We start from the raw sequence: 56,856 nt of genomic DNA, 5'->3' as shown, positions 1-56,856 counted from the left end.
GAGACTCCATGTTTCGATTCATCCACAGCTCCGATCTTCATATCGGCAAGCGGTTCGGCAACATGCCAGAGGATCTGCGCGGGCGGCTCCGTGAAGCGCGCCATGGCGCGATCAGCCGGCTGGCAGAGCAGGCACGCGTCCATGGTGCATCCACCATACTTCTGGCCGGCGATACGTTCGATACCGAAACGCCCACTCCAGCGATGTTGCGGCAGGCCATGGCCGAGATGAGCCAGAGCGCGCCTCTGCGCTGGATATTGCTGCCTGGCAACCATGATTCCCTGTTGGCTGATCAATTGTGGAGTGCAGCGGACAGCGTTGTGCCGGACAATGTCCTGCTGGCGACGCGGCCCGAAACCCTGACCATTGGCGCGGACGTGGCGCTGCTGCCTGCACCTTGCACCACCCGCAGACCCGGTCGCGACCTTACCGAGTGGATGAACAGCGCCGCGACGCCGCAAGGCGCCATCCGGCTCGGCCTTGCTCATGGCGCTATTCAGAACTTTTCCGAAGATTCAGCAGCGTCCGATGTCATTGCACCAGATCGCGCGACTAAGGCCGGCCTCGATTATCTGGCACTTGGCGACTGGCACGGACCCGTCACCATCAATGAGCGCAGCCGTTATAGCGGTGCGCCCGAACCTGACCGTTTCAAGCATGATACACCCGGTCAGGCCCTTGTCGTTTCCATTGCCGGGCCTGGCGCCGTGCCCGAGATCGTGGCCGTTGAAACAGCTAGCTTTTCCTGGAAAACCGCTCCCCTGCATCTGCTGTCTGGCGACGACAGCGCCGCGGCATTTGAAGCGTTGCTTCCACCGGCTCATCTGCGGCGTCAGACTTTGCTGCGAATTGCCGCGTCTGGCCGGGTGCGGTTAAGTGGGCGAACGATCCTTCAAGCGGCGATCGCGGTAGCCGCGCCCGACTTCGCCTATCTGGAACTGGACGGGGACGGGCTCGCGACCGACTGCGAAAGTGGCGATTTGGATCGGATCGACCGCTCTGGTGCCCTTCGCGAGGCAGCGCAGGCACTGTTGGATGAAAGCAGCGACGAAACCCGGTCGGCTGTCGAACGCGACATATCGCGAGAAGCACTGGTTCGGTTGTTCAGCTATTGCGAGGCGATGGGATCATGAAACTTACGGCCCTTCGGCTCCACAACGTCAAACGGTTCGCCGGGCAAGGCGTCGCCATCGAAAACATCGGCGACGGCGTCAACGTGCTTTGCGCGGTCAATGAGTTCGGCAAATCAACCTTCTTCGAAGCGCTGCACGCACTCTTTTTCCAGCCTCACACGGGCACACCCGAAGGCGTGCGACTGTTGCGGCCTTACAGTGGGGGCAATCCGGTGGTGGAGGCCGACATCACCACTTCAGAAGGACGCTATCGACTTGCCAAGCAGTTTTATGGCGGCAGGCTGGCCAGCGTTATTGACCTCGACGGCGGGCGACTGTTGGCTCAAGCCGATGAGGCCGAAGCCTTTATCGGCAAACTAATCCATGGCGGAAGCGCAGGACCGGCAGGATTGCTCTGGGTTCGCCAAGGGGTCACCGGCATCGAAAGGCGCAGCAAAAGCGAGGAGGACGGCGAAAAACGCGTGCGCGAAAGCCTACTGTCCTCGGTTCAGGGGGAAGTTGAAGCCCTGACCGGCGGGCGACGCATGGCCGAAATCGCCGCGGCATGTGAAGAAGAACTCTATAGCCTGGTTACGTCAACGCTGCGTCCCAAGAGCGGCGGTCTCTATGCGGCAGCGCTCGACGAGCGTGACAAGCTGGTGAAAGACGAGCAGCGTCTCAGCGCCGAAGTCACCGGTCTGCGCGATTCGCTCGACAAGCGGCGCATGGCGTTGGCGCGTCTGTCTGAGCTTGAAAACCCCGAAGAAGGCGCCACTCGGCGGGAAGCCATCTCGGCCGCGGAAGCCGCAGTCGAGGCCGCCAAATCGCACAGCGAAGCCTTGAAAGCCGCCGAGGCGGAAGCTGCCCTTGCCGCAATTCACCACGACGCGGCGCAGCAGGCCCTCGATAGTTTTCGGACCGCGCTCAAACGAGCCACGGATTTGCGCCAGCAGTCGACGATTGCGCAGCTTCGCCGCAGTGAGGTTCTCGATCGGCGCGCTTCTGCCATTGCCGAAAACGAACAAGCGATGGGCGAAGTTCAAGCAGCCGAACTGGAAGAGCGCGAAGCACGCGAATTGCTCGCGCGGCTGGATGCGACTCTTTTGGCGCGTGACGCTGCCGAACAACTGGCCGGCTCGGACAACCGGTTGAAACAAGCCGAAGTCGCCAGAACCCAGATCGAAGATGGAGAGGCAGCACTGGCGATGCTGGCGGTGCCGGAACAAGCTGTCGAGCAACTCCAGGCGCTCGAAATCGAGATCGCCAGCCTTCGTGCAGCTCACCTGGCAACCCTGCCGACGCTATGCATGGAATACCGGGACGGCGCCGCCGATTTGGTGACCATCGATGCCAAGCCCTTGCCCCATGCAGAAGACCAAAGCTTTGCTGGCACCGTACGCCTGGATATTGCCGGCATCGGAGCCTTGACCCTGCGATCGAATCGGCCGCAGCAGGCCGACCGGACCATCGAAGACGCCGAAGCGAAGCACCGCAGCCTGCTTGCGTCCCTCGGTGTCGATAGCCTCAGGACGGCACGCCAGCGCCTAGTGGAAGCGCGCGACAAAGCTACCGAACTGGGCTTGGCGCGTCAGCGACTTGCCGATCTCGCGCCCAAGGGGATACAGCAATTACACGAGGAGCTTGCTCGTCTGAGTGCCCTCGGGGCCGGGGACCTCGAACTCAAAGTCGATCCAGAACAGATCCGGCAACATCATGCCGCAGCCGAGCAGCGTGTGGCGACAACACGCAACAGCGTGCGCGAGGCCTTGCCTTTGCGCAGCCATGCCGACGAGGCTGTCATGGCTGCGGAGACGGCTTATGTCACCATCCAGGCGGAACTGACCAGCCTCGAGGTCATATTGGGACCCGATGCAGCGCGCGAGGAAAAGGGGCGCTTGCTGCTCACCGAGGCCACCGCACGACAAAAGCTGCGCGAAGCGGCCGAAATGCGCGCTGCTCCCCTGCGCGACGGCGCTCGCGATCTCACCAGCGCTGAAGCCGTTCTGCGCCGCGCCCGTTCGGTTCAGGATGCCGCCACACAGGAAGCAAGTCAGTTGCGTGTAACCCTGGCCGATCTCAATGGCCATATTCGCACTCGGTCCGACGACGCGGTGGAAGAAGCTTTGCGCGAGGCCACAGAAAAATTGGAAATCGCTGGAGAGCGAGCGAGACGCTTCGAATTCGAAAAAGCCGTCCTCGACCGGCTGCGCACGACGCTGGTCGCTGCGCGCTCGACGGCACGCGATCTTTATCTGAAGCCGGTCATGTCCGAGCTGCGACCGCTGCTTGGATTGCTATTCGATGACATCTCCATAGTGTTCGACGAGAACACACTGTTGCCACAGACCGTTCGCCGCAATGGTCAGGATGAGGATGTCGATAGGTTGAGTGGCGGCATGCGAGAACAGCTTTCGGTTCTGACACGTCTGGCCTTCGCCCGTTTGCTTGCCCGCGACGGCCGACCCACACCGGTTATCCTGGATGACGCTTTGGTTTATTCCGATGACGACCGCATCGAGCGCATGTTCGACGCTTTGCATCGTCAATCACACGATCAGCAGATTCTCGTTTTCTCCTGCCGCCAACGCGCGTTTGCAAAACTCGGCGGTAACATTTTGCAGATGAGCGACTGGCAACCGGGTCGGTCATAAGCGGAGATCGCGCAGCCTCAGCTAGGGCGACGGCAGATCGTATCGTGTTACGATTGCAATGCCGTTTTCGATCTCGATTTCGATAACTTCATTAATCAGGAATTCCTCTGGGCCAAGATCCTCGAGGAGAGCATCGAAGAGCTCTCTCTGTTTTTCAGGCCCGACCTGAGGGACGACGATAATCAGGCCGGCGTGAACCGGTTCTTTGGCATAGAGCTTCCTGAAGTCCTTAGCATTGTTGGTGACGAAGGTGAAATCCTCATCGATAATGAGCGGCATGAGGTCCCAGTCGGTTTCGCCGCTTAGCCCAAGCCAGTTGACGTGGTTTGCTTCATGTCCGCGTTCTTGGGCTACCGCAACCAGAGACGTGTGCAGGCACTCATCGATCAGAAACCTCACGAGGTCACACGCGTCTCGACCTGGCCGACGGACCTGGGTCGCCCTTCAAAACCACGCGCTTCGACGACTTTATTTTCACGCCCTGCTCGACCAGCTTCTTAGGCCGCCCACGAACCGGGTGCGCGGCGACCCACATTCTGGCGAGCTCAATCACGCGCGGCGTTAGCTTCGGATATCCCTCCAGAACCTCCGCTTCATCTGCGCCCTGCGCTAGCATCGTCGTGATCATACGAACAGGGATGCGGGTTCCTTTGAAGACAGGCTCTCCGCCCATCACCCCTTTAACGCGGCCGATGGCGGCCTCCGCTTCATCAAGATCCACGATGCGCGCTTTGAGCTGTTTACGTGCCTCGGCGACGTCGACGATCAGCAGGTCGTCGGCCCTTACGGTCTTGGCCCTTGGGGCAGCTTTGATTTCCTCGAACAGGCGGTAGCGACGATCAGCGGGCAATGTCGCACCCACGCCATACCAAAGCTTGAGCCGCAGCAAATCCTCGCCGGTCAATGCCCGTCGGACGACCCCACCGATGCGCCGAGCAGTGCTTGGCACAGTATCGACAATGCGTTTGTCGATCGCATTGTGCACGGCCTTGATTCCTATCCCGCTGACGGCGGCTGCCTCTGCGGGGGTGTAGATGCGAGCAAGTGTGCCCATTATTCTTCTCCTTATAAAGAATAATATAGGCCGTTTGACCCCCTCCGTAAAGGCACGCGTCTTTGGAATCACGGCGGTTAGCAAAGGCGGTGGTGAGCCGAGAGGCCTCACAAACCCTTGGGGCTCGAGATGGCAGACTCGGCGCAGTATAATTGCGCTAACTATCGAATTTGCAGTTGGCGACAAACGACACACGAGTTCGTCGCGGACTTTTAACTCTGCGAAGGCGCGTCTTCGAGCGCTTTGAAACCCTACACCCATCTGCAGGCCATCTGTATCAAGCTTTGGACCAAAACCGTTTCCATCGCTCACGAGCGTTCTCTCTGGGGGTCTCAAGTGGGGCTTGCCCATGGCCACGAATTTTTGGGCGACAGCGGTGCAGAGGCCGCATACCGCTGCCTGCTTGACGTCGCTGACCGTGTCCATGTCCGAAATTTGCCTACAAATTTCGGACGCCCTTGGGCGCGCTAGATTCGCTATGGAAAGCTGGAAGCACTCGCAAGCCCGGTGGCCACAGCGTCTGCAGCGCCAAGCTATTCCTCCGTATCCAAACCCGCATCCTCATGGCCACTAGCCAACTCTGGCATAATTTCACCAGCAAGCAGCTCATCTCTGCTCAGCAGCCCGGCATCCTCGAGCGCCTCGCAGTCCGGGAGATCGCGAAGCGTGTCGAGGCCGAACTCGAGCAGGACGCTTTTGTCGTCACATAGGTGTAGGGAGCGCCGGGCGTCGGACTGCGCGGGTTCGACGCGATCAGGCCGGTGCCGCAGATGGCCGATCAGGTCGCGACTGATTACTTCCCGAAAACCGACGACAATTCGGCGCGGGTAATCGGCTGGAAGTGCCGATGCACATCAGCATCAGCACGTCCGACCACGTCAGGTCCACGGCACGCCCGCTGCTTCCGCAGGCGCGGATGGCATCGGCATAGGCCGGCCGTGTCAGGTGCTTCCAGCCGCCGGCGACAGCGACGAGGTCATAGGGCCGTCCGCGCAGCTCTCGGATGTCGTCGATGAGAAGGTCACGGGCGAGCTCGCGGGAGAGACTGCACCGCAAGCGCGTCCCGCGCGCGCGAACTGCTCGATCAACTGATCTCAGACGACGACGAATCTCGTCCAGATTCCAAAAGCGGTGGCCGCAGCGGCGCTTTGCGGGCTCGCGTTACCACAGATCGCAGAACTGTGATCTCGCCTTGTGCCCGAGACCGCAATCTGGGCTCGCGACGAAGCATATCGCTTGCGATCATCAAAGGACGCGTCGACGCCGTCGGTTGCCTTTTCCACCGCCGCCTCACACATCGTGTTGGGGCTGAAGAGCTACCTGCAAATCCTCGCAACGGGCGCGGCCGCATCCTTGATTTTACAAATTGACACGTCTTGGTTTTTAGAAAATGCCACGTGCGATGATGGCGCCAAAAAAAATGTCACGCGAGATGATCATGCCTGAGGTAAATGGTCCGCCAAAGTTGGGAAAGGTATACCGGTTGAATGGTGGATAGGTACGCCGGATAAAAAGGGCTTCGGGTTCCGGAAGACGAACTAATCGACGGATAGGCGCTGCTCGTGAGGGAAACTGCATGCGCATTACGGTTATGACCATCCAGGGATGTCGGATATGATCTTGAATAGTGACATTGCAGGCCAAAGAGCGGCCGAGAAGCTAGCAGAGGGCCTGAAATCGCAGGGCAAGCAGCAATACGAAGAAAGGTCGAGGGAACGCGAACGAGATGTGTCTCGTTAGGTCGCACGTTGCACCAGGGGTGCGTCGGAAGGCACTCCGCCGTGTCCTGAAGAGGTAGCCTGCACTTGAGAATAGCCACGGTGGTACCTTATTTTCGGCTGTGAAGCACACGAGACCCGCGACGTGAGACCCAGTTGCTCAATACCCAGTTGCTGGGTGAGCGTGCATGACTGCCAACGGAAGGTCTTGCACGCACCCTCGCGATCTTGAGCAATGGTCGCCATGACTTTCTTCTTGCAGGCTTTTGAGTGGCCCAGCCTGCAATCACCAGACCCCACCGACTCTAAAGAGCGTGGCAGACGGGATAGTCGAGGTTGCCCGGCACAATTACGCTCAAGGCTTGCGCCGCCCAGAGGACACGCTGAAAAGGCAGCATGGGCGCGCAAGCACGCCATTCACGAGAGGTTCGACATGAAGACTATGCAAGAAAAAGACATTCCGGCATTCGTGCAAGCAGTTGTGGAGGCCGGCTGCAACATTTGCGCGATTGGCAACTTGGGATATGTCTTTGGCGATGCTGATTTGACGCCGGCGCAACGGAGGTCCGTCGAGCCACAGCTGCGCAGGATTGCTGAGATCTACGGCGAACGCGATCATCTCATGGACGAGATAGCTGTATATCTGCGGTCGATCGGACGCCATGTCGAGGTTGAGCCGAAGACAGGTGTTTCCTGATGGCCGCGATCGATCGCGTTCCGTAGTCGCCATTTCTATTGGGTAACGAGCAGCCGTCTTCCAACCTCTGAAACAAAAAAGAGGTGACCCCCAAAGGCCGCTCTCGAGACCGCAAGTCTGAGCCGCTAACGCATTGCGATAACCAGGCTGTCCGAACTGGGCGTCGATGCCTTCCTCGACCAGGTCGCGGTAGGCGGCGATCTCATCTACCGCATGCATAGCCAAGCCAGAGAAGTTTTCGGCAGCGGAATTCTCGGTCGCTTCCCCTTTTATGACTAGAGGGTGCGGCCGATCCGGCCGCGACGATCTCGCAGGGATTGCCATATACGGCAACACGAACACCGGCGGATCAATACTCGGATAATGGCGGCCGGCTATGTAGCGATCGATCGCGCACCAACATATCAATGCAATAGCTTAGTTGCTTTCAAAGGCGGGTCTCTACGAACTGCAAGCAAGCTAAACGATTGCGTCAACTCTTCCTCGCAGAGCGAAAACTCCGCGCCCACGCGATTTCTCTGCTGGAACAGCGGCACATCCTCAGCGCCAGGACACGGCCGCCGCCGTCGGGTTTTACGAAGCCGGTGATTGCATAAGTTGCCCGCAAGATATCATTGGTATCGGGAACGCCGCCGATGCCGCATCCTGAATAGAGCGGCCGCTTGCACCTGCCAGCCCGACGACCAGATCATATCTGCAACTCCATCTACCTGGACGTGGTGCAAATCACCTCGCTGAAGCCGCAAATCGTCGCCTTCGACCAGGATAACCACATCCGTGACCGCCTGAGCTACTCGGTCGATCTCGACGCACATGGCCGATACAGTTTTTCCATCCTTCACGAAGCGAATGAGACTTTGGCCATTCCAGCCCTGGTCTACGGGGCGTGACTTGTCCCCGATGCATGCGCGAGCTCTCCGCTCGGCCGGCCGCCGGACGTCGCCACCGGCCGAAGGCGCCCGAAGGCGCCCGAAGGCGCTTGACAAAGCAGCACCGGCCCATTCAACTTGAGGCATTCACCAGGGGAGTCCCGGTAAGGGGCTGAGATACTGCTGGCTTTCGCGGCGCAGTGACCCGTTGAACCTGATCCAGTTCATACTGGCGTAGGGACGGTGCAAGCGCTTTGCGGGAGTTTACGCCCGAGGTCCTGCTGCAGCAGGTCTACAGAAGCGTCTTTTCATCCTTCCGGCACAGAACTGGGTCTCCAATGCATGAGCAAAGGAGCCTCACGATGAATGCCCTCACCCCCGCCGTGTCGACGGGACCACTGCCCGCCTCGCGGAAAATCCACAAGCCCGGCGTCCTCTACCCGCAGATCAGGGTGCCGATGCGCGAGATTTCCGTCCATCCGACGGCCGGCGAACCGCCCGTCACCGTCTACGATCCGTCCGGCCCCTACACCGATCCATCAGTCCAAACCAGCATCGAAAAAGGCCTTGCCCGGCTTCGCCACGAATGGGTCACGGCGCGTTGCGATGTCGAAGCCTATGACGGCCGCCACGTCCGGCCGGAAGACAATGGATTCGCCACCGGCGAGCGCCTGACACCGGAATTTCCGATACGCAATCGGCCGCTCAAGGCCAAGCAGGGCAAGGCGGTGACCCAACTTGCCTATGCGCGCGCCGGCATCATCACGCCAGAAATGGAGTTCGTAGCCATCCGCGAGAATCTCGGCCGCGAGGTGATGCGCGGCAAGCTGCAACGCGACGGCGAAGCCTTCGGCGCGGCGATCCCAGATTTCGTCACACCCGAATTCGTGCGCGACGAGGTGGCGCGCGGACGCGCAATCATTCCCGCCAACATCAATCATCCCGAGAGCGAACCGATGATCATCGGGCGAAATTTCCTGGTGAAGATCAACGCCAACATCGGTAACTCGGCTGTCACATCGTCGATGGCCGAAGAGGTCGAAAAGATGGTGTGGGCGATCCGCTGGGGCGCCGATACGGTGATGGACCTGTCGACCGGCCGCAACATCCACAACATCCGCGACTGGATCGTGCGCAATGCACCGGTGCCGATCGGCACGGTGCCGCTCTATCAGGCGCTCGAAAAGGTCGGCGGCATCGCCGAGGACCTCAACTGGGAGGTCTATCGCGACACGCTGATCGAGCAGGCCGAGCAAGGCGTCGACTATTTCACCATCCACGCCGGCGTGCGGCTGCACTACATACCGCTGACCGTCGACCGGGTCACGGGCATCGTCTCGCGCGGCGGCTCGATCATGGCCAAATGGTGCCTGCACCATCACCGGGAGAGCTTCCTCTACGAGCATTTCGAGGAGATCTGCGACATCGCCAGAGCCTATGACGTTTCCTTCTCGCTCGGCGACGGCCTTCGTCCCGGTTCAATCGCCGATGCGAACGACGCGGCGCAATTCGCCGAACTGGAAACACTTGGAGAACTCACCAAGATTGCCTGGGCAAAGGACTGCCAGGTGATGATCGAAGGCCCGGGCCATGTCCCCATGCACAAGATCAGGCAGAACATGGACAAGCAGCTCGCAGTGTGCGGTGAGGCGCCGTTCTACACGTTGGGGCCGCTGACGACCGACATCGCGCCGGGCTATGACCACATCACCTCAGGGATAGGTGCCGCCATGATAGGCTGGTTCGGCACCGCAATGCTTTGCTACGTCACGCCGAAAGAGCATCTCGGCCTTCCCGACCGCAACGACGTCAAGATTGGGGTGATCACTTACAAGATAGCCGCCCATGCAGCCGATCTGGCGAAGGGCCATCCGGCAGCGAAAACCAGGGATGATGCCCTTTCGCGCGCGCGCTTCGAGTTCCGCTGGGAGGACCAGTTCAACCTGTCGCTCGACCCCGAAACCGCACGGTCCTTCCACGACCAGACCTTGCCCAAGGAGGCGCACAAGCTGGCACATTTCTGTTCGATGTGCGGGCCGAAATTCTGCTCCATGCGCATTTCCCACGACATCCGTGCCGAGGCTCAGAAGGAAGGCATGGCGGCAATGGCGGCAAAATACCGGGAGGGCGGCGATCTCTACATGCCGGCGGACGAGACTGGCGTACCGGTCGTGCCGGAGGCTCCCAAACCATCATGAGGGTGCTCGTCAAAGGGGCCGGCGTTGCCGGCCTCACCGTCGCTTTCGAACTCGCCGCCCGCGGCGCGACGGTCACAGTCGCCGAGATGCGGCATGGCCTTGGCGGCAACGCGTCGTGGTTCGCCGGCGGCATGCTGGCGCCATGGTGCGAGCGCGAAAGCGCGGAGCAGCCGGTGCTGGATCTCGGACGCGACGCTGCCGACTGGTGGGATGCGGTGCTGTCGGGTCAGGTGACACGGGCCGGGACATTGGTCGTGGCCGCGCCGCGTGATGCCGGTGAGCTTGACCGGTTCGCCAGTCGCACGTCAGGGCATAGGCGCGTCGATGAAAACGAAATTGCGCTCCTGGAACCCGACCTCGCCGGCCGCTTCCGGCGTGGATTGCTCTTCCCCAACGAGGCTCACCTCGACCCACGCCAGGCGATGGCGGCACTTCATGACAACCTTGCGACCATGGGTGTCAAATTCCACTTCGGCTGCGACGCCCGGCCTGTTTCGGGTTTCGCCCGTCAGATAGACTGCATGGGAATGGCAGCGGCCGATGACAGGCTGCGCGGTGTTCGCGGCGAAATGCTGATCCTTCGCACGCCTGATGTCTCGCTGTCGCGGCCGGTCCGTTTGCTTCATCCACGCTTTCCGCTTTATGCCGTGCCGCGCACCGATCACCGTTTCATGATCGGAGCGACGATGATTGAAAGCCAGAGCGCCGGACCGGTGACGGCGCGTTCCATGATGGAGCTGCTGGGCGCCGCCCATGCCCTCCATCCGGCCTTTGGTGAGGCCGAGATCGTTGAAACCGGTGTGGGTGTCCGTCCGGCATTTCCCGACAATTTGCCACGCGTCGAAACAGACGGTGAGATCATCGCGATCAACGGTCTTTATCGTCACGGTTTTCTCCTCGCCCCCGCCATGGCGCGCCAGGCTGCCGACCTGGTTTTCAGTCAAGACAGAACCAAGGAGCATGCTCATGAAACTGATGGTCAACGGCGAGGCGCGTGAGATTGCCGCCACCACGCTGGCCGAGTTGCTTGCCGCGCTCGACTATGAGGGCGATTGGCTCGCCACCGCCGTCAACAGCGACCTCGTGCACAAAGCCAACCGCGCGGAGTTCCAGTTGAGCGACGGCGACCGGATCGAAATCCTCTCGCCCATGCAGGGCGGCTAGCATGTTGGAGCTTTATGGAACCGAGCTTTCGTCGCGCCTGCTTCTCGGCACGGCTCAGTATCCTTCGCCGGCCATCCTTGCCGATGCAGTCAAGGCGTCGGGCACGTCGGTGGTGACCGTCTCGTTGCGGCGTGAGATGGCGGGCGGTAGAGCCGGCGAACAATTCTGGTCGTTGATCCGCTCGCTGGGCGCCAGAATCCTGCCCAATACCGCCGGCTGCCTCTCCGTCAAGGAAGCCGTCACCACCGCGAAAATGGCGCGCGAGGTCTTCGGCACCAACTGGATCAAGCTCGAAGTGATCGGCAATCACGACACGCTACAGCCGGATGTGTTCGGTCTGGTTGAAGCCGCCCGCATCCTGTGCGAGGACGGCTTTGCGGTATTCCCCTATACCACCGACGATCTCGTTGTCGCCGAGCGGCTGCTGGAAACGGGCTGCAAGGTCCTGATGCCGTGGTGCGCACCGATCGGTTCCGCCTTGGGACCGGTCAACATGACGGCGCTGCGCTCGATGCGCGGATATTTCCCTGGCGTCCCGCTGATTGTGGATGCGGGGCTCGGACGGCCGTCGCACGCGGCCACCGTCATGGAACTCGGCTTTGACGCCGTGCTCCTGAACACAGCGGTCGCCAAGGCGGCATATCCGGTCGGCATGGCGCGTGCTTTCGGTAAGGCGGTCGACGCCGGTCGTGAGGCGTTCAGTTCGGGAATGCTCGAACCGCGCGACGTCGCCGTGCCATCGACACCGATGGTCGGCAGGGCCGTTTTTTCATGAAGCTCGATCCCTTTTATCTGATCGTCGACAGCGCTGCCTGGATCGAACGGCTGGTCCCACTCGGAGTCCGGCTTCTGCAACTGCGCATCAAGACCGTGGATGAGGCTGGGTTGCGCGCGGAGATCCGCACCGCGAAGGCCTTGTGTGCTCGATACCAGTGCCAACTCATCGTCAACGACCACTGGCGCCTGGCAATCGAGGAAGGCTGCGACTTCATACATCTCGGCCAGGAGGATTTGCAGACCGCTGACCTCTTGGCGATACGGGCAGCCGGCGTAAGGCTCGGACTGAGCACACATGATCATCAGGAGCTGGAAACGGCGATGGCCGCCGAGCCTGACTACATAGCGCTTGGACCCATCTATCCGACCATCCTGAAGAAGATGAAATGGGCGCCGCAAGGGGTCGAACGGATCAGCGAATGGAAGCGCCAGGTCGCGCCGTTTCAATTGGTCGCCATTGGTGGCCTCAACCCTGAGCGGCTCGACGGTGTCTTTGCGGCTGGCGCGGACAGCGCGGCGGTGGTGACCGACATCACGCTCAACGACGACCCCGAGGCGCGCACGCGAGAATGGATCGAAAAGACGGACCAATGGCGCTGAGGCGAGAACCACATGTGCTTGTCGTCGGTGGATCGGACTCCAGTGGCGGTGCTGGAATTGCACGCGATATCGAGACGATCTCTGCCATTGGCGTGCGCACCTGTCTCGCCGTCACAGCGCTAACGGTGCAAACGCATGACGCCGTGATCGAAATCTATTATTCGCCACCTAGCCTGGTGGCCAATCAGATGTGCGCCGCGCTGCAGGCCAACGACGTGGCCACAATCAAGATCGGCATGCTGGCGACTGCCAAGATCATTGTTGCCGTTGCCGCAGTGCTGCGCAAATTTCCGCATGTCCCCGCAGTACTCGACCCTGTGCTGGCCTCCACCTCAGGCCGCGCACTTCTGCAAGCAGGCGCTATCGCTGCCATGAAGCGCGATCTTATGCCGCTTTGCTGCATTGTCACGCCCAACCTCCCTGAACTGGCGCTCCTTAGTGGCTCCGAACTGGCAGTGGATGAGGACGGAGCGCTCCAACAAGGAAAAAGACTGCTGGCCGCCGGCCCTCAAGCCCTGCTGATCAAGGGTGGGCATGCGTCGGGAACCCGGTCGACCGATATTCTGTTACGCTCCGGGCACGAACCCATCCGCTTCGATGCACCGCGCCTTGCCACATCGATGCGCGGGACAGGTTGCATGCTGGCCAGCGCGATTGCGGCGCATCTGGCGAAGCCGAAGCCGCTCGAAGACAGCGTGCGCGAAGGCAAGCTGTTTGTCTTGGAGAGGCTTCAGAAATGCCGGCTGAATAACCACAGCGTTCTGCGTCCAGCCAAGCAGACCCATTTTCCAGAATTTTTCCCGTAGCGAGACTAGAGAAGGGGCTACTGCTTCTCTATGCCATCCTCACAACGCGTTGAGTTTCTCACTGCCAATTATGCGACTTTCGAGGTGCAAATAGCGAATATCGAGTTCTTAGTGACAGAAACGACCGGAATTGGTTGCGTGGATCACCAGGTCGCTACCGATTGGGTCAGCGACTCAATAGAACGTCACATCTCTGTCCACACTCGAGCTTATTTGCCGCAAACGCGTCGAGCCCCGCGTCAATCGGTCTTATAATAGTATCCGGGGCAGCTCCAAAGCTGTGGCATCGGCTACCCGCCGGCCGTGGCGCTTGCTGTTCGAGCGTCGGACGCCGCCTGCCATTGAACATCTGATGGGCTATTGGGTGGCGGCGACACACTCATCCAGGTGCAACTGGCTTTTTCAACTCGGGAACCAGCAGAAGCCTTCGCTGCGTCGCAACATTTGGATTATGTCGTACAGCCCGATCTTCCAGAGAAAACAAGACCTAACGTTCGAAACCTGTCACGCAACCAACCACCGAATGAAAGATCCAGCGTGCGATCGCAGGGAGGTAAGAATAACCGGTCTGGCTTTCCTATCGCCGGTCCAGGTTAAGACCAACGACGTCGTCACGACATCAACACAGTGCGCGAAGCGCTCGTATTCCTGAATCAGTGGCCAAAAGCGCGTCGGGGACCGGTATTCAGTTGCGCGGTGAGAAGCAGCAACGCAGCGATCGCCGGACAGATGACACCCGAGCAGGCGCGGCAAGCATTGTGGGATTTGCCAGGATTGCCGGCGTGCTGGCCAAATCTGATTTCGTCGTTGGTGGCGACTGATTTAAAGCTGCAGGAAGATCACCGCCGGTAACGCGTTGGCCCGCTGCTCGCCAAGACGGAAAGAACGCCGCCTTGTGAGTTCCAATAATGGGCGATGCGGGAATTGCACATGTCTGTGCCCATCTGTCCGGCCGAAATGCAAATGGCGTCACTGGCGAAGGTCAGCGAACGCGGCACGCAGGGCTGGATTCTTTTGACTTGCGGCAAGCCGACATAGGTGCTGGCTTGATGTCTCGGTCACTGCGACGTGTCATGCCGATTCATTCGTCAGCTACCATGACGATGCGGCGCGTCGCCTGCGATCAGTTGATCGAACCGCGGTGCAATTCGGGACGCTTCGTCGATCCCGACAGTTGCGCAAAGGGAAGCCAAATCAGCGACTAGAGGCAACGTGGCTACGGATTCGAAGGGACCCCGCTGTTGCCGAAGAGGTGACTGGTGGAATGTCAAAGATCACCTCGTGAAAGGCCATTTGGGGCCACCTAATGATAAAGCCGGATGCCGCTATCGGGTCCTGGCACGGGAATGACGGTCCGGCCCTACGGTGGATCGAGTTCGGTTCATGTCGCTTCGCAAGGAGGATGTGTTCCGGCGTCTGCCCGAACCCCTCTTTCTCGCATTCTGCGAGGTTGCGCGATCGGGCCGCTCGGTCTCTGTGCTGATCGCCCCTCCTGTTGCCATCGATCGATTCCGCTTCCGGTGCGCACGCACGTGTCGCGCGTGGCAATCATGCAAGGTCGTGAATCATAGGAGGATGTACATGCTTTTGTCGGATTTCGGCCGCATCGGGTTCGATCCGTTTGTGGAAATGCGGCGCATGCAACAGGAAGTAAACCAGCGTTTGGCCGGGCTGACCGCCAGCGCCGCTCAGGAGTTTCCGCCGATCAATCTTTGGACTGGCGAGGACAGCGTGGCGGTGGCCGCGGAACTGCCGGGGATATCACCTGACGAAATCGGCCTCACGGTGCGCGAGAACATTCTGACATTGAAGGGAACGCGCGAGCCTCGAACGGAGGACGAGAAATCCGTCTGGCACCGCCGTGAGCGCGCCTATGGGACCTTCTCCCGGACAGTGCAATTGCCATTCCGCGTCGACCCGGAACGGGTCGAGGCGCGTTTCGCCAACGGGCTGCTCGAAGTCGAGTTGCACCGGCCGGAGGCGGATCGGCCGAAGAAGATCCAGATCAAGGGATAGAGGGAGGCAAGCATGGCTCAGGAACGCGGATCGGCCGTCGCACCATGCTGCTCAATGCCCGCAAGGTGCTTTACGACCATAGTTCGGCCATCACCATCCTTCTCGCCTTCAATGACATAACGGCCCGTCGTATCATCGAGCGGGAGAAGGAAGAACTGCTCGGTCGCACCGAAGACCTGCTTCGGCAGAAAGACGTCCTGCTGCGCGAGATGGAGCATCGGGTTGCCAACAGCCTGCAGATCATTGCCTCGATCCTGTTGCTGAAGGCACGCTCGGTGACGTCGGAAGAGACGCGCCAGCATCTCAAGGACGCCCATCAGCGCGTTCTGTCCGTGGCCGAGGTGCAACGCCATCTCCACACCTCCGCCGGCGTCGACGAGATCGATGTCGGCTCTTACCTACCGAAATTGTGCAGCAGCCTCGCCTCGTCGATGGTCGGCGAAGCCCAGCCGATCACGGTCACCGTAATGGCCGAAGGCGGCAGGATAGATTCGCAAAGGGCAGTCAGTCTGGGACTAATTGTCACCGAACTCGTGCTCAACGCCATCAAATATGCTTTCCCCAAGAAGAGAACCGGCGCTCGCATCCAGGTGAGCTACGAGACCGCGGGCAGTGACTGGAAACTGACGGTTTCGGACAATGGCGTCGGCAAGATCGCCAACGACGTACCGGCTACCGGACTTGGAACAGCCATCGTCGAAGCACTGGTGAAACAACTGGAGGCCAGGGTGGAGATTATCAGCGATATTGACGGCACCAGCGTGTCGGTCACCCGGGCGACGTTCACCTCGCGCGTGCCGCGAGCGGCGTAAAAACCGTTACTACGATGCTGCCTTCCGGACATCGCCTGATGTCCAGGGGATCTTCTGCCGCCACGGCCTTGTCCCCGGAGCGCAGGACTGCCAGTCGCATCGCATAAGCCGAAACCTCTCAGTCGGTTGAGGGCGCTTCCGATGGCCAAGATCCGCTTTTTTGGCGTTCAGCCGGTGGGACCAAGCTCTGAAGCTGACGCTGCGCAGGTCTTTGCGTGGATGACTCGGTGCGGTCGGTAAACTCGAAGTGGCGGTTGTGTGCGTCAAGTTCTGCAAAATGGGGCGGCCACGATGCTGGTCATGCGGCTTGGCGTAGAGCGAGCTTCTTGTGCTCGCGCAGGTCGTCAATGTTGATGTAGGGCCTCCATCCAGTTTTCGTTGGTTTCGACAGCCGGCGCCCTGACGAGGCGCAGGCAGCTTTCGGCGTTGGGGAAGATGCGCACGACATAGGTGCGCCGGCGGATTTCCTCATTGAGCCGTTCAAGCATGTTGGTGCTCTTGAGATGCTTGTGATGCTGGCGCGGCAGGCAAAAGAAGGTCAGCGTGCGCTCGATGGTCTCCTCCACCGTCGTCCATCTCGGCCTCGAGCACCTCCTGCATCACCGCACGGATCATTTCGTGAAGTCCGTCCGGGTCTGAAAGCAGAATGTCTTTGACGGCAGCGCTGGCGGTCTTACTTTCAATCTTGGTCATGGTGGCGTTCCTTCGCGGGAATCGGCGACATGAACAATCACCAGATCCCATGGCGACGGATGGATAGCGGCGCGTGCTCTGGCAGAGTGACGCTGCTAACAAACACCCCGCGGAGGAACACCATGCATGTAGTGGCCGACCGATCCGAAACTCTGACTGCTATCCGGACTGGTCTGGGCGCAATCTTCGTATCGCTGGAGCTCAGCCGTTCAACCTGGCTGATCTCGTCGTTGTCGCCAGGTGGCGGCGAGAAGTTGTCGAAACACAGTGTCCCCAGTGGTGATTTATCCGCCTTGTTCCGTCGCTTCGATAGCGTGCGAGAGAAGGCAAGAGCACGCATGGGGCCAGACTTCCCCGTCGTCGCTATCCAGGAAGCCGGGCTCGATGGCTCCTGGATCCATCGGGTTCTGAGCAAGGCGGGGATCGAGAGCTACGTCGTTGATCCCGCTTCTATCGCAGTGTCTCGTCGCAGTCGCCGAGCCAAAACCGATAAGATCGATGGTGAAACGCTCGTCTCTCCTTGCCTTCAAGCGAGGCGAACCGCGCATATGTGCAATGGTCAAAGAGCCAACACCGGAGCAGGAGGATCGCCGGCGTATCTGTCGTGAACGCAAGGTACTGACGACCGAACGGGTATATAAAACGCCGCTCACTCAGAATGGTCTCGTCGCCCGAGCCCAGCGGCCGTAGGCGGGATGTTGGTGCAGCCGTGAAGAGCAGCGACCGAATGTGAGGTTGATCTGCTCGGTTACGAGCAGAGTCCTGCAAGTCGGGTTCAACCTGGATCCCATAATCGATATGACAAGCTAATCCCACTTTGACCGGCGCTCAGCACACCTAATTTCGAGCCGCGCCGACCTACACACCCGCTATCGACATGATCCGAGTGGCGGCCTGAACTAGGCCGGCAAACTCATGTTCGTTGGCACTGTTTTTCGCTTGCATCCCGGTTAGGCGGGGACAGACGCCCTACTGCGACGCCTGCCCGGCTTGTCCGTGTCTCGCTCGCCTGACGTTTCGGGTTCGGTCTCAATGATCTCGCCCGCCACCACGGCGCGGGTCCGCTCCAGCATCGCGGGGATGTCCCGCGCGGGCAGCGGGCGGCTGAGCAGGAAGCCCTGCGCCTCGGTGCAGCCTTCTCTTCGGACCCGTTCCAGCTGCTCCACGGTCTCGACGCCCTCGGCGGTGGTCTGCATCCCGAGGCTGTTGCCGAGGCTCGTGACCGCTCGAATGATGGCGACGGAACTGTCGATATCTCCGGCGTCCGTGATGAAGGATTGATCGATCTTGATCTTGTCGAATGGGAACGAGCGCAGATAGCTCAAGCTCGAATATCCGGTTCCGAAGTCGTCCATCGCGATATGAACGCCGAGCATGTGGATATGTTGCAGCATCGAGAGAGTCGCCTGGCTGTTGGCCAGCAGCACTGTCTCGGTGATCTCAAGCTCAAGCCGGCTGGGGGGCAGTCCCGAGATATCCAATGCCTCGACGATGGTGGAGAGCAAGCGCGCGTTGCGAAATTGCGCCGGGCACAGATTGACGGCGACCTTGATGCTACCGGGCCAGCTTGCCGCGTCGAGACAGGCTTGCCATTCACCGATCGGACATGAGGCCGATCTGGCCAATGAAAAGACGGCTAACAAACACCCCGCGGAGGAACACCATGCATGTAGTGCCGACCGATCCGAAACTCTGACTGCTATCCGGACTGGTCTGGGCGCAATCTTCGTATCGCTGGAGCTCAGCCGTTCAACCTGGCTGATCTCGTCGTTGTCGCCAGGTGGCGGCGAGAAGTTGTCGAAACACAGTGTCCCCAGTGGTGATTTATCCGCCTTGTTCCGTCGCTTCGATAGCGTGCGAGAGAAGGCAAGAGCACGCATGGGGCCAGACTTCCCCGTCGTCGCTATCCAGGAAGCCGGGCTCGATGGCTCCTGGATCCATCGGGTTCTGAGCAAGGCGGGGATCGAGAGCTACGTCGTTGATCCCGCTTCTATCGCAGTGTCTCGTCGCAGTCGCCGAGCCAAAACCGATAAGATCGATGGTGAAACGCTCGTCTCTCCTTGCCTTCAAGCGAGGCGAACCGCGCATATGTGCAATGGTCAAAGAGCCAACACCGGAGCAGGAGGATCGCCGGCGTATCTGTCGTGAACGCAAGGTACTGACGACCGAACGGGTATATAAAACGCCGCTCACTCAGAATGGTCTCGTCGCCCGAGCCCAGCGGCCGTAGGCGGGATGTTGGTGCAGCCGTGAAGAGCAGCGACCGAATGTGAGGTTGATCTGCTCGGTTACGAGCAGAGTCCTGCAAGTCGGGTTCAACCTGGATCCCATAATCGATATGACAAGCTAATCCCACTTTGACCGGCGCTCAGCACACCTAATTTCGAGCCGCGCCGACCTACACACCCGCTATCGACATGATCCGAGTGGCGGCCTGAACTAGGCCGGCAAACTCATGTTCGTTGGCACTGTTTTTCGCTTGCATCCCGGTTAGGCGGGGACAGACGCCCTACTGCGACGCCTGCCCGGCTTGTCCGTGTCTCGCTCGCCTGACGTTTCGGGTTCGGTCTCAATGATCTCGCCCGCCACCACGGCGCGGGTCCGCTCCAGCATCGCGGGGATGTCCCGCGCGGGCAGCGGGCGGCTGAGCAGGAAGCCCTGCGCCTCGGTGCAGCCTTCTCTTCGGACCCGTTCCAGCTGCTCCACGGTCTCGACGCCCTCGGCGGTGGTCTGCATCCCGAGGCTGTTGCCGAGGCTCGTGACCGCTCGAATGATGGCGACGGAACTGTCGATATCTCCGGCGTCCGTGATGAAGGATTGATCGATCTTGATCTTGTCGAATGGGAACGAGCGCAGATAGCTCAAGCTCGAATATCCGGTTCCGAAGTCGTCCATCGCGATATGAACGCCGAGCATGTGGATATGTTGCAGCATCGAGAGAGTCGCCTGGCTGTTGGCCAGCAGCACTGTCTCGGTGATCTCAAGCTCAAGCCGGCTGGGGGGCAGTCCCGAGATATCCAATGCCTCGACGATGGTGGAGAGCAAGCGCGCGTTGCGAAATTGCGCCGGGCACAGATTGACGGCGACCTTGATGCTACCGGGCCAGCTTGCCGCGTCGAGACAGGCTTGCTTGATAACCCATTCACCGATCGGGACGATGAGGCCGATGTCCTCGGCCAGCGGGATGAATTCTCCCGGGGATACGATGCCGCGCGTCGGGTGATGCCAGCGCAGCAGCGCCTCGAAGCAGCTGACCTCGCCGCGGTCGAGATTGAGGAGCGGTTGGTAGTAGATTTCGAACTGCTGCCGCACCACCGCTTCGCGCAGGTCGAGTTCGAGAAACCGCCGCGCCTGCATGCGCGCATCCATTTCCGGTTCGAAGAACCTGTAGGTTCCGCGGCCTTCCGCCTTCGCCCGGTAGAGCGCCATGTCGCCGGTCTTGAGAAGTTGGTCGGCGTCAATGCCATCGTCCGGCGCGATCGAGATGCCGATGCTGGCGCTGATCATAACCCCGTGGCCATCGACGACATAAGGTGCGCTCAGCCCATCAATGACCCGTTGGGCAAGAGCTGTCGCCTCGACCGGCTGATCAACCGCGGTTTGAATGATCACGAACTCATCGCCGCCGAGCCTTGCCACGGTGTCGCCTTCACGGGCCACCTGTTTCAGTCTGGCGGCGACCTCCTTCAGCAAGGCGTCGCCAACCGGGTGCCCCAGCGTGTCGTTGACCATCTTGAAATGATCGAGATCGAGGCAGTGGAAAGCAATCTTGCTACCATCACGCCGCATCTCGACCAAAGCCTCCTCGGCGCGTTCGCGGAACAATATGCGATTTGGAAGCTCGGTAAGTCCGTCGTGGCGCGCCATGTATGAAATCTTGGCTTCGCTCCGCCGCAAGTCGGTCACGTCATGGTGAGTGGCAAGCCACCCGCCGCCCGGCAGTGGCTGATGGATGAGGTCGATGGTGCGTCCGTCCCTGAGTTCCACCAGGCTCACCGTCCGCTCTGCGCGATCGATGGTCTCCGTCAGCTGCTGCACATACTTTTCCGGGTCATGGCCGGCATAGAGGCCCGCCGCGATCCGGAACCGCATCAAATCGATCCACGGCGTGCCGGGACGAGTCAGGGGCTCCGGCACATGGTAGAGATCGGCGTAGCTTTGGTTGCACAGAACCAGCCGCCTCTCCGCATCGAACATGCAAAGCCCTACGGGCATATTGGCGGCGGCCGCGGCCAATTGCTGCCGCTCCAGCTCGGCTTCTCGGGCCAAGGCATCGCTGCGCTCCAGGCTGGCCCGGTAGCCGGCAAAGGCCGAGAACAGCACTCCAACCTCGTCCTGCCGATCCCTTTTCAGCGCAATGAGACTCGAACGGCGCTCGCCCTGCGCCAAGCAACGCATCGCCTCGGTCACGGCGAGGATCGGCTTGCTGACATTGTGGCGTATCCAGGCGACAAGCCCACCAAGACACCCGGCGGCAAAAAGAACTGCCAGCCAAGTCAATCTTTGCGCAACGGTGTAGGTCCTGTCCGCCATCACCGCCGCGGCCGTGCTGCGCTCGTTGGTGAGGGCCAGCAGGTCGTCCAATCGCTGCGTGGCGGCGGCAACGGTCGGGAGCGATACCGTCTCGAACTCCTTGACAGCCATTGTTCGCCCTCCTGTTTCGAGGAGCGGGAAAATCGATGTCAGGGAATCTTCGTAGGCCGTCCATAGGTTGACGAACTGGTCGAACAGCTGCTGCTCGGCCAGCGATCCGGCACTCCGGCGATAGGCGCGCCGACCTTGCAGTATTTCGTCGCTTTCCCTCGCCATCTCCTTCTCAATGCCGGCTATCTGCGCAGCCTCGGCAGTGCGCACGCGCAACGTCGCATAGAGCTGGTGTTCCGCGAGGTTGCGCTTCATCTCGCCGACGATCTGGACCTGGGGCAACCAAACGCTGGTGATCTCGCTCGTGACCTTGTTGAGTGATCGCAGTTGCGCGACCCCAAATACTCCCACGGCCACGACGCACAGCAGCGCCAGCCCAAAGCCCAACGAGAGCTTGGTCCCGACGCTAATGTCCTTTAGCCCTCTCATCTAGAAAACTGCAAACGCAAGACCAGTCCTCGTCAAATAGCATCGAGCTTTAGCGAATAGTAAAAGTATTCCTAGTGTCGCGTCTAAGGTATTAATGCTGGCTTAAGACTGCGTAATCCCCTAGAGGATCGACCAAACCACGTTGTAAAAGGCCGGCGGATGAAGCTCACCGATTTCCATATGATCCGATGACGGGCCTACAATGAGATCGAGGTGCTCGCACCTAGTCTTGGAAGCCGCTTGCAGCTTCTTTCACCGCACCGTGGGATCGGCCTTCGATCCCCTTCGAATGTAGCGAGGCCAGCCCATATTATGCACGACGATGGGGCTTTGAGGCTGGCAGTCGAATCTATGATCGGCAGTGTTCATCAGCCGAGGAAGGAGCGCCGCGGCGCGCGCCGAGGCGGTGCGCGAACTCGAGCGTGATCGCCGAGATCGAGGCGAAGGAGCCGCTCGAAGCGCTCGACACCTTCATGGCGCAGAACGCATCGATGATCCAGGCCCAGCATGCAGCCTCCAGCTTCGATGTCCATCGGGTCCTTCAGGCCATGGACCACGAGCCGAGACCGCCGCAAGGCGATGCCGGACTGATGCGGCTGCCGGTGGTCGACATGCAAGGCCGGCCGCTGGCCAGCGAAGCCGAGTTGCGCTATTCCATTTTCCACCGCTTGACCTCGGGCGCGGTGAAGGTGGTGGCGGTGCAGCTAAAGGGAACTCCGACTGGAGCCATGCTGACACGCACGTTCACCGTGGAGGGCGTGCCCTACCGCATGGACCTGTTCGGCGGCAGCAAACTGAAGCCGCCGCAAAAGAGCCTGAACCAGCTTGCCTCTCACCTGCCTTTCACGGCCGCAGAGGCCCCAAGCGGCAAGCTTTTGGCGATCCCCTATGCCGAGACGGCTCCGGGTACGGCCTTTGAGCAGCTGTCGCGGGCCTGGGCGCCGTTCAAGGAAGCCTATTACTATACCCAGCGCCGCGGATTTGCCGCGCCGCCGGGCATCCCCGACATTGGCCCCCATGATTATGCGCTGGAAGGGTGCTTCAAGCTGTCCCTTCTGCCCGACCATCCCGCAGGCGCAGTGCATCCCTTCCGGTTCGAGGGGCGAGACGGCGAGATCGCCTTGCGGCCGCATGACGGCTGCGGCTTCATTAGGGCCTCACTGGCCGAGCGCATGCCGTCCATTGCCCGGGCTCGCCACGACGCTCCCGAGCGGATGCCTGCCTATGCCGATAAAAGGCAATCGGCGGTACCGCCCTCGGCGCTGCAACATTATCCGCGTAGCGTCGAGGTAGCACAGGAGACCCGCGAGAAGGCTCAGGCTTGGCTCGAAACCCATCAAAGCCTCACCGCCGAGGAGCTGTTCCGGACGGTCACGGGCGGGCATATCGAGGGTTCGAGCGCTATCGCCGTGCCGTCCAGCGACGAATGCCTGCATGTGCCGACGGGCAAGAGCAAGACCTTGACCCGTGACGCTGGCGTGCTTGTCGGACGCTCCCCCTATGACAAGCCCAACCTGCGCCCGTTCGCCGCCGACCGGGTCAGGTCGGCGCGCGATGGCGACCGGACCGCGGCGTTCCTGGATCGGTGCGTGGCCTTCCAATATAGCTTCAACTTCGCGCACAGGTCGGGGGCTGGGCTTGCCGCCGACGATCCGACCTTCTTTGCCAAAGGCATCTTGATCGTTGTGCCCGACGAAATGTGGCCGGCGGACTTCGCCGAGCGCGGGGTCGTGATGTCTGCCGAGGACGTAAAGTGCCATTCGTACTGGCTGGAGGAAAAGGACCGGGTCAAGGCCGACACCGCGCTCGAGTGCGTCGGCATCCTGCAGGCGACGGAGGTGTTCGCGCCCGGCTCTTTGGTTGCGGTTCCAAGCGTCGAACAAAAAATGCTCGACGGCGATTTTGATGGCGACACCGTCGTCATCATTGGCGACCAGCCTCGCCTTTACGAGCATGTGCGCCAGTTCGACGCGCAGCTGCAGGCGCGCGGCATCGCCTCGATGAAGCCGCCGAAGTCGCACACGCCGGCCATTGAGAAAAGCGGCTACCAGTTCACCCGGTCCAAGCAGATCCTGTCGGCCACCGGGCTGGTGCTGGAGACCTACAGCTGCCTGCAGCGCAACGTGCTGGCGCAGCCGCTGGAGGCGCAACGCTGGTTTGCCGAGCGTGCCATCTTCGGCACCTACGAGGGCATTCATAATGAGCTCAAGGCCGACATCCGCGCACTGTTGCAGGAAGATCGGCCGGATGGCCAGGCCCTCCATGAGCTCATCGCCAGGGCGAGGGAAGACAGCAAGGCCGCCAGGCATCCGGTGGCCTGCGAACTGGCCGCGTTGTTAGTGGCCGAGCTCCAGGACTGGAACCTGCAGCTCAATAGCGAGCCGGCTCATGAGCAGTCGGAAGTCAAGCTGCATGAAAGCGCCATCAATCTGTTGAGCGTCGGCATCAAGGTCGGCACTGACGCCTACAAGTCCGATACCGGTGCGCGGGTGTTCATGCAAAAAACCACCGAATTGCAGCGGCTCTTGGAGCAGAGGCCGGGCTTCAAGTCGGCGCCATATGTCAAGGCGCAGGCGGCAAAGCTCCACCAGGGCCGGTTCGACGTCGATGGCAGCCTGGCGGATCTGAAGGACAACCCCACGCTGGCGGCATCGGTCATGGAGGCCTCGATCAGACTCGCCGTCGAAAAGCGCATTCTGCTCAGCGCCTTAGCAATCTCGGCCGAAGACGACCGCGCCAGCACGATAACGCTGAGCAGCGAACAGGCCCTTGAGCGGGCCAGGCTCGAAGCCGCCCCCGCCGAAGCGCAAGAAAGCGCGATTACCAAAAATTGTGCATGCGGTTGCCGAGCTTTTGCGGCAGGACGGCATCGAGGTGAAGGTGCCGCATCTTGACCAACGGTCGGGCGGGCAGGTCTGGATAGCCGACGAGTTGACCGGCCAGAGCGTGAGCACGGCGCCGGAGGCCCAACTGGTCACCAATGCCGTGCGCCATGTCTTCGAGATCCCGGACGAGGCTTTTACGCGCGCCTTCAGGAAGGCGGCACTGGCCTTCGAGGAGCGGGACTGCAGCGAGGTCGAGACCACCAACTGGGTCATCAGGATGGACAGGCCGCGGTTACGCGGCGTTCACACGGCGTTCAGAACCGCGCAGAACTATCGCTTCGAGGTCGAGTTCCCTACGCCGGCCAGTTATCGGGCCGAGCTCGCGCACCGCGCGCAGAGCTCACAGCTAGTCCCCATTCCCCGTGGTGCCTGGGAGATATTACACTGGGACTCGTCAGGAGAAAGCAGGTCGAGGGCGGCAGGGACCTCCAGGTCGCCCATCGTCGCAAGACAACAGATTGCGGTCGCTCGCTCGCCGCAAGCCGGCGAGATCCTCGCGGCCCTCGGTACGCGGCCGGTCGTGCTCGTCGGCATGCCGGCGAGCGGCAAGTCGACCATCGGCGCCCAGCTTGCCAAGGAGTTGGGGGTGGAGTTTGTCGACATCGATAAGCATATCGTCGCCGATCACGGCAATCTGATGGAGATGTTCGCCGACCCTGGCCGTGGCGAGGCGCACTTCAGGGACCTGGAGACCAAAGAGCTCGCCAAGCAGCTGGAGAGAGGCCCCATCGTCATCGCAACCGGCGGCGGCTGCTTTGGCAAGGAGTCCAATCAAGCCCTGATTCTTAATAAGGCGAGGTCGATCTGGCTCGACACCCGAGCTGAAAGAGCTCCGCAGGCGCCTCGAGAGGGACACCAGCCGGCCGCTGCTGCAAGGCGCCGACATCGAGCAGAAGGTTGACCAGCTGTACGAAGAGCGCAGTCCGTTCTACCAAAAGGCCGATATCAGGTTGCCCCTCGTCCCGCCCTTTCAAAAAGACAAGAAGGACGCCCGCATTTGCGTGAAGGAACTCTACGCTTTCCTGTGCAGCGACAGAGAAGCCGCTCTGCCCGCTGCCGAGATATCACATGTCTCCGGTGCTTCCGGCACCGCCATCAGCATGTCCCCAACAGCTCAGCGCATGCACGATGATCATCACAACGGCTACGATTGCGGGGGCGGCGTCGTGGAAACCATCCAGGCGCCGGCGGCACTATTGAGTGAAAGGGAACGGCCGCCGCTCCTCGACACCCTCACCGCCGACCCGCAGCCTTTGCTGGCCGGCAATAACGCACGAGCGAATTTAGCGTCTTCCACGAGAAGCAGGGAACGCTCAAGTCGAGGACGATAGCTTAGGCGTCGCAGGTTTGGTGCAGGGTGCGGGTTCGCACCGAATGCTAATAAAAGTGGGAAACGCATGCATAAGTCGTGAGAAGCCTGATGGCCGAGTTGATCCGGCCTGGATGACACAAACGTACAAAGACGAACCGCCGGTGCCGGGTCGCGCGCCAAATCCTGGTGATCGACCGGAAAGGATCAGCTCCGAGTCTAAACGGCATCGTCAACTTAATGAAGCGCGGATACTATGACAGAGTGACCCAATCCACCGCCGCGCCATTGCGTCGGTTTCGACAGATAAGATGGATTGGGCAGGCGAGCTCAAAAGAGCGATTGTAAATCGCAGTTGTAGCAGTGTAACAAACTGCGTAACAAAAAGCGCGAAAAGATTAGCATTTTCAGCAGGATAGGCGTGAAACCGAATCCCTCCCTCTCCGCCATCCTGCTTCGCTCTTCGAGCTTCGCAGGACAAGTCCGGCGAATTCTTCTCAGCGCGAAGCAGTATGTCCTCCGAAGCCTCGGCGAAGGAGGGCCGACGCCTCCCCGATGACCCGCCCTCAGCAATATCCGAAATAGGCCATCAGCTCCTGGGCTTCACCCGCCTCGAAACGCGAGGCGACGTCCGCGGGCAGCTTCGATCTCCAGCCGCCCCTGTAGTCGGTGATCGGCTGGTTGACCTGCGCCAAACGGCGGGCGGAATGCGGCGTGCGAACTTTCCTTTCCCGTCCCCAGACGACGGGATGCTGGTGATAGTCCAGGATGGCCGGATCGAAAGCCACGCCCATGAAGCGGCATAGCCGTTCGATGGAGAGCGCTGGCGACTCGATGAAGTCCTCGTAGCGCCACAGCATGCCCCCGCCTCGCTCGACACAGAGCATCGAGGCCTTGCTGTCGGCAACCCACCTTTGGAAGGCTCGGTCGAAATCGCCCTCGTAGCGCTGCCCGAGCGATGTCACGACATCCCGGCCGTCGCGCGTGACGACGATGAAACGGGCGCCCGGGATCGTCTCGAGTATCTGACGGGTATAGTGAATATGGCCGGGTGTCTTTTCGACCCAAACGTTCCGGCGCGAAATGGCCGCCTCAAGCAAAAGCAAGCTTAGCTTGGTCCATCTGGCGCCTTTTTCCGAGACAAAAGCGCTTGTCTCGCGCGGAACGCTGAAGACATCGGGATGGGCGGCCAATATCCGGGCAAGCAAGGTCGAGCCGGTATGGCCACAACCACAGATAAATATGGAAACTTTCGGCTTTGGAATAAGCCGCACCACTCCCCTGTTCATTTATTTGTGTCCTCCCCCGGACACTTGATCGAACCCTCTTCTTTCGCGGATTGCAATAGGGAATGTTTCCACAGGGACTGCGACCCACCGCCGTGGCGCCTGGGACGGCAGTTGGCCTGCCGTGCCGGGCTTCATTTGGCGAGTTCGCTGCCTCCAGGAATTTTCCTACGGCGCAATGCGAAGCGTATTCGACGGCGCTGATGTGTTATGAATTTCATGGAAGGGGCATCCCCTACGTGAAATTGCGACTGGAACGAGCAGGCAAAGCCGCAACTTGAAAGTGCGCGCGATGAGGTTCTGGGCCGCCATTGTTGGTTTGTTTTTCCTGGCCGCAGCCGGTCTGCTGCAGGCAAGCGCCCTTGCCGCCGGCAACAATCGGGTCGCGCTGGTCATCGGCAACAGCAAGTATGTCTACGCGCCGGCTCTTGCCAATCCCGCCGGCGATGCGCGCCTGATGGCCGAAGTTTTGCGCAAGGCGGGGTTCAACGTCATCGAAGGCGTCGATCTCGACTATGCCGGAATGCGTGACCGGCTGAACAAGTTCACCGAGGCCTCGTATGACGCCGACACGGCGCTGATCTACTACGCCGGCCATGGCATGCAGGTGAACGGCAAGAATTACCTGATCCCCGTCGACGCCGAGCTTACGGCTCCGGCGCATCTCAAGACCCGCACCATCCAGATCGACGAGCTGCTTGCGGCCCTTCCGCCGGACCCGGCCGTCGGCATCGTCATTCTCGACGCCTGCCGCGACAATCCGCTGGCGAGGACGCTGGCGGCGTCATTGCCGAAGAGCCGCTCGACCACCGCGCCGGGCCTTGCGCCCATCGATGTCAGCTCAGCGGACGTCGGCAGCGGCGGCGTGCTGATCGCCTTTGCGACCGATCCCGGAGCCGTGTCCTACGACGGCAATGGCGCCAACAGTCCCTACACGGTGTCGTTGGCCAGGCATCTCGCCGAGCCGGGCGTCGAGATCCAGAGCGCGCTGACCCGGGTTCGCGGTGAAGTGACGGCCGAAACCGACGGGCGCCAGCGGCCCTGGCACAATGCCTCGCTCGGCCGGGAAGTCTTTATCGGTCCGGAGGCCCCGCCGCCGGCCGCCCCGGCTGCGCAGCCATCCGCCACGGAGACTCCGGCCGCGAGCACGGACGCGCGCGGATGGGAAATCGAGCAGCGCGTGTGGGACGAAGCCTCGAAGCGCAACACGCTCGCGCACTACGAAGCCTATCTGCAGCAATTTCCCAAGGGAGCGTTCGCCGACCTCGCCCGCCTCAACATCGATCAGCTCAAGAAATCGCCGGTCGTCGTCGGCAATACACCGCCCGTCGTCGCCGACACCGAGAGCGACGCGTCGCGGTCGGCCACGGCGGCGGAACCTCCGGCGGCGGCCGCCAACCCGGAAACCGACGTTGGGACCGAGCTGACGGAAAGTGCGATCGGCCTCGATCGCCAGGCAAAGATCGATCTGCAGGAAAGGCTGCTGGCGACCGGTTACGACCTGGACGAGGCCGACGGCGACCTCGGCATCAAGACCCGCCGCGCCATCGGCCGGTGGCAGGAAGAAAACCGGTTGCCCCCGACCACCTATCTAACCCCAAAGCAATATGCCCGCCTCAAACTCGACACGGACGACGCCCTGAAGAGCTACCGCGCCCAGCGCGCCTCGGAAGCGGAAGTAGCCAAGCAGGAAAGCGCAACCCCGCAGAAGACCGAGAAACCGCAGCCCGTCGTCCGTGCGAAGCCGAGACGTGAACGGCAGCGCGAAGCAGCCAATCCGCGACCGGCGCCGAGATCAAAGGCGACGGGACGGAAGTCCGGGTTCCGCACTTGCAGCGGCATCGACGGTACCTTTGAGGTCCCCGCGTCCCAGAGGTGCCCGTTGAGCGGCTACGCGCATTATTGAATGGAGGGCGGCCCGCGCGGACCTATCCCAGCGTCGCTAGACGTTCGATGAAACGGCCCTTGCCGGCATGGCGCTCCCGGATCGATTGAAGCCGGAGGCGGAATTCCTCGACACTGTCCTGTTTTTCTGCGAGCGCCAGGAGATCGGAAAGAAGGGCTGCTGCCTTGTCATATCCGGCGGGATTGCGTCGCCCGATTTCATCCTCGACGTCGCTCCAGACGCTTTCGCCCCGGCGGCGAATGACCTCAAGCCGCACCTCGCGTGCCTTCTCGGCCAACTCCGCCTCCAGTCGCCGCTGCGCTTCCGCGTGTTCCGCCTCGGCGCGCTCGCGGGCAAGGCGGATCTCACGGGCGCGGGTCAGCAGATCGGCAGCCGTGCGTAGTGCGCCAGGCGAGGTTGCCGTCTGGAGTTCCGAGCGCGCCCGCACCCAGGCTCGCAACTCTGCCGGCACATGCGGCTCGCCATTGAAAATCCGCACGAGCAGGCTGGTTTTCTCCGCATCGCTCATCGCAGCGACTATTCGCCCGGCCATCTCCGGCAGCAACCCGTCTGGGGCCGAGCTTTGCTCCGCCGCTGCCCGGAGGAGATCCCGGTCGATGCAGAAGAATTCGGCGAAGGCTTCGAGCGCGTCGGTCAACGGTCCTAATCCAGGCGTCGGCTCCGGTTCGTCCGGCTCGACCGCTTCGATTTCGACGTCCATGAGCCAAATCAGGTAAAACAGCCTGAGGTCGCCCGCGAGCACGTCGGCCCGAAGCGGCGACAGGATCGCCAGCCAACTCTCGCCGTCATCCCAGTCCCCGGGCTCCAACTCGTCGCGCCAGATGCTCAAGATGACATTCTCGCCGGCGATCCTGAACATGGAATGTTCGTCGTTCCTGAGGAAGGTGCCAAGACGATCCCGGTCGACCAGCCGGGTCGGCAGCCTCATCATCAGGCGGCGTGAGCCCCAATTCGCCAGGTAGAGGTGAAGATCGAACCAGCGCTCCATGAGTTCGTTCGGATCGCCCTTGAAGTCACCCCACTCGTAGGAATTGGTGAAGCTGGTGGCCGTGATCCGCGCCCTTGACGACAGATCGCGCAGAGCCCGGCGATCCGCGTCGCTGAGTGGTCGATCGATCGCCTGGAATTCGTAATACTGATATTCGCTCATCGCCGCCCGGATCGGATGCAGGAGGCACCGGTTTCACGGATTCGCAGGGCTTCTGCAAGGCTTACATCCGGATCTCGGACAGGAACCTGGGGCTTCAAGAAGGCCTCGGCGTGCGCCGCTATCGCGCTCAACAATATCTTGCCAAACTCCCTGAGCTTGGAGTCGCCGACGCGAACGCACCAAGGTCGCGCGGCGGCAGAAGCGTCGCTCTTCAATTTCGATTGACGACACCAAAAGTGACACCAATTGACAGTCGCCGATTTTAATGACACAGATAGTGTCACCAATTAGGAGCAACCGCGTGTCGCAAGTCCGCACCTACAACAGCCCCATGCGCGAAGAGAAAGCGCGTGAAACGCATGAAGCGATTCTTTGCGCCCTGTTTGAGCTCATGGATTCGGCCAGCGCCGCGGACGAGATCAGCATGGAGGCGATCGCTCGGAAGGCAGGGGTGCAACGGCGGACCGTGTTCCGCCACTTCGCCACCAAGGACGACCTTCTGGCTGCCTTCTGGCCCTGGCTGAATGCCCGGATAGGAGCCTCTACGACCCCGAGGACCCCCAAGGATATCGTCGACGGCCCCCGGCAGGCCTTCCCCCGGTTCGATATGCACGACGCAGCGATTCGCTCGTCGCTCCATTCGCGGACTGGCCGTGAGATGCGCATGGGCACCGTGGCAGGCCGCCGCGCCAATTTCAGGCGGGCGCTGGCTCCCGCCATTTCCTCTCTTCAGCCCGCCGAAGCCGAGAAGGTCGAGGCGCTGGCTCATCTGCTCTTCTCGGCCTCCGCATGGGAGATCCTGAAGGACTATGGCGGTCTCACCGGCGCCCAGGCCGGCGAGACCGCATCCTGGGCACTCGAGGTGATCCTGTCCGCGGTCACCCCGGGTCATTCACCGGCGGAAGTTACAAACCAAAGAGACAAGCAATGAACTTCAACGTCACCACTCCCGAGGCCGCCCAGACGCTCTGGGTCGTCGCCGACCGCATCCGCCTGCTCGGCGGCATCGCCGATTCCAGCCTTGAACTTATCGAGGTCGAGGTTCCGCCAGGTTCCGGCACTCCGCCGCACAGCCACGCTTCGCCCGAGTTGTTCTATGTGCTGGAAGGCGCGCTCACCGTCCGTCACTTTGGCGCGGGCGGCCCGCCCGAAGTGACCGTCGCGGGTGCCGGTACTTCGGTGCGCATCGGCCCGAGGGCCCCGCACAATTACTCTAACGACAGCGGCCGGCCGGTGCGGATGCTGGTGCTCGTCGAGCCGTCCATGATCGCTTTCTTCCGCGACATCGGCACCGTCGAGCAGCAGGCGCAGCCCGACTTTGCCCGGATTGGCGCCGCCATGCAGCGCCACGGTATCGAGGCGCTGCTGGTGGCGGCCTGAACTGCCACGCGACGACGGCGCTGACCGATGCAACAGGATGCCGCCGGCAGGGAGAGCAAAGTGCTTCCTTGTTGGCGGCAACGCGCTCACGTGCGGGGCTGCACCTCCTCCGTCGCGGATCGAAAGCGCTAGGCTCCGGCCTCATACGCGGCAATCGCGCTCAAGAAAATCTCGCCGAACTCCCTGAGCTTGGCCTCGCCGACGCCGTTCACTTCTGCAAAGGCATCGAGGTCGCGCGGGCGGCGCTCGGCCATGTCGATCAGCGTGCGGTCGGAGAAGACGACATAGGCCGGCACCTGGCGTTCTTTCGCCAGGCGCAGCCGCAGCGCCTTGAGCGCGGCGAGCAGCGCGGCGTCCAAGTCTTCCGTTCCCGCCGCCGCCGCACCCTGGGCTGAACGCGCCTTGTTGCGCAGGGAACGGTGCCGCGTCTCGACACGGTACTCGAAGGCAGTCTCGCCGCGGCCGAGCGCACGGCCGCTTTCGGAAATGGCAAGGCCGCCATAGCCGTCCGGGTCCGGCATCAGGAACCCACCCGCGACGAGCTGGCGGATCAGCGACAGCCAGGCAGGTCTCTTGTGCGCCGCGCCGGTGCCGAAGCTGGCAAGGTTTTGATGGCCTCTGGCCAGCACCTTCTCGGTCTCGTGGCCGAGAAGCACGTCGATGACATGGGCGGCGCCGAACCGTTCGCCGGTCTGCGCGATGGCCGAAAGGATGATGCGCGCCTCGGCGCTGCCGTCCGCGCGCGGCGTCTGGTTGCGGCAATTGTCGCAATTGCCGCAGGGCGAAGCGCTTTCGCCGAAATAGCTGAGCAGCACCTGGCGGCGGCACTGCGCCGTCTCGCAATAGCCGATCAAGGTGTCCAGCCGGCCGTGCGAGCGCCGCTTGTGCTCGGGCGAGGCATCTTCGTCGTCGATGAACAGGCGGCGCGTGCGGATATCGCCGAGGCCGTACAGCATATGCGCCTCGGCCGACCGCCCGTCGCGGCCGGCGCGGCCGATCTCCTGGTAGTAGGCATCGAGGCTCGCCGGAAGGTCGGTGTGGAAGACATAGGCGACGTCCGGCTTGTCGATGCCCATGCCGAAGGCGATCGTCGCCACCATGACGACGCCGGACAAGGTCATGAAGGCGTTCTGATTGGCCTCCCGCGCATCCTTGCTCATGCCGGCATGATAGGCGAGCGCGGTGATGCCGTTCTGCTCGAGGAAGGCGGCCATTGCCTCCGTCTTCCGGCGCGACAGGCAGTAGACGATGCCGCTCTGCCCCTTATGGCGCTCGACGAAGCGCAGCAGCTGGCGCTTGCTGTCCTGCTTCGGCTCGATGGCAAGGCTGATGTTCGGCCTGTCGAAGCCCAGCACCAGCGTGTCGACGCGATCGGCAAACAGCCGCGCCGAGATGTCCGTGCGCGTCGTCTCGTCCGCGGTCGCCGTCAGCGCGATGATCGGCGCCTTCGGAAAGATGTCGCGCAGCCGCGCAAGGTCCTCATATTCGCGCCGGAAGGCCGGCCCCCATTGCGAGATGCAATGCGCCTCGTCGACGGCGATCAGGCGGATGTCGAGCCTGGCGAGCGCGTCGAGCATCCGCTCGGTCATCAGCCGCTCCGGTGCGAGATAAAGCAGACGGGTCTGGCCCGACGCGACGCGGCGCCATGCCGCGACATTGGCATCGCGGTCGAGCGAGGAGTTGATCGTGTCGGCGGCGACGCCGGCGAGCCGCAGCGCCGCGACCTGGTCCTGCATCAGCGCCACCAGCGGCGAGACGACGATGGTGAGCCCGCCAAGGACCAGCGCCGGAACCTGGTAGCAGAGCGACTTGCCGGCGCCCGTCGGCATGACCGCCAGCACGTGGCGTCCGCAGAGCAGCGCTTCCATCACGTCGGCCTGGCCGGGGCGAAAATCGTCGAAGCCGAAAACGTCCTTCAGCACGGTCCGTTTCGGATCGCGTCCCTCGGCAAAGAGACCTGCCGTCGATGTCCGCCCCGCCATCGATGCCTGCATTGAGTGTGATTCCCGGATTCGGCTGAGGCAACCTTCTTAAGGAGAAGATCGCCCAAATGCTATCCGAACCCGTGCCACGCGTCGTTTTGCGGGCGCATCGATACCGCATTGCCTTTGCGCGCAAAGGATGGCTTGCTGTCCCGGCCTGCAGCGGAGGAACCGGCAATGATCGACCTGGCCACATTGACGACCTATGTCGCGATCGTGCTCGGCTTCGTCTTCATCCCGGAGCCTGCCACGTTGCTCACCGTGGCTCGGGCAACGAGCTCGGGAACCAAGGTCGGCATCGCCACGGGCGCCGGCGTCGCGGCGGGCGACGTCGTCCACACCGTCATGGCGATCTTCGGCATCTCGGCCATCATCGCCGCTTCCGCGATGCTATTCGGCATCATCAAATATCTCGGCGCGGCCTATCTCGTTTATCTCGGCATCCGCGCCATCCTCGAGAAGGCGCCGGCCGATCTCGCCGGCAGCGCCTTGCCCATACCGGCGGGCAAGGCGTTCCGCCAAGCCATATTGACCGAGGTGCTGAACCCGAAGACGGCGCTGTTCTTCCTCGCTTTCCTGCCGCAGTTCGTGCGGCCTGAAAATGGATCGGTCGTGCTTCAGCTGATGATCCTTGGCGCCGTCTTTGTCCTTCTCGGTCTCCTCAGCACGGTGGTCTTCGCCGTCTCCGCCGGAGGTCTGGGCTCGTTCCTGCGCCGCAACCCGGCCGTGTTGAAATGGCAGGGCAAGGTGGTCGGCGGCATCTATTGCGCGCTGGGCCTGCGACTGGCGCTGCAGCAGCGCTAAAGCATGTCTCCCGAGAGTGGGACCGGTTTCGGGACAAAGACATGCTCAAATCAAGAGTTTAAAGCTCATGGAGCGAATCCGAAGGATCGCGACGCGCTTTAAACAGCCGCTGCTGTCATTTTGCCGGCCGCGTTAAACCTATCTTCACCATATTGCGGCACCGTAATCATCCTGCGGCGATGTTTGAGTACCGCGGCGGCGCCACGGGCGCCCCAGGCAACAAACCCGCGCCCTTCAAGGCGCGGGTTTTCCTTGGCGAAGCGGCCTTCTCAGGCGAGGAAGTCTGCCCGGTAAGGCGCAAAACTGTCGACCAGCCGCCCCGCTTCCAGCGCCGTGACGCCGTGCACCAGGTTGGACGGCACGATGAAGCTGCTTCCCGCTTCCAGGATCTCCGACCGGCCGTCGACGGTGACTTCGAAGCGGCCTTCGGCGACGTAGCTTGCCTGCACATGCGGATGCGAATGAAACGCGCCGACGCCGCCCTTGTCGAAGGCGAACTCGACCATCATCAGTTCGTCCGTGTGCACCAGCACGCGTCGCCGGTTGCCATCCGGCGTCGGCGTCCAGGTTTTCTCGTCCGCATGGGAGAAAATGTCGGTCATTGCAGGCTTCCGTTCGCAAATTGAAATGGTCAGCGCGCCAGCCAGCCGCCGTCGACCGGCATCACCGCGCCATGCATGTAGTCCGACGCCGGCGCGAGCAGGAACACGGCCGCGTCGCCGATGTCCTCGGGCTGGCCCCAGCGCGCCGCGGGAATGCGCCCGAGGATGGCGGCACTTCGGTCGGGATCGGCGCGCAAGGCCTCGGTGTTGTTGGTCTCGATATAACCCGGCGCGATGCCGTTGACGTTGACGCCCTTCGGCGCCCATTCGCAGGCGAGCAGCCGGGTGAGGCCGAGCACGCCATGTTTCGAGGCCGTGTAGGAGGCGACGCGGATGCCGCCCTGGAAGCTAAGCACCGAGGCGATGTTGACGATCTTGCCGCGCCGCCCGGGCTCCGCCAGCACGCGCCTGGCAAAACTCTGGCAGAGCCAAAACACCGTCTTCAGATTGATGTCCATCACCTCGTCCCAGTCGGCGTCGGTCAGGTCGACTGCATCGGCGCGCCGGATGATGCCGGCATTGTTGACCAACCCATCGAGTGGTCCGCTCTCGTCCCAGATCCGGTCGAGCGTGGCGGCCGCCTTGGCCGGGTCGCCGAGATCGGCGGCCACCGCTTCGAAACGTCCCCCTACGGCTGCGACTTTCTCCGCCGTCTCATCCATCGCCGAGCGGCCGACGCCGACGACGGCGCCGCCGGCGCGCGCCACCGACACGGCGATGCCCTGGCCGATGCCGGTGTTGGCGCCGGTGACGAGGATGCGCCTGCCGGCGAGGCTGAAAGCCGAAAGATCGCTCACCTGAGCTGGTCCAGCGTAACCGGATCGACGTCGGTATAGTCGACATTGTCGCCGGCCATGGCCCAGATGAAGGCATAGTTCGAGGTGCCGGCGCCCGAGTGGATCGACCAGCCCGGCGACAGCACCGCCTCCTCGTTGCGCATGACGATGTGGCGCGTCTCGTCCGGCTCGCCCATGAAATGGAAGACGCGCGCGTCCTCGGCCAGGTCGAAATAGAGATAGGCTTCCATGCGCCTATCATGCACATGGCAAGGCATGGTGTTCCAGACCGATCCGGGCGCGAGTTGGGTCATGCCGACGACGAGCTGGCAGGTCTTCACGCCGTCGGCATGGATGAACTGGAAGATCGAGCGCTCGTTGCTGGTCGCCTGGCTGCCGAGGTCGAGCCGCCTGGCGTCGCCGATGCGGATCAGCTGGCTTGGATAGACCTGATGCGCCGGCGCGCTCAGCAGATAGAACTTGGCCGGCTTCTCCGGATCGGCCGAAGCGAACGACACCTGCTCAGTGCCCATGCCGAGATAGACCATGTCGCGCGCCGCCATCTCATAAGGCGGGCCATCCGCCGTCACGGTGCCGGCGCCGCCGATGTTGACTGCGATCAGCTCGCGGCGGTCGAGGAATGCCTTTGTGCCGGTCGGCTTGATCGCTTCCAGCGGCAGGACCTTATCGACCGGCATGGCGCCGCCGACGATCATGCGGTCATAATGCGTGTAGGTCAGGCTGACGAGACCGGGCTGGAAAAGCCCCTCGATGTGAAAATTGTGCCGCAGCTCGTCGGTTCCCATCGCCGCCGCGGCAATGGGGTCGATGGCGAAGCGCGCGGAGAATTCGGTGTGTTTCTGGTCCATCTATCCTGCTCGAATGATCATCCGGTCGATGCCGCCGCCACCGACTTCGCGTAATAGGCCTGCCGCGCCTGCAGGCGCTCGCGGTAGCGCTGCTGGCTGGCGGTGAGATGCGCCCGCATCGCCTCGCGCGCGGCGTTCGCATCGCCCGCCGAGATCGCGTTGAGGATCACCAGATGCTCGCGCTGCAGGCCGCGCTGGTAGTCGTCGGACTGGACGAGCTCCGTCGACCAGGGCGAGGTGACGTCGCAAGGGATGGCGCGGCGGCCGAGCACGTCGAGCATCTCGACATAGAACGGATTGTTGGTGGCGCTGGCGATCGCCCGATGGAAGGCGAGGTCGGCCGGGCCGGTCGGTTGGCTGTCGAGCAGCAGCCGCTCGAACTCGAAGAAGGCCTCCTGGATCGCCGCCTCCTGCGCCGCGTTGCGGCGGATGGCGGCAAGGCCGGCCGATTCGATCTCGATCGCCAGCCGCACCTCGAGCACGTTGAGCGCGATCGAATCCTTGGCCCCCATATCGGCGGCCAGAACGCCGAGCGTGGTGGAGATGTGCTCGGTGACGAAGACGCCGGCGCCCTGCCGCGCCTCGACAAGGCCGTCGGCGGCGAGCTTGGCCAGCGCCTCGCGGATAACGGTGCGGCTGACGCCGAAGGTCTCCGTCAGCTGGCCCTCGGTCGGCAGCTTGTGGCCAGGCGGCATCTCGCCCGCCAGGAGCTGCTTGCGGATCGCCGCGACCACCGTTTCCGACAGTTTCGGCTTCCGTTCGACCCTGAGATCCGTTGTGCTATCGGCCACCTCGATCACTCCTAATGGAAAAGGCCCCTTAGTGGAAAAGATTGGGCAGCCACAATGATATCGCCGGCACATAGGTGACAAGCATCAACACCGCGAAGGCCGCGCCGTAGAAGGGCCAGATCGACCGCATCGCCGTCCAGATCGGAATGCGGCCTATGGCGCAGCTGACGAAGAGCACGGCTCCGACCGGCGGCGTGCAGAGCCCGATGCCGAGATTGAGGATGAGGATGACGCCGAAATGCACCGGATCGACGCCGTAAGCCATGACCACCGGCAGGAAGATCGGCGTGGTGATGATGATCAGCGGCGACATGTCCATGAAGGTGCCGAGGATCAAAAGCACGACGTTGATCAACAGCAGGATGACCAGCTTGTCGCTGGAGATCTCCTGCAGGAAGGCGACCAGCGCCGCCGGCACGCGCAGATAGGCGAGCAGCCAGCCGAAGGCGGCGGCGCAGCCGATGATCATCAAGACCATCGCCGTCGTGCGCACCGCCGCGGTGGTGGCGGCGACGAAGTCGCTCCAGCTCATCGAGCGGTAGATGATGAGCGTCACCAGGAAGGCATAGACGATGGCGATGCAGGAGCTTTCGGTCGCCGTGAAAATGCCGGATCGGACGCCGCCGAAGATGATGCCGATCAGGATGAGGCCCGGAATGGCGCCGAAGAGCAGCTGGAGCGCCCGGCCGAAACCGGCGAAAGGCTCGGTCGGATAGCCGCGCCGGCTTGCGACCAGATAGGCCGTGATCATCAGCGACAGCGCCAGAAGCAGGCCCGGTATGACGCCAGCGGTGAACAGATCGGCGATCGAGATGCGGCCGCCGGCCGAGATGGAGTAGATGATCATGTTGTGCGACGGCGGGATCAGCAAGGCAATGATGGCGCCGACGGAGGTGATGTTGACGGCATAGTCGATGCCGTAGCCGCGCGCTTTCATCTGCGGGATCATCAGCCCGCCGACGGCCGATGCGTCGGCCACCGCCGAGCCGGAGATGCCGCCGAACATCGTCGAGGCGGCGATGTTGACTTGGCCCAAGCCGCCGCGCAGATGCCCGACAACCGAGCCGGCCAGCGCCACCAGGCGAGCGGCGATGCCGCCGCGCACCATCAGGTCGCCGGCGAAGATGAAGAACGGAATGGCCATCAACGAAAAGACGCTGACGCCGGAGTTCAATCGCTGGAAAACCACCACCGGCGGCAGGCCGAGCACGATGATCGTCGCGAAGCTCGCCACTCCGAGGCAGAACGCGATCGGCGTGCCGATGATCAGCAGGAAGACGAAGGTGCCGAAAAGCACGGTCAAGGCCATGGCTCACATCTCCTCGCCGGTGGCATGGATGTCGACATCGACGGGCAGCCCGGCGAAGCGCCCCGCCAGCCGCTCGAGCGAGAACAGGCAGACCAGCGCGCCTCCGAAAATCACCGGCAGGAAGCCGACGCCTCCAGGCAGGGCGAGCGACGGCATGACCGTGCCCCAGGTCAGCCTGGCAAGCTGGATGCCGTAGACGATCATGCCGCCGCCGAACGCCAGCACGACGATGTCGGAGATGGTGCGCAGCACCGCCTTTGCCGAAGCCGGCAGGAAATAGAGCAGCACGTCGAAACCGAGATGCGTGCGTTCGCGCACGCCGACCGCAGCCCCGAGAAAGATGAACCAGCCCATCAGCAGCACCGAGGAGGCCTCGGTCCAGCTTGGCGAGCGGTTGAGCACATAGCGCGAGAAGACCTGCCAGGTGATGATGATCGTCATCAAGGTCAGCCCGGCGCCGCTGATCCACAGCGCCAGCGTTGCCAAGCCCGACAGCAATCGCTCGGCACGCAGCCAGAATGCCGTGCCGCCTGGTCGCGCCAACGGCGGCGCGGAAGCATCCGCGCCGCTGGGCCTATCGTCGGTGCTGGTCATTTCGCCGCCTGGATGCGGGCGGCCAGATCTTTCAGCTCCGGCGTCGAAAGGTACTTGTCATAGACCGGCTTCATGGCGTCGATCAGCGGCTGCTTGTCGATCTCGCTGACCTTGACGCCGGCCTTCTCGACGATGTCGCGCGACTTCTTTTCCTGCGCGTCCCACAGCTCGCGCATCTTGACGACGCTGTCCTTGGCCGCCTGCCTGACGATCGTCTGGTCTTCCGGCGACAGCTTGTCCCAGCTCGCCTTCGACATCACCAGCACTTCCGGCACGATCTGGTGCTGATCCAGCGTGTAATGCTTGGCGACCTCGTAGTGCTTGGCGGATTCGAAGCTCGGCCAGTTGTTCTCCGCGCCGTCGATGACGCCAGTCTGCAGGGCGGAATAGACCTCGCCATAGGCCATCGGCGTGGCGTTGGCGCCGAGCGCGTTGACCATGTCGACGAACACGTCCGACTGGATGACGCGGAACTTCATGCCCTTCAGGTCGGCGATCGAGGCGATGTCCTTTTTTGTGTTGTAGAAGGAGCGTGCGCCGGAATCGTAGAAGGCGAGGCCGACGAGGTCATGCGCCTCGAAAGCCTTCAGGATCTGGTCGCCGACCGGCCCGTCCATGACGTGGCGCATATGCTCGACCGAGCGGAACATGTAGGGCAGCGACGGCACCGCGGTTTCCGGAACGATGCCGTTGAACGGCCCCATCGACACGCGGTCGAGGTCGATGACGCCCGATTGTGTCTGCTCGATCGTGTCCTTCTCCTCGCCGAGCTGTGCCGAGTGGTAGACTTCGATCGAATAGCGGCCGTTGGTCCGCTGCTTGATCAGCTCGCCCATATATTTGACCGCCTCGACGGTCGGATAGCCGTCCGGATGCGTGTCCGACGACCGCAGCACCGTCTCGGCGTTGGCGATGCCGATCAGCAGCGAGCCGAAGGCCAATGTGGCCGCCGTCAATTTCGAAAAATGCGACATGACTTCCTCCCTTTGAAACCCTGGCGGCCGGCTCAGAGCCGGTACGCCTTCTTGGCAAGCGTGTAGGCAAGCTCGCGCGCCAGCTCATGCGCCTCCTCCTCGCGCAACCGATGCTCGGCGACCAGCCGCGCCAGGAAGGCGCAGTCGACGCGGCGGGCGACGTCGTGGCGCGCCGGTATCGACGGAAAGGCGCGCGTGTCGTCGTTGAAGCCGACGGTGTTGTAGAAGCCCGCCGTCTCGGTGGTCATCTCGCGGAAGCGGCGCATGCCTTCCGGGCTGTCGTGGAACCACCAGGCCGGCCCGAGCTTCAGCGCCGGATAGACGCCGGCGAGCGGCGCCAGCTCGCGCGCATAGCTCGTCTCGTCCAGGGTGAACAGAATGATCGTCAGGTCGCGCTCCAGCCCGACGCAATCGAGCAGCGGCTTCAGCGCCGCCACATAGTCGGTCCTCGTCGGGATATCGAAGCCCTTGTCGCGGCCGAATTCCTGGAAAACAGCCGGCGAATGATTGCGCCATGATCCGGGATGGATCTGCAGCACCAGGCCATCGTCACGGCTCATCTTGGCCATTTCGGTCAGCATCTGGGCGCGGAACAGTTTTCGCTCGCGCTCATCTTCCGAGCCGCGGCGGATTCGGTTGAACAGCTGCTGCGCCGCGGCGTCGGAGAGATTGGCGGTCTCGGCCGTCGGATGGCCGTGATCCGACGAGGTGGCGCCGAACTCCCTGAAATGGGCGCGGCGCCGGCGGTGCGCGTCGAGATAGCCGGCCCATGTGGCGGTATCGCAGCCGGTGATCTCGCCGAGCCGATCGAGATTGGCCAAAAACCCTTCGAAGTCGGGATCGACCACGGCGTCCGGCCGGTAGGCGGTGACGACGCGGCCCTTCCAGCCGCTGTCGCGGATCATCCGGTGCCATTTGAGGTCGTCGAGCGCGCCTTCGGTCGTCGCGATGACCTCGATGTTGAAGCGCTCGAACAGCGCCCGCGGCCGATAGTCGTCTTGGCTGAGCAGCGCCGCGATCGTCTCATAGTGGCGGTCGGCGGTGCTTGCGCTAAGCGGCTCGTCGATGCCGAACAGATGCTCGAACACATGGTCGAGCCAGAGCCGGGTCGGCGTGCCGCGGAACAGATAATAATGCTCCGCGAAGCGCCGCCAGATCACCCGACCGTCGGTTTCGACCTGGGAGCCGTCGAGCCTCGGCACGCCGAGCTCTTCCAGCCGCACGCCCTGGCTGAACAGCATGCGGAAAATGTAATGGTCCGGCACGATCAGCAATTGCGCCGGGTCGGGAAACGGCTCGTTGAGCGCATACCAGCGCGGATCCGTATGACCGTGCGGACTGACGATCGGCAGGTCCTTCACCGCGGCATAAAGGGCGCGAGCCAGCGTCCGCGTTTCCGGCGCGAACAGCAGGTCCGGATCGCTCAGTGCTGCCACTCGGCTCCTCCCAGGCTGGCTTATTGGTAGATCGGCCGGAGATAATGTCAACATACAAAAATCATCAGGTTATATGATGACTTTTGCATAAGCAGCTGCCATTGTACGGGGCGGCGGCGAGTGCTACGCCGCAGCCGTCGCCATTGCTGCCGTGCGAGCGGCTCGACGCGCCGACCGGAGACCTCAAGCACCAATGAACAGCCGTCTTTCCAACGCCACGATCGCCGAACTGCCCGGCGCAATTGCCATACCGCGCTACGATCGCGGCGCCGTGACACCCGGTATCGTCCATCTCGGCGTCGGCGCTTTCCACCGCGCTCACCAGGCGGCTTATGTCGACGCCTGCCTGGCGGATGGCGAGGCGGATTGGGGCATCGTCGGCGTCTCGCTACGCAGCCCCGACACGCGCGATGCGCTGTCGCCGCAGGACGGGCTCTACACGCTGGCGGTGCGGGACAGTGCCGGCGAAAAGCTGCAGGTCGTCGGCTCGATCCTGTCGCTGCTGGTGGCGCCGGAGGACCCTGGCGCGGTGCTTGCCGCGCTGACCGACCCGCGCATCCGCATCGTCACGCTGACCATCACCGAAAAGGCATATCTTCGAGCCGCCGATGGCGCTCTGGACGAAGCCCATCCCGACATCGTCCATGATCTGGCGAATCCCGGATCGCCAAAGACGGCGCATGGTTTCTTGGCCGAGGCGCTCGCGCGCCGCCGCGCCGCCGGCACGCCCCCCTTCACCGTGCTCTGCTGTGACAATCTTCCGGCCAACGGCGCCACGCTGCACCGGCTGCTGGTCGAGTTTGCGAAGCTGCGCGACGCCCGTGCCAGCGCCGGCCATCGGCCGTTAGCCGGCTATGTCGCCGACGAAGTGGCCTTTCCGTCGAGCATGGTCGACCGCATCGTGCCGGCGACCACCGACGCCGACCGCGCCCGCATCGCCGGCGAACTCGGCCTCGAGGATGCCTGGCCGGTGATGACCGAGCCGTTCCGCCAATGGGTGATCGAGGATCGTTTCCCAGCCGGACGGCCGGCCTGGGAGAGATTCGGCGTCACCATGGTCGAGGACGTCGGCCCCTTCGAGGATATGAAGCTCAGGCTGCTCAACGGCGCCCATTCGGGCATAGCCTATCTTGGGCTGCTGAGCGGCCATGCCACCGTCGATCGCGCGTTTGCCGATCCGGCGATCCGTCAATTCGTCGATGCGTTGTGGGCCGAAGCCATCCCGACCTTGCCGGACGACGCCGGGCTCGACACGACTGCCTACACGGCCGAGCTCGCCGCGCGCTTTTCCAACACGGCGCTGGCCCACCGCACGGCGCAGATCGCCAATGACGGCAGCCAGAAGCTGCCGCAGCGCATCGTCGCTTCAGCGCTTGCCAGGTTGGAAGCGAAATTGCTTCCCGAGCACCTTTCCCTGGTTGTCGCCGCATGGATCGTCGCATGCGCCGAGCGCGGCAAGACCTTGCCGGAAGGGCATTTCACCGACCCGCTCGACTACGCTCTCAAAGATCTTTTCGCTCGGCATCTACCGACGGCGGAGATGACGACGGCCGTGTTCGATCTCACGGGCTTTGCCAAGGGCCATCCCGAGCGTCAGACATTGATAGAGTTCGTTGCCACCCACCTCGTGCATTTCAAGCAGGATGGTCCGGCACTGGCACTCGCCGCGCTCGGCATTGGCGACCGTTGATTCGGCCTGCCGGGTGAACGGCATATCTTCGCTGGACATCGACCACCTTGCTGACAAGCAGGCGGACTGTCCATCAAACAAAAAAAGCGGGGCAAGCCCCGCCTTTTCAATCCATTGTTAGGAGACGTCGTCAGGCCGGCAGCAACGCGCCTTCCAGCGTGGTGAGCTGGCTGAGGAACTGCTCGGCCTTGGCGCGGCTCTCGTCGTCCTTGGCGTCGGCGGCGTCTTCCCTGGCCTCCTGGATGCGGCGGGTAATGTCGGCGCGGTCGATGTCGTTCACATGCGTCGCCGATTCGGCGAGCAGCGTGCAGCCGGAGGGCAGGATGTCGGCGAAGCCGCCGAACACGACATAGCGGTCTTCCTTGCCGGACGCGGCCTTCACGGTGACGACGCCCGGCTTGATCGTGGTCATGACCGGCGCGTGCTGCGCCAGGACGGTCATCTCACCTTCGGCGCCCGGGATGACGACGAACTCGACCTGCTCGGAAACGAGCAGTCGCTCCGGCGAGACCAGTTCGAACTTGAAAGCTTCAGCCATGCCAATCTAGCGAGTAGGGAATAGCGAGTAGCGAGTAGAGAAGAAACTCGGCCGGCCCACTGATCCCTATTCGCTACTCCCTATTCGCTATTCGCTTCTTTACGCCGCTTCAGCCGCCAGGCGCTGCGCCTTCTCGACCGCTTCCTCGATGCCGCCGACCATGTAGAAGGCGGCTTCCGGCAGGTGGTCGTAGTCGCCGGCGCAGAGGCCCTTGAAGCCCTTGATGGTGTCGGCGAGGTCGACCAGCTTGCCCGGCGAGCCGGTGAACACTTCGGCGACGAAGAACGGCTGCGACAGGAAGCGCTCGATCTTGCGGGCGCGGGCCACCGTCTGCTTGTCCTCTTCCGACAGCTCGTCCATGCCCAGGATGGCGATGATGTCCTGCAGCGACTTGTAGCGCTGCAGGATCGACTGCACCTGGCGCGCGACCTGGTAGTGTTCCTCGCCGACGACCATCGGGTCGAGCATGCGGGAAGTCGAGTCCAGCGGATCGACGGCCGGGTAGATGCCCTTTTCCGAGATGGCGCGGTTGAGCACGGTCGTGGCGTCGAGGTGGGCGAACGAGGTCGCCGGCGCCGGGTCGGTCAAGTCGTCGGCCGGCACGTAGATGGCCTGCACCGAGGTGATCGAGCCCTTGGTCGTCGTCGTGATGCGCTCCTGCAGGGCGCCCATGTCGGTGGCCAGCGTCGGCTGGTAACCCACGGCCGAGGGAATGCGGCCGAGCAGCGCCGACACTTCCGAGCCCGCCTGCGTGAAGCGGAAGATGTTGTCGACGAAGAACAGCACGTCCTGGCCCTGGTCGCGGAAATACTCGGCGACCGTCAGACCGGTGAGGCCGACGCGGGCGCGCGCGCCCGGCGGCTCGTTCATCTGGCCGTAGACCAGCGCTGCCTTCGAGCCCTGGCCGCCGCCCTTCTTGTTGACGCCCGATTCGATGAACTCGTGATAGAGGTCGTTGCCTTCGCGGGTACGCTCGCCGACGCCGGCGAACACCGAGAAGCCGCCGTGGGCCTTGGCGACGTTGTTGATCAGCTCCTGGATCAGCACGGTCTTGCCGACGCCGGCGCCGCCGAATAGGCCGATCTTGCCGCCGCGGGCGTAAGGGGCGAGCAGGTCGAGAACCTTGATGCCGGTGACCAGGATCTGCGCTTCCGTCGACTGGTCGACATAGGCCGGAGCCGGCTGGTGGATGGCGCGCAGTTCGACGGCGTCGACCGGGCCGGCTTCGTCGACCGGCTCGCCGATGACGTTGATGATGCGGCCGAGCATGCCCGGGCCGACCGGAACCGAGATCGGCCCGCCGGTGTCGAAGACGTCCTGGCCGCGGACCAGGCCTTCGGTCGAGTCCATGGCGATGCAGCGCACGGTGTTCTCGCCGAGATGCTGAGCGACCTCGAGCACCAGGCGGTTGCCGACATTGTTGGTTTCCAGCGCGTTCAGAATGGCCGGCAGATGGTCTTCGAACTGCACGTCGACGACGGCGCCGATGACCTGGCGGACCTTGCCGGCAGCGCCGACCCTTTTCGCCGCAACGCTCGCCGCCTTGGCGGGGGCCGCTGCCTTGGCCGGAGCGGCCGCCTTCTTGGCCGGAGCGGCCTTCGCGGCTGCTGCCGGAGCCTTTGCCGCCTTGGGGGCCGGTGCCGCCTTGGCGGCGGTCTTCGGGGTAGCTGCTTTCGCCATCGTCTTTGCCCTTTTTCGTCTATCCGTTGTTCACGCCGTCCGCAGCGAGGTCGATGGACCTCGCCGGCAGGGCGCGCCTAGAGCGCCTCGGCGCCCGAAATGATTTCGATCAGTTCCTTGGTGATCTGCGCCTGCCGCTGGCGGTTGTAGGTGATCGACAGCCTGTTGATCATGTCGCCGGCATTGCGCGTCGCATTGTCCATCGCGCTCATCTTGGCGCCCATCTCGCCGGCCGCGTTTTCGAGCAGCGCGCGGAAGATCTGCACCGCGATGTTGCGCGGGATGAGGTCGGAGAGGATTTCGCCCGGCTCCGGCTCGTATTCGTAGACAGCCGCGCCGGCGGCGGACTCTGCGTCAGGCGAAGCCTGGGCCGCCGGGATGATCTGCTGCGCCGTCGGGATCTGGCTGATCACCGACTTGAACTGCGAATAGAACAGCGTGCAGACGTCGAAGCCGTTCTGGTTGAACAGATTGATGACCTTGCGGGCGATCGCGTCGGCATTGCCGAAGCCGAGCGTCTTGACCTCGCGCAGATCGACCCGTTCGAGGATCAGCGAGCCGTATTCGCGGCGCAGGATGTCGAAACCCTTCTTGCCGACGCAGATGATCTTGACCTGCTTGCCGTCGGCGAGGAGCCGGCGGATATGATCGCGGGCAAGGCGCGCGATCTGCGAGTTGAAGCCGCCGCAAAGGCCGCGCTCGGCGGTGCAGACGATGAGCAGTTGCACATCGTCCCTGCCGGTGCCCCTCATCAGCGCGGGGGCGTCGCCGCCGCCGCCGATCGCCTGGGTGATGTTGGCCAGCACCGCGCCCATCCGCTCGGAATAGGGACGAGCGGCTTCCGCCGCTTCCTGCGCGCGACGCAGCTTCGCCGCGGCGACCATCTGCATCGCCTTGGTGATCTTCTGCGTCGCCTTGACCGAGGCGATACGATTACGAAGGTCTTTTAACGAAGCCATGCCTCAAACCCGATCCCGTGCGTCCGGCTGCTTCTTCACGCGAAGGTCTTGGCGAAGGCGTCGATCTCGGCCTTGAGCTTCGCGCGCAGGTCGTCCGACAGCGCCTTCTCCTTACTGATCCCGTCGAGCACGTCCTTGCCGGCCGAGCGCATGTGGCTGAGCAGGCCATGCTCGAACTTGCCCACCTGGTTGAGCGCCAGCTTGTCGAGATAGCCGTTGACGCCGGCGAAGATCACCGCGACCTGCTCTTCGGTCTTGAGCGGCGAGAACTGCGGCTGCTTCAACAGCTCCGTCAGGCGCGAACCGCGGTTCAAGAGGCGCTGCGTGGCGGCGTCGAGGTCGGAGCCGAACTGCGCAAAGGCCGCCATTTCGCGGTACTGCGCGAGCTCGCCCTTGATCGAGCCGGCGACCTGCTTCATCGCCTTGACCTGCGCCGAGGAGCCGACGCGCGACACCGACAGGCCGACGTTCACCGCCGGGCGGATGCCCTGGAAGAACAGGTTGGTCTCGAGGAAGATCTGGCCGTCGGTGATCGAGATCACGTTGGTCGGGATATAGGCCGACACGTCGTTGGCCTGCGTCTCGATGATCGGCAGCGCGGTCAGCGAACCGTTGCCGTTGTCGTCGTTGAGCTTGGCGGCGCGCTCGAGAAGGCGCGAATGCAGATAGAAGACGTCGCCCGGATAGGCTTCGCGGCCCGGCGGGCGGCGCAGCAAGAGCGACATCTGGCGATAGGCGACGGCCTGCTTCGACAGGTCGTCATAGCTGATCAAGGCATGCATGCCGTTGTCGCGGAAATACTCGCCCATCGTGCAGCCGGCGAATGGCGCCAGGAACTGCATCGGCGCCGGGTCGGACGCGGTGGCGGCGATGATGATGGAGTAGTCGAGCGCGCCGCGCTCCTCCAGCACCTTCACGAACTGCGCGACGGTCGAGCGCTTCTGGCCGACGGCGACGTAGACGCAGTAGAGCTTCTCCTTCTCCGGGCCGTTGTCGTGCACCGACTTCTGGTTCAGCATCGTGTCGAGGATGATGGCGGTCTTGCCGGTCTGGCGGTCGCCGATGACCAGCTCGCGCTGGCCGCGGCCGACCGGGATCAGCGCATCGATGGCCTTGAGGCCTGTCGACATCGGCTCATGCACCGACTTGCGCGGAATGATGCCGGGCGCCTTGACGTCGACGCGCTTGCGTTCGGTCGCCTTGATCGGGCCCTTGCCGTCGATCGGGTTGCCGAGCGCGTCGACGACGCGGCCGAGCAGGCCGGGGCCGACCGGAACGTCGACGATGGCGCCGGTGCGCTTGACGGTGTCGCCTTCCTTGATGTCGCGGTCGTTGCCGAAGATGACGACGCCGACATTGTCGGCTTCGAGATTCAGCGCCATGCCGCGGATGCCGCCCGGGAATTCGACCATCTCGCCGGCCTGGACATTGTCGAGGCCGTAGACGCGGGCGATGCCGTCACCGACGGACAGAACCTGGCCGACTTCGGAGACCTCGGCCTCCTTGCCGAAATTCTTGATCTGGTCTTTCAGAATTGCGGAAATTTCCGCGGCGCGGATGTCCATCAGCCGACCTCTTTCAGTGCAAGCTTGAGCGAATTGAGTTTGGTTTTGAGCGACGTATCGATCTGGCGCGAGCCCATCTTGACGATCAGGCCGCCGAGCAGCGACGGGTCGACGGTCATGGCGATGGCCACGTCCTTGCCGGCGAGGCTCTTCAGCGTCGCCTTGAGCTCGGTCTGCTGCGCGGCCGTCAGCGCATGCGCCGAGGTGACCTCGGCGGAAGCCTCGCCGCGATGGTCGGCGGCGATCTGGCGGAACGCCTTGATCATGCCGGGCACGGCGAACAGCCGACGGTTCTTGGCGACGACGCGCAGGAAGTTGCCGACGAGGCCGGTTATCTTGGCCTTGCTTATGATCGCGCCGATGGCCTTGGCCTGGTCCTCGCTGGAGAACACCGGGCTGTTGATCAGCCGGGCAAGGTCGGCGCTGCCGTTGAGCATCGCCTCGAAATCAGTGAGGTCGGCCTCGACCTTGGCGACCGAATTTTCCTGCAGCGCGAGTTCGAACAGCGAGCCTGCATAGCGTTCTGCGACAGCTGAGATTGGCGATGACGATTGGGCCACGGACCGTCTTTTCTCTTGTCTGACAGGCCGCAGATTGTTGGCGCGAGCAAAAACTCTGGCTAAATCTTTGACCTTACTGCGATTTTTCCAAGCACGGAGGGATGGCTTCCGCTATCCCCGGCCGAAAGTCGATTGCCGTCTAGCACAGGCCTTTTAAGACCGCAATGCATCGTCCGGCATGGTTTTCAGGCACTTTTGTCGCATCAGGCGGCGAAGGCCAAGCTCAAGCGCCGGATTAATGCATGTCGCCCAAAAGTGTGCAGCGGTTTTGGGAAAACGACATGCATCGAAACAAGGACCTAAAGCGCGTCGCTTGAATCCATTTCAGCGCGACGCGCTTTAGTCGCGAATTCACAGCACGAAGCCGAAGGCGAAGGCCAGCGGCAGCGCCGCCAGCGCCAATTCAACCACGATGGAGGCCCAGTTGAAAGGGGTGTTGGCGCCGTCCGACATCATCGACAAAAGCCGGCCGAAAGCGGTGAACAGCCAGGAGAAGCCAAGCGCCATGTAGAGAAAGAGCTGAGGTCCAAGCAAAAGGCAACAGAGGCTGACGCCGAGATAGAACCCAGCCATGCGGCCGCGCCCCTCGGCGATCGCCGCGGCTTTCTCGGGCTTCACCTGCAGGCGCAGGATGCGGAAGGCGAGCCCCGGCGCCAGGAACAGCAGCAAGCCCATGAGCAGCGTGACGACAGCGCTCGACCATGCCAGCCATTCGCCCTGACTCGTCGGCCAAGGAAATGCGTATCCCATCTTCCCCTCGTAAATGCTTATTTGAATTGGCGCATTCTAGCTGAGGAAAAGCCGCGCGCCAGATGGCGGCCGGCACATTAGAAAAGGCGCAGGAAAAGACGCGTCGGAAGAGCGCCCGATCAGGACAACGCGAAGTCGACCGCCGCCTCGGCATGGATGCGCGTGGTGTCGAACACCGGGATGTCGAAATCGCCCTGCCCGATCAGCATGGTGATCTCGGTGCAGCCCATGATGACGCCGTCGATTTGTTCATCGCGCCGCATGCGGCCGACCTCTTCGATATAGGCCGCTTTCGATGATTCGCCGACGACGCCCTGGCAGAGCTCGTCATAGATAATCCGGTGCACCATGTCGCGGCCCGCCAGGTCTGGCACCACCGGCTGCAAACCGAATTTGTCGGCGAGTCGCCCCTTGTAGAAATCCTGCTCCATGGTGAAGCGCGTCGCGAGCAGCGCCGGGCGCTTCACGCCTGCATCGGCGACGGCGCGCGCCGTGGCGTCGGCAATGTGGATGAGCGGGATCGATACCGCCGCCTGCACCTCGTTGGCCAGCTTGTGCATGGTGTTGGTGCAGATCACCAAGCCTTGCGCGCCGGCAGCCTCCAATCCGCGCGCCGCTTCGACGAGAAGAGCGCCGGCGCCTTCCCAGTCGCCCGCGTGCTGGCGTTCGGCGATCTCGGCGAAATCAAATGACCAGAGCAACAGCTTTGCCGAACGCAGGCCGCCCAGTCGCTCGCGCACGATCTCGTTGAGGAGACGATAATAGATCGCCGTCGATTCCCAGCTCATGCCGCCGAGCAGGCCAAGGGTTTTCATGACAGACACTCCGCTGCAGGATTGGTCTCACAGAAAACTTTGCGGGTCGATGTCGACCTGCACGCGCACCGAGCCCCTCAGCTTCGGTCCGTCGGCCAGCATGGCACGGATGAAGCCCTGCATGTCGGCGCGCCGCTCGCCCTGCACCAGCAGGCGGAAACGGTGGCGGCCGCCGATCAGCGACAGCGGCGCCTCCGCCGGCCCGAGCACGAAGAGATCGGACGCATTGGGCGCGGCACGCCGCAGGCCCCGCGCATGACCCTCGGCCTCGCCTCGTGTCGCCGCGCTTACGATAATGCCGGCGAGCCGGCCAAAGGGAGGGAGTGCCGCCCGCTCGCGCTCCGTAATCTCGCGCTCATAAAAAGCTTCCGAATCGCCGGAGACGATCGCCCGCATCACCGGATGGTCCGGCTGGTAGGTCTGCAACAGGCCGAGGCTCTTCTTGCCGGTGCGGCCGGCGCGCCCCGTCACCTGGCTGAGCAGCTGGAAGGTGCGCTCGGCCGCACGCGGGTCGCCATTGGCGAGACCGAGATCGGCGTCGACCACGCCGACCAGCGTCATGCCGGGAAAATTGTGGCCCTTGGCGACGAGCTGTGTGCCGATGACGATGTCGGCCTCGCCATTGGCGACGGCCTCGAGCTCGAGCCGCAGCCGGCGCACGCCGCCCAGAAGGTCGGACGACAGCACGATGGTACGCGCGTCCGGGAAATGCGCCACCACCTCCTCGGCAATGCGCTCGACGCCCGGCCCGCAGGCCACCAGATGATCGAGCGTGCCGCATTCCGGGCAGGCTTCCGGCCGTCGCTCGTTGTGGCCGCAATGATGGCACACGAGCTGGCCGCGAAAGCGATGCTCGACCAGCCAGGCCGAGCAGACCGGGCAGCCGAAGCGATGGCCGCACACGCGGCAGAGCGTCAGCGGCGCATAGCCGCGCCGGTTGAGGAAGAGCAGCGACTGCTCTTGTCTCTCCAGCGTGCGCTGCATCTGCTCCAGAAGGAGAGGCGACAGGAAGCCGCCGCGCGCCGGCGGGGCGCGCCGCATGTCGATCGACTTCAAGTCCGGAAGCGCCGCCTCGGCGAAGCGCGACGACAGGACCGCTCTGGCGTAGCGGCCCTGGCTTGCATTGACCCGGCTCTCGACCGAGGGCGTCGCCGAGGCGAGCACGACCGGAAAGGCGCCGATGTGGCCGCGCACCACCGCCATGTCGCGGGCATTGTAGAAGACGCGGTCCTCCTGCTTGTAGGCAGGATCATGCTCCTCGTCGACGACGATCAGGCCGAGGTCCTTGAACGGCAGGAACAGCGCCGAGCGCGCGCCGGCGACGACGCGCACGCCGCCTTCCGCGATCTGCCGCCAGACACGTTCGCGCATCCTCGGCGGCAAGTCGGAATGCCACTCCGCCGGCTTAGCGCCGAACCTGTCCTGGAAGCGTTCGAGGAAGGCATGGGTGAGCGCGATTTCCGGCAGCAGGATCAGCACCTGCTTGCCTTTGTCGAGCGCCGCCGCCACCGCCTCGAAATAGACCTCGGTCTTGCCCGATCCGGTAACACCGTCGAGCAGGGTGACGTTGAAGGCGTCGGCAGCGACAGCTCCGCGCAGCTTCTCGGCCGCCGCCTTCTGGTCCGGCATCAATTCCGGCACGGCATGGCCGGGATCGGGCGCCGCCACCACGGGCCTTGGCGGGATCATCACCGTCTCGAACACGCCCTGTGCTCTCAGTCCGTCGATGACGGTCGAGGACACGCCCGCCGCATGGGCGAGCCCCGAGCGCGTCCAGGCAAGCCCACCCTCGGCCGTTTCCAGCACGCGGCGCCGCGCGTCGGTCAACCGGTCCGGCTCGGCAAGGGTGCGCTGCAGCCCTTCGATCCACGGCTCGGGGTCGAACGCTTCCGGGGCTCGGAGCAGCATGCGCGCCACCATGCCGGGGGCCGACAGCGTGTATTGCGCGATCCAGTCGACGAAGCGGCGCATCGCCTTGTCGATCGGCGGACAGTCGAAGACCTCCTCGATCGGCCGCAGCTTCTTCGGATCGACGGATTCGACGACGCCGTCCCACACGATGCCGGCGACCTGCCGGGGGCCTAGCGGCACGCGCACGATCGAGCCCGGCACCACGCGCATGCCCGGCGGCACGGCGTAGGTGTAGGGCCGTTCGGCCGGCATCGGCACCAGCACCGGTGCGGCCGCGACAAAGGGCGAATCTTCGATCATCAGGCGTGACCTTGCCCCGACTTTGCTCTAGATCAAAGAGTGACCCTCGAACGTGCCTGACCGGCACCCGGAAATCCCCAAGGAGACTGCCATGAAGTTTTTTGTCGATACTGCCGACATCAAAGAGATCAAGGAACTGAACGATTTGGGGCTGCTCGATGGCGTCACCACCAACCCCTCGCTGATCCTGAAATCGGGCGGCAAGATCTCCGAGGTCACGAAGCAGATCTGCGACATCGTCGAAGGCCCGGTCTCGGCCGAGGTTGTCGCGACCGAGTTCAAGGACATGATGGCCGAAGCCGAGGTGCTGGCCAGGATCGCGCCCAATGTCGCCATCAAGGTACCGCTGACGCTGGATGGGCTGAAGGCCTGCAAGACGATCCGCACCCAGATGAACCGCATGGTCAACGTGACGCTCTGCTTCTCGGCCAACCAGGCGCTGCTCGCCGCCAAGGCCGGCGCCTCCTTCATCTCGCCCTTCGTCGGCCGCATCGACGACACCGGCTCTGACGGCATGGAAGTGATCTCGGAAATCCGCACCATCTACGACAATTACGACTTCAAGACCGAGATCCTGACCGCTTCGGTACGCACGGTGAACCACGTCAAGCAGGCCGCGTTGATCGGCGCCGATATCGTGACCGCGCCGCCGGCAACGCTGAGGGCGCTGGTCAACCATCCGCTGACCGACAAGGGCCTTGCCGCCTTCCTCGCCGACTGGGCCAAGACCGGCCAGAAGATCGGCTGAGGCTGGAGATCAGACAAAAAGAGGCCGGGCAACCGGCCTTTTTTAGATACAAGCGGCGCGCGAAGGTAATGGCCTTTGGCCGCGTGACGCACGAAACCCGGGATCGGAAGGCTCCTAAGCCACCTGCGCCATCTCGTGGTCCCTCGCCGTGAACCGGGCTCCTACACGGTCGCTTCCCCCTTCTGGACGGGAAATCGGGCGAATACTTCCTTGGCTGCGAACAGGCCGTTGAGCGCGGCAGGAAAGCCCGCATAGACCGCCATCTGCATGATGATCTCGACGATTTCGTCCTTGGTCAGCCCGACATTCAGGCCTGCCTCGATGTGAACCTTCAATTGCGGAGTCGCTGTCCCCATCGCGGTCAGCGCCGCGACGGTGGCGATTTCTCGAGCGCGCAGATCGAGGCCGGGGCGGCTGTAAATGTCGCCAAACGAGAACTCGAACACGTAGTTTGCGAAGTCGGGGGCAATGTCCGCCAGAGCGGCAATGACATTGTGGCCGGCTTCGCCGTCGATTTCAGCGAGCGCCCGCTTGCCGCGTTCCAGCCGGCTTTCGCCGGCGTTCGGGGATTGTTGCGTCATATTCTTTCATCCTCTGTTCTTTGCCTGCATATCCGGCAATCTTGGTGTCGAGGACGAGAAGGCAGGCTTGCAATTCGGCCACATGCGCTCGGACACGCTCGCGGTGCCGTTCAAGCAACGCGCCGCGCTCCGCTTCCGTGCCGACGCCACGTTCCCGCAAGGCCTCGTAGCGCAGCATTTCCCGGATAGGCATCCCGGTCGCTTTGAGACGGTCGAGAAATTCTATCCAGCTGAGGATTGATGCGTCGTAGTCACGTTGGCCCGATTGGTCCCTGTCGGCATAGGGAAGCAGCCCGATCCGCTCATAGTAACGGATGGTGTGGGTCGATAATCCCGAACGCTTCGCCAGTTCACCAATCTTCATGAACGCCCTTCTTTCGTCACGACGCACGGGAAGCTACCGGTTAGAGTGCGCTCTAAGTCAAGGGGTAACTAGAGCATGATCCCGAAAAGTGGGAACCGGTTTTCGGAGAAAGATCATGCTCCAGCAAAGAGTTAGATCGGGATGGCGATTCAACGAAACGCCATCACGGTCTAGTCGCGCAACTCCGGCTCCTACACGGTAGCGACCTGTTCCATGACATGAGAGCCATAAAGGTTCGCCGCTTCCGCTTGCGAGATGATGCCTGAACGCCGGAGAGCAACCACCATTCATGACTGGATCGGTTGGAGCTTCTGCATCCGACAATCTGGTCAGGCCGAGCCGGAGTCGAAGACGGGCGCGAAGCGACTAAACTGGACGGTTTCCGGGAACCGGCCGTAGCCTTCATAGGACGGACACACTTATGAGCGCTTCGGTCGGCGAAGGCTGGCCCACGCCGGCCCTAGCCTTAATTTAACTGCCACGCCATTCATGAGCGCTTCGGTCGGCGAAGGCCGGAAGCGCAGGAAGCCGCCCTTCGCAGGCCGGCCTCACCTGAATCTCAACACACCTCAGGCCTTCTTGCCGTGCTTGGCCAGATCCTGGGCGATCGCCAGGCGCAGCATATCGGCAAGCTCGCGGGCGGCGCGGTTCTCGGCGTCGATCTGCGCCCGGTAGGCCGCGAACTCCTGGCGCGGCCGGTCGAAGGACGATGGGATCGACCGCTTGCCGACCGCTACCACCGCGCCGGTCGCATCCCGCAGCACATAATTGGCGGTAAGCGTCACGGTGCCGGCCGTCGGCTCGTCCTCTTCGGTCTGCACCTGGACGATGGCCGCCGATTCGACCAGCTCGCTGACGCCGAGGTCGAGCGTGTAGGCCGGCGAGGCCGGTTCGCCCGAGCCCTGGCCGAAAGCGAAGATCAGATTGTTGCGCACCTGCTGGCCGTAGCGCGTGCCGACCGGCTTGATCGAGATCGATGCCAGCTCGGCGGCGGCGCCGACCTGCGAGCCGGCTGTCAGCGGCTGGCTGGAATAGAGCGGCCGCACCGTGCAGGCCGAGACCAGCGCCAGCGAGGCGACCAGCCCGAAGAGAGCCGCGCGGCGCAGCAAATGCGCCGCCTGTGACTTTTCCGGATCAGGCAACGACATTGACGATCCTCTGCGGGACGATGATCACCTTGCGGGGGGCCTTACCATCGAGCGCTTTTTGCACGAAGTCGAGGGCCAGCACCGCTTTTTCGACGGCACCTTGATCCGCGTCGCGGGCAATTGTCAAATCCCCACGCTTCTTGCCGTTGACCTGCACCGGCAGCACGATCTCGTTGTCGACGACGAGAGCCGGATCGTAGGCCGGCCACGGCCGTTCCGCGACCATCTCGGTGCCGCCCAGCTCCTGCCAGCATTCCTCGGCCAGATGCGGCATCACCGGCGCGATCACATGCACCAGGATCTCGACGGCCTCACGGCAGGCGGCTTTGAGCGCCGCGTCCGCCTTGCCTTCGGCGACATCGTTGAGCGGCGCGGTCAGCGCATTGGCAAGCTCGTAGATGCGCGCGATCGCCCGGTTGAAGCCGAGCTTCTCGATGTCCTCGCCGATCGCCTTCAGGATCTTGTGCGCGGCCTTGGAGACGGCTCCGGCATCGCCTTCCTTCGCCGCAGCCGGGTTGACGCCGGTAAGCTGCTCGGCCGCGATCTGCACCAGGCGCCAGACGCGCTGGACGAAGCGATGCGCGCCGGCAGCACCCTCGTCCGTCCATTCGACGTCGCGTTCGGGCGGCGAGTCCGACAGCATGAACCAGCGCGCGGTGTCGGCGCCGTAGCCGTCGGTGATCTCTTCCGGGCTCACCGTGTTCTTCTTCGACTTCGACATTTTCTCGAGCGCGCCGATAGTCGCCTCTTCGCCGGTGGCGATCTCGATGGCCCGGCGCTTGCCGCCCGCATCCTCGATCCTGACCTCGCCCGGCGACAGCCAGCGCCCATTGGTCGACGGGCCGCCGACCCGGTAGGTCTCGTGCACCACCATGCCTTGCGTGAACAGGCCCTTGAACGGCTCGGCGAGATTGAGATGGCCGGTCTCGCGCATGGCGCGGGTGAAGAAGCGCG

The 56,856-nt window shown here is 62.9% G+C and carries 49 protein-coding genes, 6 pseudogenes and 1 riboswitch (1 of these 56 cut by a window edge); of the genes and pseudogenes, 25 read left to right on the top strand and 30 right to left on the bottom strand.

Annotated elements, in window-relative coordinates; all coding sequences use genetic code 11:
• The first annotated feature begins 8 nt into the window (after positions 1 to 8).
• Both EJ071_RS06445 and EJ071_RS06440 read left to right on the top strand, forming a co-directional pair.
• Positions 9 to 1,133: a DNA repair exonuclease gene (locus EJ071_RS06445; protein ID WP_126057626.1), complete on the top strand. Its 1,125-nt coding sequence runs from the start codon at positions 9 to 11 to the stop codon at positions 1,131 to 1,133.
• The gene (locus EJ071_RS06440; RefSeq protein ID WP_126063810.1) at positions 1,130 to 3,763 is read left to right on the top strand and encodes an ATP-binding protein; all 2,634 of its coding nucleotides are present in this window, start codon (positions 1,130 to 1,132) and stop codon (positions 3,761 to 3,763) included. Before EJ071_RS06445 ends, EJ071_RS06440 begins: the two co-directional genes overlap by 4 nt.
• A gap of 21 nt (positions 3,764 to 3,784) precedes the next feature.
• On the opposite strand, the gene EJ071_RS06435 is transcribed toward EJ071_RS06440, so the two are convergent.
• The 3 genes and pseudogenes from EJ071_RS06435 to EJ071_RS39185 form a co-directional block, all read right to left on the bottom strand.
• Positions 3,785 to 4,162 carry a DUF5615 family PIN-like protein gene (locus tag EJ071_RS06435; RefSeq protein ID WP_126057625.1) on the bottom strand — a complete coding sequence of 126 codons (378 nt, stop codon included), beginning with the start codon at positions 4,160 to 4,162 and terminating at the stop codon, positions 3,785 to 3,787.
• 4 nt (positions 4,163 to 4,166) lie between these two features.
• Positions 4,167 to 4,817, bottom strand: coding sequence for a DUF433 domain-containing protein (locus tag EJ071_RS06430; protein ID WP_126057624.1), 651 nt, complete (start codon positions 4,815 to 4,817; stop codon positions 4,167 to 4,169).
• A gap of 533 nt (positions 4,818 to 5,350) precedes the next feature.
• Positions 5,351 to 5,873: pseudogene (locus tag EJ071_RS39185) on the bottom strand (SMC-Scp complex subunit ScpB).
• 138 nt (positions 5,874 to 6,011) lie between these two features.
• Here EJ071_RS39185 and EJ071_RS06420 point away from each other — a divergent pair.
• From EJ071_RS06420 to EJ071_RS06360, 12 genes and pseudogenes are all read left to right on the top strand, one after another.
• Positions 6,012 to 6,263 carry a hypothetical protein gene (locus EJ071_RS06420; RefSeq protein ID WP_126057623.1) on the top strand — a complete coding sequence of 84 codons (252 nt, stop codon included), beginning with the start codon at positions 6,012 to 6,014 and terminating at the stop codon, positions 6,261 to 6,263.
• Positions 6,264 to 6,770: 507 nt separating this feature from the next.
• Positions 6,771 to 7,232: a hypothetical protein gene (locus EJ071_RS40210; protein WP_306283303.1), complete on the top strand. Its 462-nt coding sequence runs from the start codon at positions 6,771 to 6,773 to the stop codon at positions 7,230 to 7,232.
• A 662-nt stretch (positions 7,233 to 7,894) separates the two neighbouring features.
• Positions 7,895 to 8,122, top strand: a complete 228-nt coding sequence (locus EJ071_RS06410) for a hypothetical protein (RefSeq protein WP_245454713.1) — start codon at positions 7,895 to 7,897, stop codon at positions 8,120 to 8,122.
• A 121-nt stretch (positions 8,123 to 8,243) separates the two neighbouring features.
• Positions 8,244 to 8,360: riboswitch (TPP riboswitch) on the top strand.
• A 103-nt stretch (positions 8,361 to 8,463) separates the two neighbouring features.
• Positions 8,464 to 10,299, top strand: coding sequence for a phosphomethylpyrimidine synthase ThiC (thiC, locus tag EJ071_RS06405; RefSeq protein ID WP_126063809.1), 1,836 nt, complete (start codon positions 8,464 to 8,466; stop codon positions 10,297 to 10,299).
• Positions 10,296 to 11,297: a glycine oxidase ThiO gene (thiO, locus tag EJ071_RS06400; RefSeq protein WP_126097313.1), complete on the top strand. Its 1,002-nt coding sequence runs from the start codon at positions 10,296 to 10,298 to the stop codon at positions 11,295 to 11,297. Before thiC ends, thiO begins: the two co-directional genes overlap by 4 nt.
• Complete coding sequence (gene thiS, locus EJ071_RS06395) at positions 11,266 to 11,463, top strand: sulfur carrier protein ThiS (protein WP_024504260.1); 198 nt, start codon at positions 11,266 to 11,268, stop codon at positions 11,461 to 11,463. The genes thiO and thiS overlap by 32 nt, the downstream gene beginning before the upstream one ends.
• A 1-nt stretch (position 11,464) precedes the next feature.
• Positions 11,465 to 12,238: a thiazole synthase gene (locus tag EJ071_RS06390; RefSeq protein ID WP_126057619.1), complete on the top strand. Its 774-nt coding sequence runs from the start codon at positions 11,465 to 11,467 to the stop codon at positions 12,236 to 12,238.
• Positions 12,235 to 12,840, top strand: coding sequence for a thiamine phosphate synthase (locus EJ071_RS06385; RefSeq protein WP_126057618.1), 606 nt, complete (start codon positions 12,235 to 12,237; stop codon positions 12,838 to 12,840). Before EJ071_RS06390 ends, EJ071_RS06385 begins: the two co-directional genes overlap by 4 nt.
• A complete protein-coding gene (locus EJ071_RS06380) occupies positions 12,831 to 13,646 on the top strand; it encodes a hydroxymethylpyrimidine/phosphomethylpyrimidine kinase (protein ID WP_126057617.1) in 816 nt (271 codons plus the stop codon). The genes EJ071_RS06385 and EJ071_RS06380 overlap by 10 nt, the downstream gene beginning before the upstream one ends.
• A gap of 627 nt (positions 13,647 to 14,273) precedes the next feature.
• Positions 14,274 to 14,498: a DUF982 domain-containing protein gene (locus EJ071_RS06370; protein ID WP_245454712.1), complete on the top strand. Its 225-nt coding sequence runs from the start codon at positions 14,274 to 14,276 to the stop codon at positions 14,496 to 14,498.
• A 531-nt stretch (positions 14,499 to 15,029) separates the two neighbouring features.
• Positions 15,030 to 15,662, top strand: coding sequence for an Hsp20/alpha crystallin family protein (locus tag EJ071_RS06365; RefSeq protein ID WP_126057616.1), 633 nt, complete (start codon positions 15,030 to 15,032; stop codon positions 15,660 to 15,662).
• A gap of 29 nt (positions 15,663 to 15,691) precedes the next feature.
• Positions 15,692 to 16,474: pseudogene (locus EJ071_RS06360) on the top strand (sensor histidine kinase); the annotation flags it as partial.
• Between the two features lie 298 nt (positions 16,475 to 16,772).
• On the opposite strand, the pseudogene EJ071_RS06355 reads toward EJ071_RS06360, so the two are convergent.
• Positions 16,773 to 17,055, bottom strand: a pseudogene (locus EJ071_RS06355) (transposase); the annotation flags it as partial.
• Positions 16,955 to 17,167, bottom strand: a complete 213-nt coding sequence (locus tag EJ071_RS06350; protein ID WP_126057615.1) for a hypothetical protein — start codon at positions 17,165 to 17,167, stop codon at positions 16,955 to 16,957. The gene EJ071_RS06350 and the pseudogene EJ071_RS06355, both read right to left, overlap by 101 nt.
• Before the next feature lie 122 nt (positions 17,168 to 17,289).
• Between EJ071_RS06350 and EJ071_RS38365 the strand changes: the two are divergent.
• A pseudogene (locus EJ071_RS38365) lies at positions 17,290 to 17,803 on the top strand (transposase); the annotation flags it as partial.
• 425 nt (positions 17,804 to 18,228) lie between these two features.
• Here the strand turns inward: EJ071_RS38365 and EJ071_RS06340 are convergent.
• A pseudogene (locus EJ071_RS06340) lies at positions 18,229 to 18,768 on the bottom strand (EAL domain-containing protein); the annotation flags it as partial.
• Between the two features lie 91 nt (positions 18,769 to 18,859).
• Here EJ071_RS06340 and EJ071_RS06335 point away from each other — a divergent pair.
• Positions 18,860 to 19,343 (top strand): annotated as a pseudogene (locus EJ071_RS06335) (transposase); the annotation flags it as partial.
• A gap of 314 nt (positions 19,344 to 19,657) precedes the next feature.
• Here EJ071_RS06335 and EJ071_RS06330 read toward each other — a convergent pair.
• Positions 19,658 to 22,240 carry an EAL domain-containing protein gene (locus tag EJ071_RS06330; RefSeq protein ID WP_126057614.1) on the bottom strand — a complete coding sequence of 861 codons (2,583 nt, stop codon included), beginning with the start codon at positions 22,238 to 22,240 and terminating at the stop codon, positions 19,658 to 19,660.
• 422 nt (positions 22,241 to 22,662) lie between these two features.
• On the opposite strand from EJ071_RS06330, the gene EJ071_RS06325 reads away from it, so the two are divergent.
• From EJ071_RS06325 to EJ071_RS39175, 3 genes are read left to right on the top strand one after another with little or no spacing between them, the layout of a single operon-like run.
• Complete coding sequence (locus EJ071_RS06325) at positions 22,663 to 25,134, top strand: hypothetical protein (RefSeq protein ID WP_245455307.1); 2,472 nt, start codon at positions 22,663 to 22,665, stop codon at positions 25,132 to 25,134.
• Positions 25,115 to 26,026 (top strand): shikimate kinase, encoded by a 912-nt coding sequence (locus EJ071_RS39180; RefSeq protein WP_245454709.1) that lies wholly within the window; start codon positions 25,115 to 25,117, stop codon positions 26,024 to 26,026. Before EJ071_RS06325 ends, EJ071_RS39180 begins: the two co-directional genes overlap by 20 nt.
• Complete coding sequence (locus EJ071_RS39175) at positions 25,914 to 26,456, top strand: shikimate kinase (RefSeq protein WP_306462658.1); 543 nt, start codon at positions 25,914 to 25,916, stop codon at positions 26,454 to 26,456. Before EJ071_RS39180 ends, EJ071_RS39175 begins: the two co-directional genes overlap by 113 nt.
• A gap of 544 nt (positions 26,457 to 27,000) precedes the next feature.
• Here the strand turns inward: EJ071_RS39175 and EJ071_RS06320 are convergent.
• Positions 27,001 to 27,723, bottom strand: a complete 723-nt coding sequence (locus EJ071_RS06320) for a sulfotransferase (RefSeq protein WP_126097312.1) — start codon at positions 27,721 to 27,723, stop codon at positions 27,001 to 27,003.
• 289 nt (positions 27,724 to 28,012) lie between these two features.
• Between EJ071_RS06320 and EJ071_RS06315 the strand changes: the two genes are divergently transcribed.
• Positions 28,013 to 29,626 (top strand): caspase family protein, encoded by a 1,614-nt coding sequence (locus tag EJ071_RS06315; protein ID WP_126097311.1) that lies wholly within the window; start codon positions 28,013 to 28,015, stop codon positions 29,624 to 29,626.
• Positions 29,627 to 29,648: 22 nt separating this feature from the next.
• On the opposite strand, the gene EJ071_RS06310 is transcribed toward EJ071_RS06315, so the two are convergent.
• Positions 29,649 to 30,776: a hypothetical protein gene (locus EJ071_RS06310; protein WP_126097310.1), complete on the bottom strand. Its 1,128-nt coding sequence runs from the start codon at positions 30,774 to 30,776 to the stop codon at positions 29,649 to 29,651.
• 301 nt (positions 30,777 to 31,077) lie between these two features.
• On the opposite strand from EJ071_RS06310, the gene EJ071_RS06305 reads away from it, so the two are divergent.
• Both EJ071_RS06305 and EJ071_RS06300 read left to right on the top strand, forming a co-directional pair.
• Complete coding sequence (locus EJ071_RS06305) at positions 31,078 to 31,707, top strand: TetR/AcrR family transcriptional regulator (protein ID WP_126097309.1); 630 nt, start codon at positions 31,078 to 31,080, stop codon at positions 31,705 to 31,707.
• Entirely contained in the window at positions 31,704 to 32,156 is a 453-nt protein-coding gene (locus tag EJ071_RS06300) for a cupin domain-containing protein (RefSeq protein WP_126097308.1), read from the top strand. The genes EJ071_RS06305 and EJ071_RS06300 overlap by 4 nt, the downstream gene beginning before the upstream one ends.
• Before the next feature lie 128 nt (positions 32,157 to 32,284).
• Here the strand turns inward: EJ071_RS06300 and recQ are convergent, their stop codons facing one another.
• Positions 32,285 to 34,150 (bottom strand): DNA helicase RecQ, encoded by a 1,866-nt coding sequence (gene recQ, locus EJ071_RS06295; RefSeq protein ID WP_245460174.1) that lies wholly within the window; start codon positions 34,148 to 34,150, stop codon positions 32,285 to 32,287.
• A 165-nt stretch (positions 34,151 to 34,315) separates the two neighbouring features.
• Here recQ and EJ071_RS06290 point away from each other — a divergent pair, with 165 nt between their 5' ends.
• On the top strand, positions 34,316 to 34,942 hold the full coding sequence (locus tag EJ071_RS06290) for a LysE family translocator (RefSeq protein ID WP_126097307.1): 627 nt from the start codon (positions 34,316 to 34,318) through the stop codon (positions 34,940 to 34,942).
• A gap of 269 nt (positions 34,943 to 35,211) precedes the next feature.
• On the opposite strand, the gene EJ071_RS06285 is transcribed toward EJ071_RS06290, so the two are convergent.
• Genes EJ071_RS06285 through uxaC form a run of 8 tightly spaced genes read right to left on the bottom strand, consistent with a single transcriptional unit; the run spans position 35,212 to position 42,293 of the window.
• Positions 35,212 to 35,544, bottom strand: coding sequence for a cupin domain-containing protein (locus EJ071_RS06285; RefSeq protein WP_126097306.1), 333 nt, complete (start codon positions 35,542 to 35,544; stop codon positions 35,212 to 35,214).
• Positions 35,545 to 35,573: 29 nt separating this feature from the next.
• Positions 35,574 to 36,341 carry a 2-dehydro-3-deoxy-D-gluconate 5-dehydrogenase KduD gene (kduD, locus tag EJ071_RS06280; RefSeq protein ID WP_126097305.1) on the bottom strand — a complete coding sequence of 256 codons (768 nt, stop codon included), beginning with the start codon at positions 36,339 to 36,341 and terminating at the stop codon, positions 35,574 to 35,576.
• The gene (gene kduI / locus EJ071_RS06275; RefSeq protein WP_126097304.1) at positions 36,338 to 37,189 is read right to left on the bottom strand and encodes a 5-dehydro-4-deoxy-D-glucuronate isomerase; all 852 of its coding nucleotides are present in this window, start codon (positions 37,187 to 37,189) and stop codon (positions 36,338 to 36,340) included. The genes kduD and kduI overlap by 4 nt, the downstream gene beginning before the upstream one ends.
• 17 nt (positions 37,190 to 37,206) lie before the next feature.
• Positions 37,207 to 37,980: a FadR/GntR family transcriptional regulator gene (locus EJ071_RS06270; RefSeq protein WP_126097303.1), complete on the bottom strand. Its 774-nt coding sequence runs from the start codon at positions 37,978 to 37,980 to the stop codon at positions 37,207 to 37,209.
• A 28-nt stretch (positions 37,981 to 38,008) separates the two neighbouring features.
• On the bottom strand, positions 38,009 to 39,289 hold the full coding sequence (locus EJ071_RS06265) for a TRAP transporter large permease (RefSeq protein ID WP_126097302.1): 1,281 nt from the start codon (positions 39,287 to 39,289) through the stop codon (positions 38,009 to 38,011).
• A 3-nt stretch (positions 39,290 to 39,292) separates the two neighbouring features.
• Positions 39,293 to 39,883 carry a TRAP transporter small permease gene (locus tag EJ071_RS06260; RefSeq protein WP_245460173.1) on the bottom strand — a complete coding sequence of 197 codons (591 nt, stop codon included), beginning with the start codon at positions 39,881 to 39,883 and terminating at the stop codon, positions 39,293 to 39,295.
• Complete coding sequence (locus tag EJ071_RS06255) at positions 39,880 to 40,857, bottom strand: TRAP transporter substrate-binding protein (RefSeq protein ID WP_126097301.1); 978 nt, start codon at positions 40,855 to 40,857, stop codon at positions 39,880 to 39,882. Before EJ071_RS06255 ends, EJ071_RS06260 begins: the two co-directional genes overlap by 4 nt.
• Positions 40,858 to 40,889: 32 nt before the next feature.
• Positions 40,890 to 42,293, bottom strand: a complete 1,404-nt coding sequence (gene uxaC, locus EJ071_RS06250; RefSeq protein WP_126097300.1) for a glucuronate isomerase — start codon at positions 42,291 to 42,293, stop codon at positions 40,890 to 40,892.
• 193 nt (positions 42,294 to 42,486) lie between these two features.
• Between uxaC and EJ071_RS06245 the strand changes: the two genes are divergently transcribed.
• Positions 42,487 to 43,983: a mannitol dehydrogenase family protein gene (locus EJ071_RS06245; RefSeq protein ID WP_126097299.1), complete on the top strand. Its 1,497-nt coding sequence runs from the start codon at positions 42,487 to 42,489 to the stop codon at positions 43,981 to 43,983.
• A gap of 130 nt (positions 43,984 to 44,113) precedes the next feature.
• Here EJ071_RS06245 and EJ071_RS06240 read toward each other — a convergent pair whose 3' ends face one another.
• The 8 genes from EJ071_RS06240 to EJ071_RS06205 form a co-directional block, all read right to left on the bottom strand.
• The gene (locus tag EJ071_RS06240; protein WP_126097298.1) at positions 44,114 to 44,521 is read right to left on the bottom strand and encodes a F0F1 ATP synthase subunit epsilon; all 408 of its coding nucleotides are present in this window, start codon (positions 44,519 to 44,521) and stop codon (positions 44,114 to 44,116) included.
• A gap of 99 nt (positions 44,522 to 44,620) precedes the next feature.
• Positions 44,621 to 46,201 carry a F0F1 ATP synthase subunit beta gene (gene atpD, locus EJ071_RS06235; protein ID WP_126097297.1) on the bottom strand — a complete coding sequence of 527 codons (1,581 nt, stop codon included), beginning with the start codon at positions 46,199 to 46,201 and terminating at the stop codon, positions 44,621 to 44,623.
• 77 nt (positions 46,202 to 46,278) lie between these two features.
• Positions 46,279 to 47,160 (bottom strand): F0F1 ATP synthase subunit gamma, encoded by an 882-nt coding sequence (locus EJ071_RS06230; protein ID WP_126097296.1) that lies wholly within the window; start codon positions 47,158 to 47,160, stop codon positions 46,279 to 46,281.
• Positions 47,161 to 47,195: 35 nt separating this feature from the next.
• Positions 47,196 to 48,725, bottom strand: coding sequence for a F0F1 ATP synthase subunit alpha (gene atpA, locus EJ071_RS06225; protein WP_126097295.1), 1,530 nt, complete (start codon positions 48,723 to 48,725; stop codon positions 47,196 to 47,198).
• Positions 48,725 to 49,285 (bottom strand): F0F1 ATP synthase subunit delta, encoded by a 561-nt coding sequence (locus EJ071_RS06220; protein WP_126097294.1) that lies wholly within the window; start codon positions 49,283 to 49,285, stop codon positions 48,725 to 48,727. The genes atpA and EJ071_RS06220 overlap by 1 nt, the downstream gene beginning before the upstream one ends.
• Before the next feature lie 351 nt (positions 49,286 to 49,636).
• Positions 49,637 to 50,035, bottom strand: a complete 399-nt coding sequence (locus tag EJ071_RS06215; protein ID WP_126097293.1) for a DUF4345 family protein — start codon at positions 50,033 to 50,035, stop codon at positions 49,637 to 49,639.
• A 119-nt stretch (positions 50,036 to 50,154) separates the two neighbouring features.
• Positions 50,155 to 50,850, bottom strand: a complete 696-nt coding sequence (locus EJ071_RS06210) for an aspartate/glutamate racemase family protein (protein ID WP_126097292.1) — start codon at positions 50,848 to 50,850, stop codon at positions 50,155 to 50,157.
• A gap of 27 nt (positions 50,851 to 50,877) precedes the next feature.
• Positions 50,878 to 53,061, bottom strand: coding sequence for a primosomal protein N' (locus EJ071_RS06205; protein WP_126097291.1), 2,184 nt, complete (start codon positions 53,059 to 53,061; stop codon positions 50,878 to 50,880).
• A gap of 91 nt (positions 53,062 to 53,152) precedes the next feature.
• Between EJ071_RS06205 and fsa the strand changes: the two genes are divergently transcribed.
• The gene (fsa, locus tag EJ071_RS06200) at positions 53,153 to 53,809 is read left to right on the top strand and encodes a fructose-6-phosphate aldolase (RefSeq protein ID WP_126097290.1); all 657 of its coding nucleotides are present in this window, start codon (positions 53,153 to 53,155) and stop codon (positions 53,807 to 53,809) included.
• A 161-nt stretch (positions 53,810 to 53,970) separates the two neighbouring features.
• Here the strand turns inward: fsa and EJ071_RS06195 are convergent, their stop codons facing one another.
• The 4 genes from EJ071_RS06195 to leuS form a co-directional block, all read right to left on the bottom strand.
• Positions 53,971 to 54,390, bottom strand: coding sequence for a carboxymuconolactone decarboxylase family protein (locus EJ071_RS06195; RefSeq protein ID WP_126097289.1), 420 nt, complete (start codon positions 54,388 to 54,390; stop codon positions 53,971 to 53,973).
• A complete protein-coding gene (locus tag EJ071_RS06190) occupies positions 54,326 to 54,754 on the bottom strand; it encodes a MerR family transcriptional regulator (RefSeq protein WP_126097288.1) in 429 nt (142 codons plus the stop codon). The genes EJ071_RS06195 and EJ071_RS06190 overlap by 65 nt, the downstream gene beginning before the upstream one ends.
• A 569-nt stretch (positions 54,755 to 55,323) precedes the next feature.
• Complete coding sequence (lptE, locus tag EJ071_RS06185; RefSeq protein WP_126097287.1) at positions 55,324 to 55,902, bottom strand: LPS assembly lipoprotein LptE; 579 nt, start codon at positions 55,900 to 55,902, stop codon at positions 55,324 to 55,326.
• Positions 55,889 to 56,856, bottom strand: partial view of a leucine--tRNA ligase gene (leuS, locus tag EJ071_RS06180; protein WP_126097286.1) — the end only. The gene runs 1,660 nt beyond the window's last position; the window shows 968 of its 2,628 coding nt (coding positions 1,661–2,628); the start codon falls outside the window, past its right edge — the gene reads right to left on this strand; its stop codon occupies positions 55,889 to 55,891. The genes lptE and leuS overlap by 14 nt, the downstream gene beginning before the upstream one ends.

This window comes from Mesorhizobium sp. M1B.F.Ca.ET.045.04.1.1, from assembly GCF_003952465.1.
In the GTDB taxonomy this organism is placed as follows: Bacteria; Pseudomonadota; Alphaproteobacteria; order Rhizobiales; family Rhizobiaceae; genus Mesorhizobium; species Mesorhizobium shonense.
The sequence above is the reverse complement of the archived record's forward strand: the minus strand, read 5'-3'. Positions and strand labels throughout refer to the sequence as shown.

Bases quoted from the DNA above. Each gene is read 5' to 3' on its own strand.
- EJ071_RS06240 (WP_126097298.1), bottom strand. From the start codon at position 44,521: ATGGCTGAAGCTTTCAAGTTCGAACTGGTCTCGCCGGAGCGACTGCTC.
- EJ071_RS06440 (WP_126063810.1), top strand. From the start codon at position 1,130: ATGAAACTTACGGCCCTTCGGCTCCACAACGTCAAACGGTTCGCCGGG.
- EJ071_RS06215 (WP_126097293.1), bottom strand. From the start codon at position 50,035: ATGGGATACGCATTTCCTTGGCCGACGAGTCAGGGCGAATGGCTGGCA.
- EJ071_RS06290 (WP_126097307.1), top strand. From the start codon at position 34,316: ATGATCGACCTGGCCACATTGACGACCTATGTCGCGATCGTGCTCGGC.
- EJ071_RS06195 (WP_126097289.1), bottom strand. From the start codon at position 54,390: ATGACGCAACAATCCCCGAACGCCGGCGAAAGCCGGCTGGAACGCGGC.
- EJ071_RS06230 (WP_126097296.1), bottom strand. From the start codon at position 47,160: ATGGCTTCGTTAAAAGACCTTCGTAATCGTATCGCCTCGGTCAAGGCG.
- atpA (WP_126097295.1), bottom strand. From the start codon at position 48,725: ATGGACATCCGCGCCGCGGAAATTTCCGCAATTCTGAAAGACCAGATC.
- EJ071_RS06310 (WP_126097310.1), bottom strand. From the start codon at position 30,776: ATGAGCGAATATCAGTATTACGAATTCCAGGCGATCGATCGACCACTC.
- atpD (WP_126097297.1), bottom strand. From the start codon at position 46,201: ATGGCGAAAGCAGCTACCCCGAAGACCGCCGCCAAGGCGGCACCGGCC.
- thiC (WP_126063809.1), top strand. From the start codon at position 8,464: ATGAATGCCCTCACCCCCGCCGTGTCGACGGGACCACTGCCCGCCTCG.
- EJ071_RS06445 (WP_126057626.1), top strand. From the start codon at position 9: ATGTTTCGATTCATCCACAGCTCCGATCTTCATATCGGCAAGCGGTTC.
- thiO (WP_126097313.1), top strand. From the start codon at position 10,296: ATGAGGGTGCTCGTCAAAGGGGCCGGCGTTGCCGGCCTCACCGTCGCT.
- EJ071_RS06430 (WP_126057624.1), bottom strand. From the start codon at position 4,817: ATGGGCACACTTGCTCGCATCTACACCCCCGCAGAGGCAGCCGCCGTC.
- EJ071_RS06380 (WP_126057617.1), top strand. From the start codon at position 12,831: ATGGCGCTGAGGCGAGAACCACATGTGCTTGTCGTCGGTGGATCGGAC.
- EJ071_RS06190 (WP_126097288.1), bottom strand. From the start codon at position 54,754: ATGAAGATTGGTGAACTGGCGAAGCGTTCGGGATTATCGACCCACACC.
- EJ071_RS06350 (WP_126057615.1), bottom strand. From the start codon at position 17,167: ATGACCAAGATTGAAAGTAAGACCGCCAGCGCTGCCGTCAAAGACATT.
- EJ071_RS06210 (WP_126097292.1), bottom strand. From the start codon at position 50,850: ATGAAAACCCTTGGCCTGCTCGGCGGCATGAGCTGGGAATCGACGGCG.
- recQ (WP_245460174.1), bottom strand. From the start codon at position 34,150: ATGCAGGCATCGATGGCGGGGCGGACATCGACGGCAGGTCTCTTTGCC.
- thiS (WP_024504260.1), top strand. From the start codon at position 11,266: ATGAAACTGATGGTCAACGGCGAGGCGCGTGAGATTGCCGCCACCACG.
- kduI (WP_126097304.1), bottom strand. From the start codon at position 37,189: ATGGACCAGAAACACACCGAATTCTCCGCGCGCTTCGCCATCGACCCC.
- fsa (WP_126097290.1), top strand. From the start codon at position 53,153: ATGAAGTTTTTTGTCGATACTGCCGACATCAAAGAGATCAAGGAACTG.
- EJ071_RS06385 (WP_126057618.1), top strand. From the start codon at position 12,235: ATGAAGCTCGATCCCTTTTATCTGATCGTCGACAGCGCTGCCTGGATC.
- EJ071_RS40210 (WP_306283303.1), top strand. From the start codon at position 6,771: ATGGTCGCCATGACTTTCTTCTTGCAGGCTTTTGAGTGGCCCAGCCTG.
- EJ071_RS06320 (WP_126097312.1), bottom strand. From the start codon at position 27,723: ATGAACAGGGGAGTGGTGCGGCTTATTCCAAAGCCGAAAGTTTCCATA.
- EJ071_RS06330 (WP_126057614.1), bottom strand. From the start codon at position 22,240: ATGAGAGGGCTAAAGGACATTAGCGTCGGGACCAAGCTCTCGTTGGGC.
- EJ071_RS06245 (WP_126097299.1), top strand. From the start codon at position 42,487: ATGAACAGCCGTCTTTCCAACGCCACGATCGCCGAACTGCCCGGCGCA.
- EJ071_RS06300 (WP_126097308.1), top strand. From the start codon at position 31,704: ATGAACTTCAACGTCACCACTCCCGAGGCCGCCCAGACGCTCTGGGTC.
- EJ071_RS06205 (WP_126097291.1), bottom strand. From the start codon at position 53,061: ATGATCGAAGATTCGCCCTTTGTCGCGGCCGCACCGGTGCTGGTGCCG.
- EJ071_RS06260 (WP_245460173.1), bottom strand. From the start codon at position 39,883: ATGACCAGCACCGACGATAGGCCCAGCGGCGCGGATGCTTCCGCGCCG.
- EJ071_RS06365 (WP_126057616.1), top strand. From the start codon at position 15,030: ATGTCGCTTCGCAAGGAGGATGTGTTCCGGCGTCTGCCCGAACCCCTC.
- EJ071_RS06255 (WP_126097301.1), bottom strand. From the start codon at position 40,857: ATGTCGCATTTTTCGAAATTGACGGCGGCCACATTGGCCTTCGGCTCG.
- EJ071_RS06285 (WP_126097306.1), bottom strand. From the start codon at position 35,544: ATGACCGACATTTTCTCCCATGCGGACGAGAAAACCTGGACGCCGACG.
- EJ071_RS06265 (WP_126097302.1), bottom strand. From the start codon at position 39,289: ATGGCCTTGACCGTGCTTTTCGGCACCTTCGTCTTCCTGCTGATCATC.
- lptE (WP_126097287.1), bottom strand. From the start codon at position 55,902: ATGTCGTTGCCTGATCCGGAAAAGTCACAGGCGGCGCATTTGCTGCGC.
- EJ071_RS06390 (WP_126057619.1), top strand. From the start codon at position 11,465: ATGTTGGAGCTTTATGGAACCGAGCTTTCGTCGCGCCTGCTTCTCGGC.
- EJ071_RS06315 (WP_126097311.1), top strand. From the start codon at position 28,013: ATGAGGTTCTGGGCCGCCATTGTTGGTTTGTTTTTCCTGGCCGCAGCC.